General features: G+C 64.6%; 54 protein-coding genes and 2 pseudogenes. 24 read left to right on the forward strand and 32 right to left on the reverse strand.

The window, feature by feature from the left end:
- Positions 1-334: pseudogene (locus J7E80_RS18355) on the forward strand (UDP-glucose 4-epimerase GalE); the annotation flags it as partial.
- A 234-nt stretch (positions 335-568) separates the two neighbouring features.
- On the opposite strand, the gene J7E80_RS18360 reads toward J7E80_RS18355, so the two are convergent.
- The 3 genes from J7E80_RS18360 to fdxA all read right to left on the reverse strand — a co-directional run bounded on the left by J7E80_RS18360 (position 569) and on the right by fdxA (position 3,593).
- Positions 569-1,852, reverse strand: a complete 1,284-nt coding sequence (locus J7E80_RS18360) for a citrate synthase (RefSeq protein WP_215053671.1) — start codon at positions 1,850-1,852, stop codon at positions 569-571.
- Positions 1,853-2,108: 256 nt separating this feature from the next.
- Positions 2,109-3,257: a succinyldiaminopimelate transaminase gene (gene dapC, locus J7E80_RS18365; RefSeq protein ID WP_215053672.1), complete on the reverse strand. Its 1,149-nt coding sequence runs from the start codon at positions 3,255-3,257 to the stop codon at positions 2,109-2,111.
- A gap of 9 nt (positions 3,258-3,266) precedes the next feature.
- The gene (fdxA, locus tag J7E80_RS18370; RefSeq protein ID WP_056636113.1) at positions 3,267-3,593 is read right to left on the reverse strand and encodes a ferredoxin; all 327 of its coding nucleotides are present in this window, start codon (positions 3,591-3,593) and stop codon (positions 3,267-3,269) included.
- A gap of 151 nt (positions 3,594-3,744) precedes the next feature.
- Between fdxA and J7E80_RS18375 the strand changes: the two genes are divergently transcribed.
- A complete protein-coding gene (locus J7E80_RS18375; protein WP_311380876.1) occupies positions 3,745-3,987 on the forward strand; it encodes a hypothetical protein in 243 nt (80 codons plus the stop codon).
- 7 nt (positions 3,988-3,994) lie between these two features.
- Here the strand turns inward: J7E80_RS18375 and J7E80_RS18380 are convergent, their stop codons facing one another.
- Positions 3,995-5,314 (reverse strand): MFS transporter, encoded by a 1,320-nt coding sequence (locus J7E80_RS18380; protein WP_311380877.1) that lies wholly within the window; start codon positions 5,312-5,314, stop codon positions 3,995-3,997.
- A 23-nt stretch (positions 5,315-5,337) separates the two neighbouring features.
- Between J7E80_RS18380 and J7E80_RS18385 the strand changes: the two genes are divergently transcribed.
- Positions 5,338-5,847 (forward strand): helix-turn-helix domain-containing protein, encoded by a 510-nt coding sequence (locus tag J7E80_RS18385; RefSeq protein WP_215053673.1) that lies wholly within the window; start codon positions 5,338-5,340, stop codon positions 5,845-5,847.
- Here J7E80_RS18385 and J7E80_RS18390 read toward each other — a convergent pair.
- Positions 5,844-6,260 carry a hypothetical protein gene (locus J7E80_RS18390; protein WP_311380878.1) on the reverse strand — a complete coding sequence of 139 codons (417 nt, stop codon included), beginning with the start codon at positions 6,258-6,260 and terminating at the stop codon, positions 5,844-5,846. The two genes, J7E80_RS18385 and J7E80_RS18390, sit on opposite strands and share 4 nt — an antisense overlap.
- A gap of 34 nt (positions 6,261-6,294) precedes the next feature.
- Positions 6,295-8,223: a translational GTPase TypA gene (gene typA, locus J7E80_RS18395; RefSeq protein ID WP_215053674.1), complete on the reverse strand. Its 1,929-nt coding sequence runs from the start codon at positions 8,221-8,223 to the stop codon at positions 6,295-6,297.
- Positions 8,224-8,495: 272 nt separating this feature from the next.
- On the opposite strand from typA, the gene J7E80_RS18400 reads away from it, so the two are divergent.
- Positions 8,496-9,350 (forward strand): SGNH/GDSL hydrolase family protein, encoded by an 855-nt coding sequence (locus tag J7E80_RS18400; protein ID WP_215053675.1) that lies wholly within the window; start codon positions 8,496-8,498, stop codon positions 9,348-9,350.
- Between the two features lie 146 nt (positions 9,351-9,496).
- Here J7E80_RS18400 and J7E80_RS18405 read toward each other — a convergent pair whose 3' ends face one another.
- Positions 9,497-11,326, reverse strand: a complete 1,830-nt coding sequence (locus J7E80_RS18405; protein ID WP_215053676.1) for an ABC transporter ATP-binding protein — start codon at positions 11,324-11,326, stop codon at positions 9,497-9,499.
- Positions 11,327-11,405: 79 nt separating this feature from the next.
- Here J7E80_RS18405 and J7E80_RS18410 point away from each other — a divergent pair, with 79 nt between their 5' ends.
- Positions 11,406-12,035 (forward strand): PH domain-containing protein, encoded by a 630-nt coding sequence (locus J7E80_RS18410; protein ID WP_215053677.1) that lies wholly within the window; start codon positions 11,406-11,408, stop codon positions 12,033-12,035.
- A gap of 25 nt (positions 12,036-12,060) precedes the next feature.
- Here J7E80_RS18410 and J7E80_RS18415 read toward each other — a convergent pair whose 3' ends face one another.
- From J7E80_RS18415 to J7E80_RS18425, 3 genes are all read right to left on the reverse strand, one after another.
- Entirely contained in the window at positions 12,061-13,200 is a 1,140-nt protein-coding gene (locus tag J7E80_RS18415) for an ABC transporter permease (protein WP_251037081.1), read from the reverse strand.
- Positions 13,197-14,738 (reverse strand): ABC transporter permease, encoded by a 1,542-nt coding sequence (locus J7E80_RS18420; RefSeq protein WP_215053678.1) that lies wholly within the window; start codon positions 14,736-14,738, stop codon positions 13,197-13,199. Before J7E80_RS18420 ends, J7E80_RS18415 begins: the two co-directional genes overlap by 4 nt.
- Positions 14,739-14,907: 169 nt before the next feature.
- Positions 14,908-16,686, reverse strand: a complete 1,779-nt coding sequence (locus J7E80_RS18425; protein ID WP_215053679.1) for an ABC transporter family substrate-binding protein — start codon at positions 16,684-16,686, stop codon at positions 14,908-14,910.
- Positions 16,687-17,087: 401 nt separating this feature from the next.
- On the opposite strand from J7E80_RS18425, the gene J7E80_RS18430 reads away from it, so the two are divergent.
- The 3 genes and pseudogenes from J7E80_RS18430 (at position 17,088) to J7E80_RS18440 (ending at position 18,106) form a co-directional block, all read left to right on the forward strand.
- The gene (locus tag J7E80_RS18430) at positions 17,088-17,342 is read left to right on the forward strand and encodes a hypothetical protein (RefSeq protein WP_215053680.1); all 255 of its coding nucleotides are present in this window, start codon (positions 17,088-17,090) and stop codon (positions 17,340-17,342) included.
- 55 nt (positions 17,343-17,397) lie between these two features.
- A pseudogene (locus tag J7E80_RS24705) lies at positions 17,398-17,604 on the forward strand (EamA family transporter); the annotation flags it as partial.
- 13 nt (positions 17,605-17,617) lie between these two features.
- A complete protein-coding gene (locus J7E80_RS18440; RefSeq protein ID WP_215053681.1) occupies positions 17,618-18,106 on the forward strand; it encodes a DMT family transporter in 489 nt (162 codons plus the stop codon).
- Between the two features lie 449 nt (positions 18,107-18,555).
- Here J7E80_RS18440 and J7E80_RS18445 read toward each other — a convergent pair whose 3' ends face one another.
- From J7E80_RS18445 to ychF, 4 genes are all read right to left on the reverse strand, one after another.
- Positions 18,556-19,125: an alpha/beta fold hydrolase gene (locus tag J7E80_RS18445; RefSeq protein WP_251037082.1), complete on the reverse strand. Its 570-nt coding sequence runs from the start codon at positions 19,123-19,125 to the stop codon at positions 18,556-18,558.
- 401 nt (positions 19,126-19,526) lie between these two features.
- On the reverse strand, positions 19,527-19,967 hold the full coding sequence (locus J7E80_RS18450) for a VOC family protein (protein WP_215053682.1): 441 nt from the start codon (positions 19,965-19,967) through the stop codon (positions 19,527-19,529).
- A 910-nt stretch (positions 19,968-20,877) separates the two neighbouring features.
- Positions 20,878-21,156 (reverse strand): hypothetical protein, encoded by a 279-nt coding sequence (locus tag J7E80_RS18455; RefSeq protein ID WP_215053683.1) that lies wholly within the window; start codon positions 21,154-21,156, stop codon positions 20,878-20,880.
- 54 nt (positions 21,157-21,210) lie between these two features.
- Positions 21,211-22,296 (reverse strand): redox-regulated ATPase YchF, encoded by a 1,086-nt coding sequence (gene ychF, locus J7E80_RS18460; RefSeq protein WP_215053684.1) that lies wholly within the window; start codon positions 22,294-22,296, stop codon positions 21,211-21,213.
- A gap of 154 nt (positions 22,297-22,450) precedes the next feature.
- On the opposite strand from ychF, the gene J7E80_RS18465 reads away from it, so the two are divergent.
- The gene (locus J7E80_RS18465) at positions 22,451-23,692 is read left to right on the forward strand and encodes a DNA recombination protein RmuC (RefSeq protein ID WP_215053685.1); all 1,242 of its coding nucleotides are present in this window, start codon (positions 22,451-22,453) and stop codon (positions 23,690-23,692) included.
- Positions 23,693-23,769: 77 nt separating this feature from the next.
- On the opposite strand, the gene J7E80_RS18470 is transcribed toward J7E80_RS18465, so the two are convergent.
- Together J7E80_RS18470 and J7E80_RS18475 are read right to left on the reverse strand one after the other, a co-directional pair.
- Positions 23,770-24,846: a 4-hydroxy-3-methylbut-2-enyl diphosphate reductase gene (locus J7E80_RS18470; RefSeq protein WP_215053686.1), complete on the reverse strand. Its 1,077-nt coding sequence runs from the start codon at positions 24,844-24,846 to the stop codon at positions 23,770-23,772.
- Positions 24,847-24,951: 105 nt separating this feature from the next.
- Positions 24,952-25,800, reverse strand: coding sequence for a hypothetical protein (locus J7E80_RS18475; RefSeq protein WP_215053687.1), 849 nt, complete (start codon positions 25,798-25,800; stop codon positions 24,952-24,954).
- Between the two features lie 183 nt (positions 25,801-25,983).
- Here J7E80_RS18475 and xseA point away from each other — a divergent pair, with 183 nt between their 5' ends.
- Both xseA and J7E80_RS18485 read left to right on the forward strand, forming a co-directional pair.
- Positions 25,984-27,312 (forward strand): exodeoxyribonuclease VII large subunit, encoded by a 1,329-nt coding sequence (gene xseA, locus J7E80_RS18480; RefSeq protein ID WP_215053688.1) that lies wholly within the window; start codon positions 25,984-25,986, stop codon positions 27,310-27,312.
- 102 nt (positions 27,313-27,414) lie between these two features.
- Positions 27,415-27,675, forward strand: a complete 261-nt coding sequence (locus J7E80_RS18485; RefSeq protein WP_251037084.1) for an exodeoxyribonuclease VII small subunit — start codon at positions 27,415-27,417, stop codon at positions 27,673-27,675.
- A gap of 25 nt (positions 27,676-27,700) precedes the next feature.
- On the opposite strand, the gene J7E80_RS18490 is transcribed toward J7E80_RS18485, so the two are convergent.
- From J7E80_RS18490 to J7E80_RS18530, 9 genes are all read right to left on the reverse strand, one after another.
- Entirely contained in the window at positions 27,701-28,555 is an 855-nt protein-coding gene (locus J7E80_RS18490; RefSeq protein WP_215053689.1) for a polyphosphate kinase 2 family protein, read from the reverse strand.
- A gap of 35 nt (positions 28,556-28,590) precedes the next feature.
- A complete protein-coding gene (locus J7E80_RS18495; RefSeq protein ID WP_215053690.1) occupies positions 28,591-29,811 on the reverse strand; it encodes a pyridoxal phosphate-dependent aminotransferase in 1,221 nt (406 codons plus the stop codon).
- A 200-nt stretch (positions 29,812-30,011) separates the two neighbouring features.
- Positions 30,012-30,968 carry an ABC transporter substrate-binding protein gene (locus tag J7E80_RS18500; RefSeq protein ID WP_215053691.1) on the reverse strand — a complete coding sequence of 319 codons (957 nt, stop codon included), beginning with the start codon at positions 30,966-30,968 and terminating at the stop codon, positions 30,012-30,014.
- On the reverse strand, positions 30,965-31,711 hold the full coding sequence (locus J7E80_RS18505; protein ID WP_215053692.1) for an ABC transporter permease: 747 nt from the start codon (positions 31,709-31,711) through the stop codon (positions 30,965-30,967). The genes J7E80_RS18500 and J7E80_RS18505 overlap by 4 nt, the downstream gene beginning before the upstream one ends.
- On the reverse strand, positions 31,708-32,421 hold the full coding sequence (locus tag J7E80_RS18510; protein WP_215053693.1) for an ABC transporter permease: 714 nt from the start codon (positions 32,419-32,421) through the stop codon (positions 31,708-31,710). Before J7E80_RS18510 ends, J7E80_RS18505 begins: the two co-directional genes overlap by 4 nt.
- Complete coding sequence (locus tag J7E80_RS18515) at positions 32,421-33,518, reverse strand: ABC transporter ATP-binding protein (RefSeq protein WP_285291876.1); 1,098 nt, start codon at positions 33,516-33,518, stop codon at positions 32,421-32,423. The genes J7E80_RS18510 and J7E80_RS18515 overlap by 1 nt, the downstream gene beginning before the upstream one ends.
- A gap of 170 nt (positions 33,519-33,688) precedes the next feature.
- Entirely contained in the window at positions 33,689-34,807 is a 1,119-nt protein-coding gene (gene rsgA, locus J7E80_RS18520; protein WP_215053758.1) for a ribosome small subunit-dependent GTPase A, read from the reverse strand.
- Between the two features lie 327 nt (positions 34,808-35,134).
- Entirely contained in the window at positions 35,135-35,587 is a 453-nt protein-coding gene (locus J7E80_RS18525; RefSeq protein ID WP_215053694.1) for an NUDIX hydrolase, read from the reverse strand.
- Between the two features lie 70 nt (positions 35,588-35,657).
- Positions 35,658-36,533 carry an N-acetylglucosamine kinase gene (locus tag J7E80_RS18530; RefSeq protein WP_396020809.1) on the reverse strand — a complete coding sequence of 292 codons (876 nt, stop codon included), beginning with the start codon at positions 36,531-36,533 and terminating at the stop codon, positions 35,658-35,660.
- A gap of 179 nt (positions 36,534-36,712) precedes the next feature.
- On the opposite strand from J7E80_RS18530, the gene J7E80_RS18535 reads away from it, so the two are divergent.
- Complete coding sequence (locus J7E80_RS18535; protein ID WP_215053696.1) at positions 36,713-37,765, forward strand: nitronate monooxygenase; 1,053 nt, start codon at positions 36,713-36,715, stop codon at positions 37,763-37,765.
- A 55-nt stretch (positions 37,766-37,820) separates the two neighbouring features.
- Here the strand turns inward: J7E80_RS18535 and J7E80_RS18540 are convergent, their stop codons facing one another.
- Entirely contained in the window at positions 37,821-38,813 is a 993-nt protein-coding gene (locus J7E80_RS18540) for a LysR substrate-binding domain-containing protein (protein WP_215053759.1), read from the reverse strand.
- Positions 38,814-38,903: 90 nt separating this feature from the next.
- On the opposite strand from J7E80_RS18540, the gene J7E80_RS18545 reads away from it, so the two are divergent.
- Complete coding sequence (locus J7E80_RS18545) at positions 38,904-40,298, forward strand: MFS transporter (RefSeq protein ID WP_215053697.1); 1,395 nt, start codon at positions 38,904-38,906, stop codon at positions 40,296-40,298.
- On the opposite strand, the gene J7E80_RS18550 is transcribed toward J7E80_RS18545, so the two are convergent.
- Positions 40,295-41,458, reverse strand: a complete 1,164-nt coding sequence (locus J7E80_RS18550) for a PLP-dependent aspartate aminotransferase family protein (RefSeq protein WP_215053698.1) — start codon at positions 41,456-41,458, stop codon at positions 40,295-40,297. The two genes, J7E80_RS18545 and J7E80_RS18550, sit on opposite strands and share 4 nt — an antisense overlap.
- A gap of 133 nt (positions 41,459-41,591) precedes the next feature.
- Here J7E80_RS18550 and J7E80_RS18555 point away from each other — a divergent pair, with 133 nt between their 5' ends.
- A complete protein-coding gene (locus J7E80_RS18555) occupies positions 41,592-42,104 on the forward strand; it encodes an Lrp/AsnC family transcriptional regulator (RefSeq protein WP_215053699.1) in 513 nt (170 codons plus the stop codon).
- 48 nt (positions 42,105-42,152) lie between these two features.
- On the opposite strand, the gene J7E80_RS18560 is transcribed toward J7E80_RS18555, so the two are convergent.
- Positions 42,153-43,391, reverse strand: a complete 1,239-nt coding sequence (locus tag J7E80_RS18560) for an MFS transporter (protein WP_215053700.1) — start codon at positions 43,389-43,391, stop codon at positions 42,153-42,155.
- A 172-nt stretch (positions 43,392-43,563) separates the two neighbouring features.
- Between J7E80_RS18560 and J7E80_RS18565 the strand changes: the two genes are divergently transcribed.
- The 4 genes from J7E80_RS18565 to zapE are packed head-to-tail and all read left to right on the forward strand — an operon-like array spanning position 43,564 to position 46,105.
- Positions 43,564-44,079 carry an Lrp/AsnC family transcriptional regulator gene (locus J7E80_RS18565; RefSeq protein WP_215053701.1) on the forward strand — a complete coding sequence of 172 codons (516 nt, stop codon included), beginning with the start codon at positions 43,564-43,566 and terminating at the stop codon, positions 44,077-44,079.
- 41 nt (positions 44,080-44,120) lie between these two features.
- Positions 44,121-44,546 carry a DUF1761 domain-containing protein gene (locus J7E80_RS18570; RefSeq protein ID WP_215053702.1) on the forward strand — a complete coding sequence of 142 codons (426 nt, stop codon included), beginning with the start codon at positions 44,121-44,123 and terminating at the stop codon, positions 44,544-44,546.
- Positions 44,547-44,571: 25 nt separating this feature from the next.
- Complete coding sequence (corA, locus tag J7E80_RS18575; protein WP_215053703.1) at positions 44,572-45,567, forward strand: magnesium/cobalt transporter CorA; 996 nt, start codon at positions 44,572-44,574, stop codon at positions 45,565-45,567.
- Between the two features lie 4 nt (positions 45,568-45,571).
- Positions 45,572-46,105, forward strand: a complete 534-nt coding sequence (gene zapE / locus J7E80_RS18580; protein ID WP_215053704.1) for an AFG1/ZapE family ATPase — start codon at positions 45,572-45,574, stop codon at positions 46,103-46,105.
- Between the two features lie 78 nt (positions 46,106-46,183).
- Here the strand turns inward: zapE and J7E80_RS18585 are convergent, their stop codons facing one another.
- Entirely contained in the window at positions 46,184-48,172 is a 1,989-nt protein-coding gene (locus J7E80_RS18585; protein WP_215053705.1) for a glycogen debranching N-terminal domain-containing protein, read from the reverse strand.
- Between the two features lie 207 nt (positions 48,173-48,379).
- Here J7E80_RS18585 and J7E80_RS18590 point away from each other — a divergent pair, with 207 nt between their 5' ends.
- A complete protein-coding gene (locus J7E80_RS18590; RefSeq protein WP_215053706.1) occupies positions 48,380-49,453 on the forward strand; it encodes a LacI family DNA-binding transcriptional regulator in 1,074 nt (357 codons plus the stop codon).
- A 15-nt stretch (positions 49,454-49,468) separates the two neighbouring features.
- On the opposite strand, the gene J7E80_RS18595 is transcribed toward J7E80_RS18590, so the two are convergent.
- Positions 49,469-50,059, reverse strand: coding sequence for a hypothetical protein (locus tag J7E80_RS18595; protein ID WP_215053707.1), 591 nt, complete (start codon positions 50,057-50,059; stop codon positions 49,469-49,471).
- Between the two features lie 283 nt (positions 50,060-50,342).
- Here J7E80_RS18595 and J7E80_RS18600 point away from each other — a divergent pair, with 283 nt between their 5' ends.
- Both J7E80_RS18600 and J7E80_RS18605 read left to right on the forward strand, forming a co-directional pair.
- Positions 50,343-50,639 carry a hypothetical protein gene (locus J7E80_RS18600; RefSeq protein ID WP_215053708.1) on the forward strand — a complete coding sequence of 99 codons (297 nt, stop codon included), beginning with the start codon at positions 50,343-50,345 and terminating at the stop codon, positions 50,637-50,639.
- Positions 50,640-50,716: 77 nt separating this feature from the next.
- On the forward strand, positions 50,717-51,241 hold the full coding sequence (locus tag J7E80_RS18605) for a hypothetical protein (protein ID WP_215053709.1): 525 nt from the start codon (positions 50,717-50,719) through the stop codon (positions 51,239-51,241).
- Positions 51,242-51,477: 236 nt separating this feature from the next.
- Here the strand turns inward: J7E80_RS18605 and J7E80_RS18610 are convergent, their stop codons facing one another.
- The gene (locus J7E80_RS18610; protein WP_215053710.1) at positions 51,478-51,951 is read right to left on the reverse strand and encodes an SRPBCC family protein; all 474 of its coding nucleotides are present in this window, start codon (positions 51,949-51,951) and stop codon (positions 51,478-51,480) included.
- Positions 51,952-52,125: 174 nt separating this feature from the next.
- Positions 52,126-52,851, reverse strand: coding sequence for an HNH endonuclease family protein (locus J7E80_RS18615; protein ID WP_215053711.1), 726 nt, complete (start codon positions 52,849-52,851; stop codon positions 52,126-52,128).
- 456 nt (positions 52,852-53,307) lie between these two features.
- On the opposite strand from J7E80_RS18615, the gene J7E80_RS18620 reads away from it, so the two are divergent.
- The 3 genes from J7E80_RS18620 to J7E80_RS18630 all read left to right on the forward strand — a co-directional run bounded on the left by J7E80_RS18620 (position 53,308) and on the right by J7E80_RS18630 (position 55,076).
- The gene (locus J7E80_RS18620) at positions 53,308-53,733 is read left to right on the forward strand and encodes an Hsp20/alpha crystallin family protein (protein ID WP_215053712.1); all 426 of its coding nucleotides are present in this window, start codon (positions 53,308-53,310) and stop codon (positions 53,731-53,733) included.
- A gap of 249 nt (positions 53,734-53,982) precedes the next feature.
- On the forward strand, positions 53,983-54,318 hold the full coding sequence (locus J7E80_RS18625) for a hypothetical protein (RefSeq protein WP_215053713.1): 336 nt from the start codon (positions 53,983-53,985) through the stop codon (positions 54,316-54,318).
- A 218-nt stretch (positions 54,319-54,536) separates the two neighbouring features.
- Positions 54,537-55,076 (forward strand): NAD(P)H-dependent oxidoreductase, encoded by a 540-nt coding sequence (locus J7E80_RS18630; RefSeq protein WP_215053714.1) that lies wholly within the window; start codon positions 54,537-54,539, stop codon positions 55,074-55,076.

The following is a 55,076-nucleotide window of genomic DNA, read 5'->3' on the forward strand; positions in this document are numbered from 1 at the left end:
CTGCCTGCGCGACTACATCCACGTCGTCGACCTCGCCGACGGCCACGTCGCAGCCCTGAACCACATCGCCGAACGAACCGGCGTGTTCCGCTGGAACCTCGGCTCCGGCAAGGGCTCCTCGGTCCTGGAGGTCATCCAATCCTTCGAAAAAGCCCTCGGAAACCCCATCCCCTACGAAATCACCGGCCGCCGCGCCGGGGACCTCCCCGCCTTCTGGGCCGACCCCACCTCAGCCCTCGCCGACCTCTCCTGGTCCACCACCAAAACCCTGGACCAGATGTGCGAGGACCACTGGCGCTGGCAAAAAAACAACCCCAACGGCTACACCGCCTAGCACCGACTGCTCCGTAACTGCCCTTATCAGCACCGAAAAGGGCACAGGGCCCACACCGGAGGGTTCCCTGGCCGAGCTTGTGAGGCGAGGGGGCCGGTGGGGACCGATCGATGACAAAAATACGACGGCGGCCGCTCACCTGGAGGGTGAGCGGCCGCCGTCGTCGTTCCGGCAGATAGGGCACATACCGGCGAGGGGCCCGAACCGAGCGTGCGAGGTTTGGGAGGTGGGGATTTAGCGGGCCGGGTAGCTGCGCTCAGGCTCTCCTGTGTAGAGCTGGCGCGGCCGGCCGATCTTTGTGGTGGGATCGCTGATCATTTCGCGCCACTGGGCGATCCAGCCCGGCAGGCGCCCGATCGCGAAGAGCACGGTGAACATCTTCTCCGGGAAGCCCATGGCCTTGTAGATCAGGCCGGTGTAGAAGTCCACGTTCGGGTAGAGCTTGCGCTGGATGAAGTAGTCATCACCCAAGGCCTTCTCTTCGAGGCGCATGGCGATGTCCAGGAGCTCGTCATTGCCGCCGAGCTTGCTGAGGACCTCGTGGGCCGTGGCCTTGATGATCTTGGCGCGGGGGTCGTAGTTCTTGTAGACGCGGTGTCCGAAGCCCATGAGGCGGACGCCGTCCTCCTTGTTCTTGACCTTCTCCATGTAGTCCTCGGGCTTGATGCCGTCGGCCTGGATCTGGCGGAGCATCTTGAGTACTGCCTCGTTGGCACCGCCGTGGGCGGGACCGAAGAGGGCGTTGATGCCGGCGGACACGGAGGCGAAGAGGTTCGCGTTGGACGAACCGACCAGCCGGACGGTGGAGGTGGAACAGTTCTGCTCGTGGTCGGCGTGCAGAATGAGGAGGAGATCCAGCGCCTTGACCACCACAGGGTCCAGCTCGTACTGCTCGGCCGGCAGCCCAAAGCTCAGGCGGAGGAAGTTCTCCACGAGGTTCATCGAGTTGTCCGGGTACAGCATCGGCTGCCCGATCGACTTCTTGTGCGCGTAGGCCGCAATGACCGGCAGCTTCGCCATCAGGCGGATGGTGGAGACTTCCACCTGCTCGGCGTTGAACGGGTCCAGCGAGTCCTGGTAGAACGTGGACAGCGCCGACACGGCGGACGAGAGCACGGGCATCGGGTGCGCATCGCGGGGGAAGCCGCTGAAGAAGCCCTTGAGCTCCTCGTGCAGCAGGGTGTGGTGGCGGATCCGCTGGTCAAAGGATTCCAGCTCGGTGGGGGTGGGCAGGTTGCCATAAATCAGCAGGTAGGAAACTTCCAGGAAGCTGGAGTGCTGGGCAAGCTGCTCGATGGGGTAGCCGCGGTAGCGCAGGATCCCTGCGTCGCCGTCGATGTAGGTGATTGCGGACGTGGTAGCCGCGGTGTTCATGAAGCCAGGGTCAAAGGCGACGGCGCCGGTCTGCTTAAGCAGTTTGGAAACGTCGTAGCCTTCGTTTCCCTCTACAACCTTGATGCGCGGGAGTTCGAGTTCGCCGCCTGCGTGGCGCAAGGTTGCGCTGGTGGTCTCAGTCATGGAGTCCCCTTCATGAGGCATCTGGGCCTCTGTAGAAAGCTTGATCCAACATCAGGTGAGCCGCGCAGGGGCCCCGCACAGGCGGGACATCCAACGGCCGTGCCGCCTTCTTGTAGAAAGCCACCATTGATAGTCAGTTAAAAAGTACCGCCACTTTCTACCTGCCACTAATCCGGAACCGCCAAACGCCCCCTAAAACGCGTCACTTGTGGCGGGTGTCACACTCATTGTTACGGTGCGTCGGCCACCGGCCGTGTCAGGCGGGGGCGGTGAGACGGGCGACGGCGGCGTCAATCCGCTCATCGGATCCCGTGAGGGCCACCCGCACGTAACCATTTCCAGCCTCGCCGTAAAAGACGCCCGGCCCGGCAACGATCCCGCGCTCCGCGAGCCGGGCAATCGTTTCCCAGGTGGCTTCACCGGCCGTCGACCAGAGATAGAGCCCGGCGTGGGAATCATGGATTGTCAGCCCGAAACTTTCCAGGGCGGGAACAATACGCTCCCGGCGCCCGCGGTACAGGTCTTTCTGCGCCTGCACGTGGGCGTCATCCCCGAGCGCCACCCGCATTGCTTCCTGAATCGGATACGGCACGATCATGCCGGCATGCTTCCGGCTGTTCACGAGGTTGGCCATGATGGCGGAGTCGCCGGCGACGAAAGCTGCGCGGTAGCCGGCGAGGTTGGACTGTTTGCTCAGCGAGTAGATCGAAAGAAGTCCCTCATTGGAACCGTCCGAGACGCGCGGATCGAGGATGCTTGGTACGGCCTCCCCTCCGCGCTGAAGGTCCCATTCACCCCAGCCAAGCTCGGCGTAGCACTCATCCGAAGCCACGAGCGCGCCTAATTCACGGGCCTGGTCCACAATCTTCGCCAGTGAGGCGGCACTCCGGACGCTTCCCGTGGGGTTGCCCGGCGAATTGACCCAAACAAGCCTGACCTTCGCACGGGTGGCGGCGTCGAGTTCATCGAGGTCGTCGGCGGCCACGGCCGTGGCGCCGGCAAAGGTGGCTCCGATGTCGTACGTCGGGTAAGCCACCGTGGGACGGACCACGACGTCGCCGGGCTTCAGCCCCAGCAGGAACGGCAGCCAGGCCACGAGTTCCTTGGAGCCTACCGTGGGCATGACGTCGCGGGGGTCAAGGCCGTCCACGCCGCGGCGCCGTGCGAACCATGCGGCGATGGCCTCACGGAGTGCGGGCGTGCCGTGGACAGTGGGATAGCCGGGAGCGTTGGCCGCGGCGCGAAGGGCTTCCTGGATCACCGCCGGGGTGGGGTCCACGGGCGTCCCGATCGACAGGTTGACCGCTCCGCCCGGGTATTCAGCGGCCCTCGCGGCGTAGGGAGCCATGGCCTCCCAGGGGTAATCGGGAAGGCTCAGGCCGAAACTGCGTACAGCTGTAGTCACCTACGCGCCTCAGTGGTCCTGGTTCTGCGGCGGCAGTGCTGCAATCATCGGATGGTCCGTGTGGGTGTTGCCGACCTTTGCGGCACCGCCCGGGGAGCCGAGTTCATCGAAGAACTCAACGTTGGCCTTGTAGTAGTCGGCCCACTCTTCCGGGGTGTCGTCCTCGTAGTAGATGGCCTCGACCGGGCAGACAGGCTCGCATGCGCCGCAGTCAACGCATTCATCGGGATGGATATAGAGGGAACGCTCGCCTTCGTAGATGCAATCGACGGGGCACTCCTCAATGCATGCCTTGTCCTTGACATCTACACACGGCTGCGCGATTACGTACGTCACGTCCCTTGCCTCTCCACGTTGGTCCCGGCGGCTGGCCGGTGTTGCTTCCGGTCTACACGCCGGTCTATCGACTTCCGAGCCTATTATCTCCCAGTCCCGTTCCGCGAACGAAGCGGCGCGTCATACTCGGGAGGCGGCATACGATGAACGCGTGATTCCAACCTCACCTTCGCCCCGCGAATTCCTGGCCACCGCGTCTCCTGGGACGCGGGTGGTGGTGCGCTACAGGATCGACGGCGGGTTCACGGACGCGCTGGGAGACCTCCTGGAGTGCGGCGCAAGTGCCTGCACCGTGCGAACCCGCAGCGCCGACGTCGTGATTCACCTCGACCTCGTCGTCGCCGCCAAACAGGTGCCGCCGCCCCCGCGGCGCAGCGCGCGCCCCGGAATCTGACATGCGGTCAGTTGCCTTCGACCTGGTCCGGCAGTTTGCTCATCCCCATCAGCGGTGAGAACACCACCGGTGCGGCCGCCAGGAAACTGCCGGCCGTGCCGATCCAGATCACGGCCACAAGTCCGATGTGCTCCGCGAGGAGCCCGGAAGCGAGTGCCGCGAGCGGCATGACTCCCCAGACGACGAACCGGATGGACGCGTTCATCCTCCCCAGGAGCCGCGGCGGACACACACGTTGCCGCATGCTGAGCTGCATGATGTTGTAGACGAGGACTACGAACCCGAAGCAGAACTCGTGCAGGAGCAACAGCGCGAGTCCAATCCCGGGCTGTGTGACCATGGCCGCCACAGGCACGGGCACTAGGAACACCGAGCTGGCAACGGCGCAAAGAGGAATAACTGTGCCCTCGCCCAGCCAGACGGCCAGGCGCGGAGCCGCCATGGCGCCCAGCAGGCCGCCAACGGCGCCCGCCCCCATGATCAGGCCCATCCCCTGCGGCCCGAGTCCCAGGTCCCTCAGGATCAGCACCGGCATCATGGTGAAGATCAGCATGCCGCAAAAGTTCATGGCCCCCGTGCAGGCGGCAATGCGGCTGATCAACGGATGCCGGACCACGTAAGCCAGTCCTTCTTTGATCTCGGCGTTTAAGGGGCGCCGGTCAGCCGCCGGGACAGCCATCTCGCGATCACGGGTCCGGGTGAGGAACACGGCGGAGAGCAGGTAGCCGAGGGCCTCCCCCACGAACAGCACCGGTGCCGTGACCACGGTCAGCACTAGTCCTCCCGCGGCGGGTCCTCCAATTCTGGCTATTTGGGCCGTTGCTTCCAGTTTGGAGTTGGCCTGGCCGACGTTGCCGGGGGCAACGAGGACCGGAACATAGCTCTGGTACGACACTTCGAAAAACACCGTCGCCGTGCCTGCGATCGCGGCAATGACATACAGATGCCAGATCTGGAGCATTCCGCCCCACCAGAGCAGCGGAACGGCGGCCATCGCCGCCGCCCTGGCAAGGTCGGCTGCGATCATGGTCCGCCGCTTCAGCCAGCGGTCTACCCAGGCGCCGGCCGGGAGCCCCACAACAAGGAACGCAACCAGGCCGGCGGCATTCAGCACGCCGACCTCAAATTCCGTGGCACGCAACATGGCCACGGCGAGTACCGGAAGCGCCAACTGTCCGATCTGGGCACCGAGCTGTGACATGGCATGGCCCGCCCAGAAGGTGGTGAAGTTGCGGTCCAGCAAGAGGGAACCGGTTTCTTCACCTGCCGCTGTTGGTTCGGCCGTCACCGCATCAGTTTCCAGCCGCGATTGATATATGTCAATCACTTATTGCTGGCTAGACTTGCGCTATGACACCCCCTCCTGAGGGCGACGAAGCCGATCTACTGGCGAAGGGCCGCGCGCTCAGTTCCCCGCTCAGGCTGCGGATTCTCCGTTTATGTCTTCACCAGGCCCGGACCAACAAGGAGATCGCCGAAATCCTGGGGATTAACCCTGCCTCCAGCCTTCACCACGTCCGCACCCTGGTGCGCACCGGGTTCCTGCTGGCGGAGGAGCGCCGGAAGGGGCGCCGGGGGGCTGCCGAGGTGCCGTACATCGCCAGCCGCAAGTCCTGGCGCGCGCCGGTGAACAACGTCTCCCCCATCCTTATCGAGACTTTCCTGCAGGAAACCCGGGATCTACCGCCGGAGGACATCGAGGTCTGGCGGCTTGGCGTGAAATTCAACGCCGCCCGCCGGGAGGAGATGCTGGGGAAGCTCCGCGCGGTGCTGGACGAGTATATGGCGCTTCCTCCAGACGACGACGGCGAGGCCACGTCGCTGATGATCGCCCACCACCGGGACCCGACAGCGGACTAGGCTTGTGCCCCGGCCGCAGGGGCCGGAACCTGCGCCGCCGGCTTCCGGCGGCGATACCGCCGGCACCAGGCAAGCATCAGCACGGTGACGACCACTATTCCGTACACCCAGATGTTCCCGGCCAGATCGCCGGCTATCAGCCGCTTTCCGGGCACCATTGCCGACCACCACCCTGCCAGGAGATAGCAGAGGACCCCGGCGACCGCCGTCGGGACCAGGGAGCGGAAGGAAGCGCCCAGGAAAAGCTGAACGCAGCCCAGCAACACCAGTGCGGCCAACGCGCCCAGAGGCAGCACGACGCCGGCCGTCACTAACTCCTGGCGGTGCAGTGCCGTGCCCGCCATGGCAGCAAAAAGAGCTGCCGGCACGGCGGCGGCCAGACCGCCTGCCATGCCGGCAGCTCTCTTATTCACGGATGGATCCGTCGTGCGGAACGGAACGCGCGGGTTATGCCCGCGCCCTGGCGCGGGTGGCCTTGGCACGCTCGTTCGAGTCGAGGATGAGCTTACGGATTCGGATGGCCTCCGGGGTAACCTCAACGCACTCGTCTTCGCGGGCGAATTCGAGGGACTCTTCGAGGGTCAGGTCGCGCGGCGGCGTCAGGTTCTCGAAGGTGTCGGAAGAAGCGGCACGCATGTTGGTGAGCTTCTTTTCCTTGGTGATGTTGACGTCCATGTCGTCGGCGCGGGAGTTCTCGCCCACGATCATGCCTTCGTATACCTCGGACGTCGGCTTGACGAAGAAGGAGCCGCGCTCCTGCAGGTTGATCATGGCGAAGGGCGTGACGACGCCCGCACGGTCGGCAATCATCGAACCGTTGGTGCGGTATTCGATCGGGCCGGCCCACGGCTCGTAGCCTTCGGAAATGGAGGACGCGATGCCTGCGCCGCGGGTGTCCGTGAGGAACTTGGTGCGGAAACCGATCAGGCCACGGGCCGGAACGATGAACTCCATGCGGCACCAGCCGGTGCCGTGGTTGGCCATGTTGGTCATGCGGCCCTTGCGGGCGGCCATGAGCTGCGTGACGGCGCCGAGGTACTCTTCCGGCACGTCGATGGTCATATGCTCCATCGGCTCGTGGATCTTGCCGTCGATGGTCTTGGTGACAACCTGCGGCTTGCCGACGGTCAGTTCGAAGCCTTCGCGGCGCATCTGCTCCACGAGGATGGCCAGCGCGAGCTCTCCACGGCCCTGAACTTCCCAGGCGTCAGGACGCTCGGTGGGGAGCACCTTGATGGAGACGTTACCGATCAGTTCCTTGTCCAGGCGGTCCTTCACCTGGCGCGCGGTGACCTTGGCGCCCTTGACCTTGCCGGCCAGCGGGGAGGTGTTGATACCGATGGTCATGGAGATCGCGGGATCGTCCACCGTGATCAGCGGCAGCGGCTGCGGGTTCTCGGCGTCGGTCAGGGTCTCACCAATGGTGATTTCCTCGATGCCGGCAACAGCCACGATTTCACCGGGACCGGCAGACTCTGCGGGAACGCGGTCCAGTGCCTTGGTGGCCAGCAGTTCGGTGATCTTAACGTTCTTGAGCTCACCATTCGCACGTGCCCAGGCGACGGTCTGGCCCTTGCGCAGGGTGCCGTTGTAGATGCGGAGCAGCGCAAGGCGGCCAAGGAACGGCGAGGCGTCCAGGTTGGTCACGTGGGCCTGCAGCACGCCATCCGGGTTGTACGTGGGTGCCGGGATGTGCTCGACGATGGTCTTGAACAGCGGCTCGAGGTCCTCGTTCTCAGGCGCGGTGCCGTCAGCCGGCTGTTCGAGGGAAGCGCGGCCAACCTTGGCGGCTGCGTAAACCACGGGAACTTCGAGGATCTTGTCCAGGTCCAGATCGGGAACTTCGTCAGCCAGGTCCGAAGCCAAGCCGAGGAGCAGGTCCATGGACTCGTGGACAACTTCCTCGATGCGGGCGTCGGGGCGGTCCGTCTTGTTGACCAGCAGGATGACCGGCAGGTGTGCGGCAAGGGCCTTGCGGAGCACGAAGCGGGTCTGCGGCAGCGGCCCCTCGGAGGCGTCCACGAGAAGGACAACGCCATCCACCATGGACAGGCCGCGCTCAACCTCGCCACCGAAGTCGGCGTGGCCGGGGGTGTCGATCACGTTGATGGTAATGGTCTCGCCGTTGGAGGACGGGCCGTTGTAGGCGACGGTCGTGTTCTTGGCGAGGATGGTGATGCCCTTTTCGCGCTCCAGGTCGCCGGAGTCCATGACCCGGTCCTCGAGGTGGTTGTGGGCGGCAAAGGAATTGGTCTGCTTGAGCATGGCGTCGACCAGGGTGGTCTTGCCGTGGTCAACGTGGGCCACAATCGCGACGTTGCGCAGGTCACTGCGTGACGCAGTGGCTACCGCAGTGTTGGTGGTGGTTTCAGACATGCGTTATTGCTCGATTCAGTGGTGAAGTCAGCTGTTGTATCGCGACATTTCCAACCGGAACGCACGACGGATCAGACCCTTTAACACAGGGCACCTACAGCTAGTCTAAACGCTCGCCCATTTATTGGCCTAAAATCCGAACGCACACCCTTTCCGGCCTGTTACCAAATCGTGAATCCCGCAGGCCCGTCACGTGAGCAAAATCACTGGCTTTTCCTGAACTGATCCACCACTATTGCTTGGAACACTACGAACAGGCCAGGAGTCCACGGATGCTACAAGTCTCGACGCGGGCCGTCCTGATCACCCTGATGATTGCGGCCAGCGTGTTTTTAGGCGGCTGCGGGACGCCGTCCCAACCGGCCTCCGGCACGGGCGGCTCGTCCCGTCCCCGCGCCGCTTCTGTGGCATCGGCCACCGCCGCGGCACCGGCTGCAGCGCCGGGCGAGGCCGTCGCCGCAGGTTCGTCCCTGGGAAGCGACCTTGCCGCCGTGGATCCTGCCGTCCTGCCGGCGGGATCCCTGTTCCGGAACCCCGCAAACGGCCGTGACGAAGTGATCACGGGCGACACCGAACGCACGGCCCTGCTGATCGGCGATTCGCAGTCCGAACCGAAGGCTAGCTGGCCCCGCCGCGCCCTGGCCGATCTGGGCTACGACGTCTTCTTCTGCGGCAAGGGCGGCACCGGCTACGTCGCCTCCAACGGCGCCACCGGCAACTATGTCGATGCCCTGCAGCGGGGCGACTGGCACCTTCCGTACGGTTTCCCTCCGCTCGTGGTAATCCAGGGCGGCGGCAATGACGCCAGGCAGGGCGCCAGCGACGAACAGATCGTCGCCAACGCGGAGAGCCTGATCACCACGCTCAAGCAGCGCTACCCGGGCGCCAAGCTGGTCATGGTCGGCACGCTGGCCAAGGGCACCGGGCGGCGCACCGAGGTTGATGCGCTGCTGGGATCGGTGGCGGCTGCCCACAGCATCCCGTTCGTCAGTGTCGGTGACTGGCTGACCCGCTACGGCCTCGAGGAGCATCTTGCCGACTCGGTTCACATGAACGACGACGGCCACCGCGCGCTGGGAATGTTGCTGGGCGACCGGCTGGAGGCACTCGGACTAGACCTGGACTAGGCGCGATCGGTCCGCGATCCCGTCAACCATGCAGGACTGAGCGACGTGCAGCAACAACTAACGCGCCGGCCTGACGGCCAGGGAGCCGATGCCCACCTTCGGGTGGACACCGGCTCTTTCAGGCCACTGCAAGATGATGGTTCCGGCTATTCCATTCCGGCGGCGAGCAATTGCTCCCGCAGTTCGCGGCGTTCACGCTGCCTTTCCGGGTCCGGCAGCGGCACGGCCGCCAGCAGGCGCTGCGTGTAGTGCTCCTGGGGATTGCGCAGGATCTGATCCCGGCTCCCCTGCTCCACGATGCGCCCGCGCTGCATGACGCAGATCCGGTCCGCCAGAACGTCTACGACAGCCAGATCATGCGTGACGAAGAGGCACGCGAAGCCAAGTTCGCGCTGCAGGTTCTGGAAAAGCTCCAGAACCTTCGCCTGCACAGACACGTCCAGCGCCGACGTGGGCTCGTCCGCCACCATCAGCTTCGGCTTCAGCGAGAGGGCGCGGGCGATGCCCACCCGCTGCTTCTGCCCGCCTGACAGCTCGTGCGGATACCGGTTGCGGTAGTCGCGTGGAAGCTCAACCTGGTCGAGCAAGGCTTCAATCCGCTTCTGGAGGTCGTTGCCCTTCGCCACCCCGGCGAGGTACATCGGTTCGCCGATGCTTTCGCCGATCGGCAGGCGCGGGTTCAAGGAGGAGGACGGATCCTGGAAGACCATGCCGATGTGGCGCCGCACGTGGTGCAGCTGCTTGCCGTTTTTCTTGGCTGCGGAAATGTCCTGGCCCACGACCCGCATCCGGCCGGCTGCCACCGGGAGCAGCCCCACGGCGGCGCGCCCGATGGTGGTCTTTCCGGAGCCGGACTCCCCCACGAGCCCGACCACCTGTCCAGGGTAGATAGTCAGATTGGCGCCCTCGACGGCCCTGAACGCCGGCACGCGGCCCTGCTTGGGATACTCGATGGCCACGTCGGTCAGTTCAAGGACTGGTTCACCGGCGGGCCTGGCGGATTCCGCAGCAGCCAGCGCCTCAGCGTTTTCTTGCTCCCGGCGTACCAGTTCCCCGTGCTCCACAGACTCAAGTTCAGCATGCGTGACGGCGGCCAAGGCGGCGGTCACGTCCACGGCGGTCTCGGTGTCCGCGCCGCCCTGTCCAAGGTGCGGAACGGCCGCCAGCAGCGCCTGCGTGTAGGGGTGCTGCGGGTTGTGGAAAATCTGCTCGGCGGTGCCGGATTCGACGATCAGCCCCCGGCGCATGACTGCGATCCGGTCAGCGAGGTCGGCCACGACGCCCATGTCATGCGTGATGAGGACGATCGCGCTGTCGAGCTTGTTCCGCAGGTTTCTCATCAGATCCAGGATTTCGGCCTGCACCGTCACGTCAAGGGCCGTGGTGGGTTCGTCAGCAATCAGCAGCTTGGGGTCGCAGGACAGGGACTGCGCAATCATTGCGCGCTGCCGCTGCCCGCCGGACAGCTGGTGCGGGTAGGACTTGAAGGCTTTCTCGGGATCCGGCAGCTCCACCAGGTCGAGCATCCGCAGCGCGCGCTCCCGGGCTTCATCCGGTGACACCTCGTTGTGGAGGCGCACCGTTTCCACGATTTGGGCGCCCACCGTGTAGACGGGGTTCAGGGCCGTCATGGGCTCCTGGAAAATGACGGCCACGTCCTTCCCGCGGACGCTGCGGATGTTGGAGGCGTTGGCGCCAAGCAGCTCCTTGCCGGAGAGCTTGACGCTTCCGGAGACGCGGCTGTTGCTCGGCAGCAGGCCCAGCAGCGCCATGGAGCTGGCGCTCTTGCCGGAACCGGATTCGCCAACGATGGCCAGCACCTCGCCGGCGCGGACTTCGTAGTTAAGTCCGACGGCGGCCGGAACCCACTTCTTCTCCACGCCGAAGTCGACGCTCAGGTCGCGCACCTCAAGGACGACAGCGCCCTTGCTGTCGGGATCGGACCGGGCGGGGCCGGGGATGATGTAGTCAGACATGTTGGGGTTTTCCTTCCACCCGGGACAGCGGAGCAGGAGAAATTAGTGCTGCGGCCCGAAGTCCTGAATTATTGGGGGCATGAGCACTGCGCCGCACGCCGAAAATGCTGTGACCTTCAAGGCCCGCACCAACAAATGGTTTGCGGCGCTTGCCTGGCTCGTGGCCGGCGTCGGCCTTGTCAGCACCGCCGCAACGGGCGGGGCGGCATCCATGCTCGGCATCGGGCCGCTGCTGCTGATCGGATACCTTGGCTGGCTGTTGTTCTGGCGCCCTTCGGTCGTAATCCATGACGCCGGCGTCCGGCTCGAGAACCCGTTCCGGTCCGTGATGGTGCCATGGGCTGCCCTCGTCCATGTGGACACGCGGTACGCGCTGACCCTCGTCACACCGTCCGGAAGCTATGGCGCCTGGGCGGCGCCTGCCCCCGGGATCTGGGGCGGACGCAACGCGCGCCCCGAGGATCTCCACGGCCTGCCAGGCACCACCTATGGCCCCGGGAATTCCGTTCGGCCCGGCGATTTGAAGAGCACCGACTCCGGGCAGGCCGCGCAGTTGGTCCGCGCCCGCTGGCAGCAGCTTGTTGAAGCCGGCGCCATCAACGCAGGGAACGCTGCCATTACCCCCGTCTCGATAACCGTCCGCTGGCTGCATGTTGGCGCCACCGCGCTGCTGCTCGCGTTCAGCATCTGGGGCGTGGCGCTGCTCTAGGGCCCCTCCCTGCCACGGCAGCACGTCAGCCTCCCCTGTTGTCGCCGGAGACAGTGCCGTCCTCGGCAGTGCCATCCTTGACCGTGGCCGGTATCTTCTCCGGCGCCAGCGGACTGCTTACCTCCCGTGCTTTCTTGGCGTTGAACTTCTTCTGGCGCGGATCAAACGCGTCCCGCAGCCCGTCGCCGATGAAATTGATGCTGAGGCAGATGAGGACGATGAACAGGCCTGGGAACCAGAACAGCCACGGACGGGTGGAAAAGGCTTCCTGGTTCTGCGAAATGAGCAGTCCAAGGGAGGTGTCGGGAGACTTGACGCCGACGCCCAGGTAGCTCAGCGCCGTCTCGGTAAGAATCGCCGCGGACATCGTCAGGGTGACGTTGACGATCAGGACGCCCACCGCGTTGGGCAGGATGTGCTTGAAAATGATCCGGGCGTTGCTGGCTCCGGAGATGCGTGCGGCGTCGACAAATTCCCGTTCCCGCAGGGACAGGAACTCACCGCGCATGAGCCTGGCCAGGCCCACCCAGCTGATCAGCCCCAGGAAGATGCCGAGCGCCAGGACACCGTTGGTGCTGGCAAAGGACGCAAACCAACTGCCTTCGTCCCTCCGCCCGGCGAGCTGGGCCATGACGGCTGCGAGGAGCAGTGCCGGGACGATGATGATGACGTCCGTGAGGCGCATGAGGATGGCCTCCATCCAGCCGCGGAAGTAGCCGGACAGGGCGCCGACGATCACTCCGATCAGGCCGGCGATGAGGCCGATGACCACCATGATGGTGATGGACTGTTGGGCGCCGCGCATCGTCATGGCGAACAGGTCCCGCCCGATCCGGTCCTGGCCGAACGGGTGCTCCCCCCAGGCCGGAGGCCACAACGAGGCCGTAGGGGCACCCCCGTTGACCAGCGGCGACACAGCCTCGTGGCTGTATTTCCACCATCCCGGGATGCCGGCATAGCCCACGGAGGTGAAGGCCATGATGAAGATGAAGGCAAAGACCACGAGACCCACGATCGCGCCGGAGTGGCCGAGGAACCGCTTGCGGACGATCTGCCCCTGGCTCAGTCCCCGGGCCTCGATGACGGGTTCGATGCCGGCGGCCTGCTGCCGGTGCAGGCTGCCCTGCTCGGCGACGATTTCATCCTGCTGGCTCGGCTGGCTCATGCTTTTACCCTTACTCGTGGATCCAGTGCGGAATACGCAAGGTCCGCAATGAGGTTGAACGCCATGGCCGTGATGGCGACGCAGACAAAGACGCCCATGACGGGGTTGGGGTCAACGTGCTGAATCCCGTCGAGGAACAGGAACCCCATGCCGCGGACGGAAAAGACCGTCTCGGTGATGACGGCTCCACCGATGAGCCCGCCGATGTCGAAGGCAACGATGGTGGCGACCGGGATCAAAGCGTTCCGGAACGCATGGCGCATCACGACGGTCCGTTCAGACAGGCCTTTGGCCCGTGCCGTCCGGATGTAGTCCATGTTCATGATTTCGAGCATGGAGGCTCTGGTGAACCGGGTGTAGCCGGCCAGCGAGATGAGGACCAGGGCCGTTGTCGGCAGGATGAGGTGGGTGAAGGAATCGAGCCCGAGGATCCAGAAATCACCCTCGATGTTCGGGGTGCCGGCGCCGATGGTCGCAATGGGGCGTCCGCGCACTCTGCCGTTGCTGAAGTAGGCGGGCCAGGCCTGCATGAAGCGGTCAAGGACGATGAGGAATCCCATGAGGAATGAGGTGATGGCGGCAGCGCGCATGGACTGGCCGCGGTCATAGCCTCCCACGAAGTAGCCGATGGCCGTGCCGATGAGGACCGTGGCGATCGCGAGGAGCACGATCATGAGGAACGTTGCCTGGCTGAGCAGCGGCTGGATGAGGAAGTATGCAACCACGCCGGCGCCGACGGCGATGAGAGCGGACTGCAGCGCCTTCCGGTTCCTCAGGCCGGCCGTGAGCAGGGTGACGGCAAAGGCCAGTCCGACACCGGCGATGGCGATGACGACCGGCCCGAATCCGGGTGTTCTGAACCAGAGGGTGACGGAGAAGTAGATGAGTACGGCAGTGACAACGGCGAAGACTATTCCGGCTGTGAGCGCCCGCCGCTTCGCATCCCCGCCGGCGACGATCATGGCGACAAAACCGAGTACCGCGCCGATGCCAATTGCCACGGGAAGAGGTATCTCAGGGTTCCTGAGGAAGTTGTTGAATCCGATGGCGCCAAATTCCTTCAGCAGCACGGCGACCCAGAAAATCGGGAGGGAAAAGAATAGAAAGGCCATGAAGGTCACGCCGTAATCCAGCGTGCTGTACTGTCGCAACGCGGTGATGATGCCAAGGGTGATGCCCACGAGGATCGCCAGAATGGTGGCGCCGGTAACCAGGGTGAGGGTCTGGACGAGTGCATGCCCCAGCGCGTCCGTAATGGGCTGTCCGGCGATGTTCTTGCCCAGATTGCAGGAGCCGGCGAAAGGCACGAGGCATTGGGCGGCGCCGCCGAGCCATTTGAAGTAGCGCAGCGGCGCCGGGGTCTCCAGGTCCAGGAGAGCGGACCTGGAGTCCATCAATTGCTGTTTGTTGGGCGCACTGCTGGCCCGGAACTCCGCGAGCGGATCTCCGGACGCCGCGGTGAGCAGATACACCAGGAAGGATGCGCCCAGAAGAATGAGTGCAGCGGTGACTAGCCGCCGGACAATGTAGGTCACCATCGTGATAGAACCTCAGTATTCGGGCCCGGGGATTGCCCGGGCCGGTCGCGGGTTGGCCGTGCCCGCCTTTGTGTTGCCGGCACGGCGGGAGAAGTCGCTGCAAAGGCGCCGGGACCATAGTGCTCGATCCCGGCGCCTCAGCTAGCTTCTTGCAGTTGTGGTCGTCGGCCTACTTTTCGGCCCACTCCCAGAAGTTCCACCAGACTCCCGTCTGGTTCGGCATGAACTTCACGCCGGTGATGCGGTCGCTGTAGGCGTCGACTCCGACGGCCTGGAACAGCGGGAGACCGTACGCGGACTCCCAGATCTTCTTATCGATCTGTACCTTGAGCTCGTCCTGCTTGCCGTGGTCGGTCGTAACGATCAGCTCATCCATCAGCTTGTCAGCCTCCGGGTCGCTGAACTTGTTGAAGTTGGAGCCGTTGCCCGTGCGGAAGATCTGCGGCACGCCGGAGACTCCAACGCCAGGGTTGATCCAGCCGAAGATGGTGGCGTCGTAGCCGCCCTTGCCGAGCGCCTTGCCCCAGTCAGAGCCACCCAGACCGCCGTCGACGATCTTGAAGCCCGCCTTGGTGGCGGATTCGCGGATCAGGGAGAAGGCATCCACGCGGTTCGGGTTGTCCTTGTTGTACATGATGCGGACTTCCGGAGCCTTGCCCGCGAGCAGTTTCTTTGCTCCGTCAATGTCAACATCCTGGTATGCCGAGGAGCCGTTTTCCTTCACGGAATCGGCGTAGGCAGGCTGGGCCGGAACAAAGAGCTGTGAATCCAGCGGCTTCGCTTCCGGATCCAGCTTCTTGACGATCTTGTCGACAATGTCCTTTCGGGGAACAGACTTTATGAACGCTTCACGCACGCTCTTGTCAGCGAGCGGCCCCGAGTAGTTCAGGTCGATGTGGTCGTAGGACAGCTGATAGCCCTGCTCCACGGTCACGCCCTGGCTTTCGAGGGCCTTGAGCTGCTCCAGCGTATCGGCGGAGGGTTGCGGGGCGATGATGTCCGCCTCACCGTTCTTCAGTGCCTGGACCTGTGCAGGAGCGGAACCGATGTAGCGGACGGTGATTTCGTCGAGCTTGGCCTCGGGGCCCCAGTTGTAGTCCTTGTTCCGGACCATGGTCAGGGACTGGTCCTGGTTGATGCTCTTGACGATGAACGGACCGTTGGAGAGGAAGAGACTCGGATCGCTCGGCAGGGTTTTGGAGTCGAATCCGGTGTTCCAGAGGTCGGCCATCGCCTTGAGTTTGGTGTCAGCAGGCTTCGGGGCCTTGGCATCGCCCCGGGGCATTCCCTTGAGGTGGTCAATGAACTCCTGGGTATCCGCCATGCCGGCCTTCTTGGCCAGCACGTGGGCGGGGATGTCGATCCCGGGGCCGCCGAGCGCGATTTCCCAGTCCGCGAACGGCTTGGAGTACTTGAGCGTCATGGAGCGGTTGTTGTCGCCAATTTCCGGGAAGTCGGTGAGGGCGAGACCCGTCGGATCACCGGCATAGGAGAAGTACGACGTTCCGGCTTTCCCGTCCGGGTCGGCGTCGTTGTAGTACCCGGAAAATGCGGCCCATTGGAGGAGGAGGTCCGCTGCGGTGACGGGCGTGCCGTCGGACCATTTGACGCCCTCATTGATGGTGTACTTGACGGTCAAAGGATCGTCCGAGGTCTTTTCCATCTTGCCGAACTTTTCATTGCGGACAACGTTCAGCTGGTTATCGATGTAGTAGAAACCTGAGTGGGTGGCGTAGCTGACCTTCGAGTTGATGTCCGTGTTGCCGTCTGCCGTGTTGGGGTTGAACGTGTTGAATGCGTTCACCTCGACCACGGTAGCCGTGCCACCCGTCTTGCCGGCCGCGTCGCTTGTCGGGGTTGTCCCGGTGTTGGTGTTTGCGCAGGCGCTGAGTGCCAGCGCCGCCGCCGCGGCAACGCCTACTGCCTTGGAAATACGACTCAATCGCATTCCGCCTCCTATGTCTCTTAGTGTGGAAAAGACCGCCGCTATGAACGTCGGCCAGATTGCCACATCCCCCCAGTGAGCATGTGGCATGTCTCACATGGGATGTAGCCTAGACCCGAAGGCATGGCTGGCGGACGGAAAGTTGTCCCTGAGTAAAGGTTGTTATCGAGATGCAACCTAGTACTAACTGCGGGGGCCACGCGGCAGGCTTGCTTGGCCGGATGGGGCCAGGCAGGTATTCATGCCAATCACAACAAAAGCCACGGTCCAAGGGATCAGGGCTTTTGGGTGTTAATTCTCAATCACTGAACAACGGGCGCGGCTCCTTGATGTTGAAGCGGAACTTGCCCAACACATGGGGATCGAAAACGCGTCCCGGGGCGTCTAAACGGAAGGCTCGCACTATGGCTGATTCTGAACTCTCGCACCTAAGGGAACGAGCGGCCCATGGCGACGCCGACGCCGTCGGACAGCTCATCGAACTCGCCGCAGATCGAGAGGATTTCGACGAGCTCCGTCGTCTTGCTGACAGCGGCAGCAAGGATGCAGCGGATCAGCTCGTCGAACTCGCCAGCGAAAAAGGCGCCCTGGCCGTGCTCCGCCATCTGACAGCCGGCGGCAATACCGATGCAGCCGATGTTTCTGGCCGAGCTGACTGACGAAGACGGCCGGGGCATCGTGTGACACTCTCGCGACGGATACCACGGCCGACTCCTGGCCTGGATGGCCGTCTACGGCGCCTTGGCGTTCGCAATCCCCTATGCGCTTCTGTACTGGGCGCTGACGCGGGCTACCGCCAGCTCCGCGACAGTAGTCATGGCCGGGGTCCCGCTGGTGACACTGCTCCTTGCTGTGAGCCAGCGACTCGAGCGGTTCACAAAGAGAGCGCTGGCGGGTTCGGTTCTCGCCCTCGGCGGTATCGCTTGGATGGTACTTGGCTCGCACCCCGGCAGGCGCGGTACTCGCCATGCTCGGGGCGAACCTCGCGGTCGGCCAGAGCATCATCCTGGGGAAGCAATTGTCTGCCAACCACCCCGCTATGACCAACGCGGTCGCCATGACAATCGCCGCACTACTGCTGATCATGCTGTCCGCCTCGGTCAACGAGGCGTGGGCCCTGCCAACTCAGCCCGGCGTGGCAGCGGCTTTGGCCTATCTGGTGACGCTGGGGTCGGTCGGCCTGTTCATCCTGGTTCTGCTCGTGGTGCGTACCTGGACCTCGTCGGCAAGCTCGTACATGTTTGTCCTGTTTCCCGTGGTCACCTTGGGGCTGGCGGCGTGGCTCATCGATGAGCCGATGACCCTGCCTGCCGTGCTCGGTGCCGCCCTGGTCATGGCCGGCGTCTGCTTCGGCGCCCTGTCAGGGCCCGCGCCGCCTGCCCCGGCCACGCCAACTGACGTTTTGCCGCCGCCTACACGTTGAAGCGGTAACCGGCCAGTCTCTGAGCACCTACTCAACCCTAGAACGGGTTGTGCCCAATGGGGCAGGTGGAGCCCTCCGCGCAGCTCATACCTGGGCGGTTTTCAACCACGTTGTCGACCGGCTACCGGACCGGAACGACCCACGTCCTTCCACAAACGCATTCATCGGTAAAGATGTCGGAATGGCGAATCTCGTCGAACACTTCGAACGTTTCCTGGGCCCGATCACCCGTGGCTGGTCGGTGGATCCGGACGGGCACAGGATGCAGGTCCGGATTCTTAAGTTCAATTCCGGCACCTCGCAGCTGTCGTGGTGTTCCCCTTCGCGTTCGGAGGACTGTACGCAGGGCTTCCACCCCGGAAATCTCGAAACCCGAAGTAGGGTGCAACGCCCACCCCAGGCCAGTCTGGCCCTGCCGCCACCCGTCTCGTCCTGGCTAGCGAAAGATCTCAAATCATCTTGCCCTGCGCCTGAGCGATCTTTTGGGCGAAGTCGTTCAGCGCCGCAGCTACAGCGTCTGGATTGCTCAAGGTGGCGTAATGACCCCCTGGAATTTCCAGAGGTTCGACTCCAAGTCGCTGGTGTACTTGGCGTCTCATGAATGACGCTGGAAAGAACCGGTCGTCACGGCACAGTATTGCTCTGGTGGGGACGGCCGGATGACGCTGACCAGGCCAGGGCCGTGCCATCCATGCACCTTGCTGGTCGCGCTCTTTGTCACGTGCCTGGTGCACCAAATCCTCGGGGACTTCATTGAAAAACGCTGCCTGGGGGTCCGGATCTATGTCTTCGCGATTATGACCCGTGTTGGTCCACCAATCGCCGAATGTCTCGCCCGGTAGTGGGATCATTCCTGCGAGATATACGAGTCCGTCCGATTGGAGCTCTTCGCAAACCAAGGGCGCCGTAAAGCCTCCTAGCGAGTGGCCGACGACGATGGTGTGCTGAGCATCGCCCACCGCTGCAGTTACCGCATGGGTGTAGTCCTCAAGCCCGGCATTGTCGTCTTCGATGGGCAAGTCGACCGCGACGACCTCATGCCCGATGCCTCAAGCAGTGGTTTGACCAGATGCCAGTCCCATGCGGTGGAACCGCCGCCATGAATCAGTACGAAAACTGCCAAGATCCCACCCCAGTTCCAAGACATGTACGAACACGTCCACCCTAGCCAACAGCACTCCCGGCTCGGGTCGTCGCGCTGAAGGGAATGCGCCCGAACAACCTACGAATGCTTGGACTTGCTGCCCTCTTGAGTGATGCTGCCTCACGAAGCGTCCCAGTTCCTTGGAAACCGACACGCCTGCCTTTTGGTACCTGCAACTTCGTTACCCGAGGCGCATCCCAGACCTAGAGCGGTGAAGAAGCCATAAGCTAGTCGTAACCGTCTACATTTGGTCGGATCAGCAGCTGACGGCGACGGTTAACCGATCCGCTCGGCCAGGGACACGATGATTCCTTCTGGACCCCGCACATACGCCATGCGCCAAACGTGCTCGTATTGACCGACGCCGCCAATCAGGCCGTAGCCGTCCGCGGCGAGCCGTTCGAGGGCTCCTTGAAGGTCGTCCACCTCGAAGGCCACGTTGCGCAGTCCCAGTTCCGTGGACATCGCAGCGGGAGATCCTGGCTCGTGGTCGGGTCGGACGAAGCTCGACAGCTCTAAGCCAGCGCCTCCGTCGGGCGGCCGCAGCATGACGATCTCGCTGCGGGAGTCGGGGATCCCGATGACGGTGTCCACAAACTCCCCCTCCATGAACATCCGGCCCTCGACCTCGAGACCCAGACCGACGAAGAACGCAATTGCTCTGTCAAGGTCGGCAACGGTGATGCCGACGTGATCGAAGCGTCGCACAGGTGACATATGGGGCAGTCTCCAATCCTCGTTGAGTACGTCTGTGTAGCCGGAGCGGTGGTGGGTCCGCCACCCCGAATATACTAGCCGTCAGCCTACCCGCAGGCCTGGCACGAAAGGCATTCCACTGAGATCCCGCCTTTGGCAAACCCGCTGGAACCGCCGGCTTCACAGAGCCAGGCCGCCGTTCTGCCCACGGGCGGACCTGAACCGCCCAGAGTCCTTGACATAGCCTGGCGTAGCCGCATGACATTGTTCGTCCTCAGTGCGCTTGACACCTGGCCACGGTCAGCTCCGCCGATGGCCGCTATAGCCGGAGCTTTGCCGGCGGTGTGGACACGGGCATCGCCCTCACCGTACTACTGGCCCATCCAGACACTCCCAAACGAGGGCATGATGCTCTCGGCCGTACGCCAGCCGGACCTACGATGGATTCCATGACCGACTCTGAGCCTGTTTGAATCTATGAGGTGGCCGCCAGCGCTGCGTTCATCCCGGACTGACCCTGAACTATGGCCGCAAGAGCCCCGTTCAACTCGGATGCGACGAGATCCGATCGGTTCTTGAAGGCATCGAAAGCCGCTTTTCCCGAACCACTGAACCGGCCCTCCAGCGGCGTCACTGCATCGACAAAGCGTCGTACGAGCGCACCGAGATCCTGTTGCGATACGTCAGTCTGCTTGGTCAGGTTACCTAGCTGTCGGCACCCATATCAAAGATGGCCATCGTTCCCCCCAGTAGGAATATAGGACGGCGCCGCAACCGTACAGCACAGACACGGTTAATAGCATGAACAACTCGGCTAGTTAAGTCCACTCGATGCAGTAAACAGCAAGAATCACTATCTAACACGCAACACTATGTCGCGACAGGTTACTGGGACTGCTTAGTGCCACTTGGGCCTTCGTTATCGCAGGCCTCAGGCGGCGCTAGTTGCGGCAACAAAAGACCGAAGCCGCTCAGGAGACCTGATCGACTGGCCTATCTGGTCGCCGTCATGGCGCTTCTGTTCGTCCTGAACACGGTCTGGCAGCGCCGGCATCGGCGCAACAGACCGCCGCGGCACCACGATGAGAGGCAGTCCCAGCGCGGCCCGGTCTTCAAGCACAGCACCAATTGTCTGGACTTCGCGTTCGAGCAGGACATCGGTTTTGGGACCGGATCGACAGAACTCGTGCCCCCGGCCAGTCCTTGCCATCCAGGAGTCCCCGCACCACCTGCCCCGGCCGCCAAACTGACGTTTTACCGTCGCCTACACGTTGAAGCGGAACTCCACGACGTCGCCGTCGGCCATGACGTATTCCTTGCCTTCGATGCGGACTTTGCCTCGGGACTTCGCCTCGGCCATTGATCCCGCCTCGATGAGGTCGTCGAAGGAAACAACTTCGGCCTTAATGAAGCCGCGCTGGAAGTCGGAGTGGATGACCCCTGCAGCCTGCGGCGCCGTATCCCCCTGGTGGATGGTCCACGCCCGGGTTTCCTTGGGACCTGCTGTGAGATAGGTCTGCAGCCCGAGGGTATGGAAGCCCACGCGCGCCAACTGGTCCAGGCCGGATTCGTCCTGGCCGTTCATTTCCAGCATTTCGCGCGCTTCTTCCTCGTCCAGCTCAACGAGGTCGGACTCAAGCTTGGCGTCGAGGAAGATGCAGTCAGCGGGCGCGACCATGGCGCGCAGTTCAGCCTGCTTCTCGGGGCTGCCGAGGATTCCTTCGTCGGCATTGAAGACGTAGATGAAGGGCTTGGCTGTGAGGAGGCTGAGCTCCTTGAGGTGCTCCATCTCCAGCTTGTCGCTCTTAACCGAGGAAAAGATGGTGTCGCCGCGTTCCAGGACAGTCTGGGCGGCCTTGATGGCTGCGAGTTCGGCGGCCTCGCGCTTCTTGATTTTGACTTCTTTTTCGATCCGGGGAATGGCCTTCTCGATGGTCTGCAGGTCCGCGAGGATCAGTTCGGTGTTGATCGTCTCCATGTCGGAGCGGGGGTCGACTTTGCCATCGACGTGGATGACGTCAGGGTCATCGAAGACCCGGACCACCTGCGCGATTGCTTCCGCCTCGCGGATATTCGCGAGGAACTGGTTGCCCAGGCCTTCGCCTTCCGAGGCGCCCTTGACGATGCCCGCGATGTCAACAAAGGAGACAGCAGCGGGCAGGAGACGCTGGGACCCAAAGATCTTCGCGAGCTGGTCAAGCCGGGGGTCGGGCAGGTTCACGACGCCGACGTTCGGTTCGATAGTGGCGAACGGGTAGTTCGCTGCCAGCACCTGATTACGGGTCAGTGCGTTGAAAAGAGTTGATTTGCCGACGTTGGGCAGTCCGACGATGCCAATAGTAAGAGCCACGGGTATTGATTCTACCCGTTTCGGAGGCATCAGCGGCGCTGCGGCCTAACCTGGCCTGCCCGTCAGTGCGCGGCAGGGATCGTTCGATGGGCCTGCGGCCGCGCGGCACGGCTGCCTTCGGCAAAATGTCGCACCTGCATGCCACAGTGAAGGCATGGATCCTTTCGCAGTCATTCTGGCCCTTCTGATGCTGTTGCTCGGCGCCTTGGCAGGCGCCGCTTTCGCCTACACGGTTTTGCGACGCCGGAACGCGGCGCTCGAAACGGACTTCGACGCCGTGTCATCCCGGCTCTCAGAGGTCAGCGCCCAATTTGCCGCTGCCGACGCCGAGCGGAAGCTGCTGTCCGTCCAGAACCGGGAACTGGGCGAATCACGCCAGCAGGACGGCAGCGTGCTGCGGGCGTTGGCGCCGGTCGCGGAAAAGCTGACGGCCGTGCAGCAACAGGTCGCCCTGCTGGAACGGGACCGCCTGGAGCAGTACGGGCAACTGGCCCAGCAACTGCAGGAAGCCAGGCTCTCGGACGAGCAGCTGATGCGGTCCACGCACGCCCTTGAATCCGCGCTGCGCTCGAACAGCGCCCGCGGCCAGTGGGGCGAGGTCCAGCTGCGCAGGGTGGTTGAAGCCGCCGGTATGCTGCGCCACGTCGATTTCCACGAGCAGCTCCACAGTTCGGGGGCGGATGCGTCAGTCCGGCCGGACCTTGTGGTTCAGCTGCCGGGCGACAAGCAGCTGGTGGTTGATGCCAAGGTGCCGTTGTCGGCTTACCTGGAGGCGCAGGAGCTCGGCCAGCAAGGCGGAGACAAGCCGGGTCTGAGCCAAGCAGCACAACAGAATCTGCTCGTAGCCCATGCCAAGGCCCTCAAGGCCCACGTGGATGCCCTGAGCACCAAGAAGTACTGGGACATTTCCGGGAACTCGCCGGAGCTGGTCATCTGCTTCCTGCCCGCCGAGTCCATCCTCGCCGCCGCATTGTCGGCAGATCCAGCGCTGCTGGATCACGCCCTGTCACGGAACGTGGTGCTGGCATCGCCGGGGACACTGCTGGCCGTCCTCAAATCCGTTGCCTTCACCTGGCGCCAGGACGTCCTGACGGACAGCGCCCGTGAATTGTTCGAGCTGGCCCGGCAGCTTTACGAACGCATGGGGACCCTCGGTGAAAATGTCAGCAAGCTGGGGTCCTCCCTGAAATCCTCAGTTGACCGCTACAACTCAATGGTGGGCACGCTTGAGGCCCGGGTCCTGCCCACCGCACGGAAATTGAACGCCCTGGACGGAGCCGGACTTGTTACGCCGTCGTCGGTTCAGGTCACGCCGCGCTCCATCTCCGCGCCCGAACTGCAGGCCCGGGACCACGAAGCCGCGGAGTTGGAGGAGTCATCGGAGGACGCCGCATAAGGGGGCGCACTGCGGGGACTGCCCGGGGAGAAGCGTATTCGGGCTTGTCCCCGGGATTTGAAGGGTTGGGATGCTGCCTAGCGTGAGCGCCTGCCGCCAAGGGCACGGGAGACGTCGCCGGCTTCCTTGAGTGTCGCACGGAGCTCCTTGGGCAGCGAGAACAGCAGATCCTCTTCCGCAGTGACGACCTCCTCGACGGCCCCGTAGCCGTAGTCGGCAAGGAGACGGAGGACGTCCTTGACCAGCACTTCGGGTACGGACGCGCCGGATGTGACGCCTACGGTTGCGACGCCTTCGAACCAGGCCTCGTCCACCTCGTTAGCGAAGTCCACCCGGTAGGAAGCCTTGGCGCCGTACTCGAGCGCTACCTCGACCAGGCGCACGGAGTTGGAAGAGTTCGCCGATCCGACCACGATCACGAGGTCGGCCTGGGGTGCAATCTTCTTGATGGCCACCTGGCGGTTCGTGGTGGCATAGCAGATGTCATCACTGGGCGGGTCCTGGAGAGTGGGGAAGCGCTCCTTGAGCAGTCTGACCGTTTCCATGGTTTCGTCAACGCTCAACGTGGTCTGGGAAAGCCAGATGACCTTCTCCGGATCCCGCACGGTCACCTTGTCCACTTCGTGCGGTCCGTTGATGATCTGGATATGCTCCGGGGCTTCACCGGCGGTTCCTTCGACTTCCTCATGGCCGTCATGGCCAATCAAGAGGATGTCGAAGTCGTCTTTTGCGAAGCGGACCGCTTCCTTGTGGACCTTGGTCACCAAGGGGCATGTGGCATCGATGGTTCGCAGGCCGCGGTCCTCTGCGGACTGGACCACGGCGGGGGACACGCCATGGGCCGAGAAGATCACCAGGGCGCCTTCAGGCACCTCATCGGTTTCATCGACGAAGATGGCACCCTGTTCTTCAAGGGAGCTGACGACATGCACGTTATGAACGATCTGCTTGCGGACGTATACGGGCGGCCCGTAGTGTTCCAGCGCTTTCTCGACGGCGATGACGGCCCGGTCCACACCGGCACAGTAACCGCGCGGGGCTGCCAGCAGAACCTTCTTGGAGCCGGGCACCGGTGCGGCCGCCAGCACTTCCTCCGGCGAACGCCGCCGGCGCGGAACAGTTGGCATCGAAAGAGAGACTGCTGAGGAGGTCATTTCTCCATGCTACCGGGTGCTGGACCGCGCCCCGGTTGCCAGATGGTGACGCAAATCGCTCTGGAAAGACCGGTTCGGTCAGCCGGAAAAATCGCGGCGGACACTTCAGCGCTTGCGGGCCGCGCCGCCGACCAGCCGGAACACCAGACCTGCGCCGAGAAGCACGGCCCCGGTGATCGCGGCGGAAAGTATCCAGGACCCGAAGCCATTGACGGATGCCGCGACGAACTCCCGTGCGAAGAGGTCTGCCACCTCATTGCCAGTGGCTGTGCCCAAGACTGCATCCGAGGCCCAGCGTGACCCCAGCGACCACAATCCGGCCAGTCCAAGCGCGCCAATGCCGGTTCCCGCCAGCACTTTCCAGCGGCGCCGCGCAACCATGAGGGCCAGGAGGAAGGCAATTCCTGCCACGATGGCCAGGCTGTAGCCCATCGGCGCGTAGGCAGCGACACGTTCAATAACCTGCCGCTGGCTCGATTGGCCGACAGTCAGGAGAGTCTGGCGCGGGGCTTCCAACGGAACACCCGCACTGTCGGAGACCTGCTTGGTCGCCAGCGCCACAAGAGGCGCCACGTCCAGGGTGACGGACGTCGCGGAACCCGCTTCGGACGGTGTGGTGCTCGCGGCGGGAAAGTTGAGGCGATGGCTCTTTCGCAGCGTCTCTTCCCAGGCGGCAGGGTAGCCGGGCAATCCAGTGAGGGCTGCGGCAGCCGATTCCAGCACCGGCCTGATGAGCTCGGTCAGGGGGCCGGGAATGCTTCCGCCGGTGTCGATGCTCCCCACGACGGCCGTTGCCAGCCGCTTCTGAAACGCCGGATCCTTGCCCAGGGGGGCGGCCAGCGCCACAAAACCGTTTTCCTGCACAATATCGCGGTCCACCCAAATTGCCGGGACGGCAATGGCGGACAACAGCAGGCCAAGGATGACGGCCAAGGCCGAGACAAAAGAGCGCAAGGGATTCCTAGCTGGTTGGGGTTCCTGGCGGGTCGCGGTGACACTGCCATCCTAGGGGCGCTGCCGCGGCATCAGAAAAATTGTCAGCACCCGCTGATAGAGCTATGGATAGAGTTGGTTAACCCACCGCCAAGGCAAAGGACCGCCACATGCACCAGGCAATCGCCGCCACCCGGGCTGCACATGGCTGAAAACGCCATCGTGCCGGACGCCGTGCCCACAACGGTGCCGGCGACTGCCGCCGACACGAGTCCGGACAACCCGTGGCCCCTGCAGTTGCTGTCCCAAAAACTCAAGACCCACATTGAGCGTGCCCCGGCCGCGTGGGTCGAGGGCCAGGTCATTGAACTGAACCGGCGCGGCACCAGCGCGTTCCTGACCCTCAGGGACGTGGACGCCGAGATTTCCCTGCCGGCATCTGTATGGTCCAAGATCCTGGACCGCCAAGAGACGCCGCTCGAACGCGGAAGCAGGGTGGTGGCTCTTCTTAAGGCGGAGTTCTGGCTGAAGACCGGACGCCTGAACATGTCTGTTAAGGACATCCGGCCAGTTGGCTTGGGCGACCTCCTTGCCCGGATCGAGAGGCTGCGGCATGCCCTCGCTGCCGAAGGGCTCTTCGCCGACTCCCGGAAAAAACGGTTGCCGCTGCTCCCCCACCGCATCGGCCTCATCACCGGCCGCGACTCGGACGCCAAGAAGGACATTCTCCGCAACGCCGCGCTCCGGTGGCCCGCTGTCGAATTTGAACTCCGCGAAGTGGCTGTCCAGGGAAATACCGCAGTCGCACAGATCGTCGGGGCGCTGAAGGAACTCGACTCCCGGACCGATGTGGACGTCATTGTCATTGCTCGGGGAGGTGGCGCGCTGGAGGATCTCCTGCCTTTCAGCAACGAGGAACTCATCCGTGCCGTTGCCGGGGCGCGGACCCCAGTGGTGAGCGCCATCGGGCATGAGGCGGACCGGCCCATTTTGGATGATGTCGCAGACCTTCGCGCGTCCACTCCGACCGACGCCGCGAAGCGGATTGTTCCGGAGGTCTCCGAAGAGCTCGCCCGGGTCCGCCAGGCCGAGGCCCAACTGCACCGGTCTGTGACTCAGTTCGTAGCCCGGGAGTCTGACCGCCTCGCCGCCATACGATCCCGTCCCGTGCTCGCCTCGCCGGAAGGCATGGTCACCGCGCGGGCGGAGGATGTGGAACGGCTTGCCCGCCGCTCCACTGCAGCCATCACCGCCGCCGTCACGAGGGCGGCCGACCAACTCGTCCATCTGCAGGCCCAGGTCAGGGCGCTGTCGCCGCAGCAGACCCTGGACCGCGGGTACGCCGTCGTCCAGATCCCCGGCGCCACCCAGATCCCCGGCGCCACCACGGCAGGTGCGGGAGGAACGGTCGTTCGCCACCCGTCCCAGGTCCCCCGCGGAACTGGGCTCTCCGTCCGGGTCGCCGGCGGACGATTCGGCGCAACATCAACCGGCCCAACATCAAACGGCGGGCACCAGCCCGTGGACGCCTGAGCCTGGCGCCGTGTGCCGACGCCTGGGCATGGCGCCTGATGCCTGACACCGGCCCTGGCACCTGAACATGACCAACCCTACGAATACGACAGGTGAACTGACATGACAGACAATTCCGACGACTCCACCCCCACCAGTCCGGTGGCGCCGGGTCTGCCGGCACTGCCGGCAGACATCGAGGCGCTGAGCTACGAGGAAGCCCGGGAGCAACTCATCGGCGTGGTGTCCAGGCTGGAAGCAGGCGGGACCAGCCTCGAAGATTCCCTTGCACTCTGGGAACGCGGTGAGGCCTTGGCCAGGCGCTGTGAAGAGTGGCTGGAAGGCGCCCGGAAGAGGCTTGCCGCCGCCCGCAAGGACAGCTAGGGCAGCAAGGACGGCAGGGCGAACATCAGCTTCTCTCGACGAGGCGGCGCTCTGCGTCGACGTCGAACTCAGCCTTGGGCCATTCCAGTTTGAGCTCCATCAGGGCTTCGAGAAGCAGTTGCTGCACGGCGATGCGTGCATACCATTTCTTGTTCGCGGGAATGACGTACCACGGTGCCAGTTCGGTATTGGTGATGTCGAAGGCAGCCTCGTACGCCGCCATGTAGTCCTCCCAGAAAGCGCGCTGTTTCAGGTCGCCAGTGCTGTATTTCCAGTGCTTGGCCGGATTGTCGAGGCGGGCCAGCAGCCGCTTCTTCTGTTCATCCCGGCTGATGTGCAGCATGACTTTGACCAGCTTGGTCCCGGCATTCGCCAGCCGGGCTTCGAATTCGTTGATGGCCATGTAGCGGCGTTGTAATTCTTCCGGGGCGGCCCAGGCGTGCACGCGGTGGATCAGCACATCCTCATAGTGGGACCGGTCGAAGACGCCCATCATCCCGGCGGCAGGCACTTCCTTCTCGATCCGCCAGAGAAAATCATGGGACTTCTCCTCATCGGTGGGCTCCTTGAAGGCCTTCAGCTGGACACCTTGGGGGTCCATGGCGCCCATGACGTGGCGCACAATCCCGCCTTTGCCTGCCGTGTCCATCGCCTGAAGAATCAGCAGAACACGCTTGGAGCCGCCAAATCTGGCCTCGGCGAAGAGCTTCTCCTGCAGTTCGGCCAACTTGCCGTCAAGGTTATCGAGCAGGGCCTCGCCGTTGGCCTTGCTCCCTGTGTAGCCCGGTGTCGCATCGGGATCAATGTCCGCGAGCCTGAACCCGTTCCCGACTTTCAAGGTCCCGGAGGGGAACGTCCCGAATTCCACGACGGCGGCCATGAGGACCTCTTTCAGCAGTTATACGTGGGATCAGGCTAGTTCCCTTGGTACCTGCTGAGGAAGTCTCCCATCCGCCCGATTGCTTCCTCAATATCCTTGACGTTGGGCAGCGTGACCATCCTGAAGTGGTCCGGCCGCACCCAGTTGAAGGCCCTGCCATGAGACACCAGGATTTTCTGTTCCTTGAGCAGGTCCAGGACGAACTTCTCATCATCGCGGATGTGGAAAAAATCGGGGTCCAGCTTCGGGAAAAGGTACAGGGCGCCCCTCGCCTGCTGAGTGCTCACTCCGGGGATGGCGTTCAGCATGTCGTAGGCCTTGTTCCGCTGCTCCAGCAGTCGGCCGCCAGGCAGAATGAGGTCGTTGATGCTCTGGTAGCCGCCCAGCGCGGTCTGGATGGCATGTTGGGCCGGTACGTTCGCGCACAGCCTCATGTTGGCGAGCAGGTTGATGCCTTCGAGGTAGTCCGAAGCGTCCTTCTTTGGCCCGGAGATGGCCATCCACCCGGCGCGGTAGCCGCACACGCGGTAGGCCTTGGACAGGCCGCTGAACGTCAGGCAAAGGACGTCGTCCCCGGTGAGACCGGCCATGTTCACGTGAACGGCGTCCTCGTACAGAATCTTCTCGTAAATTTCGTCGGCAAAGAGCACCAGCCCATGCTTTTCTGCCAGGGCCACGATCTTCCGGAGGGTGTTTTCCGGATAGACGGCACCCGTGGGGTTGTTCGGGTTGATGACCACGATGCCCTTGGTGCGCGGCGTGATCTTGGCTTCCAAGTCATCCAGGTCCGGCTGCCAGCCCGATTCCTCGTCGCAGAGGTAATGCACCGGGCGTCCGCCAGCCAGCGCCACAGAAGCGGTCCACAGCGGATAGTCCGGAGTCGGGATGAGGATCTCATCCCCCTCCTCCAGCAGTGCCATCAGCGACATGGTGATGAGTTCGCTCACGCCGTTGCCGAGGTAGATGTCATCCACATGGATGTTCTGGATGCCGCGGGTCTGATAGTACTGCGAGACTGCCGTGCGTGCGGAGAAGATGCCGCGTGAATCGCTGTAGCCCTGGGCATGCGGCAGGTGGCGGATCATATCCACCAGAATCGCGTCCGGCGCTTCAAAACCGAAGGGTGCGGGGTTTCCGATGTTCAGTTTGAGGATGCGGTGCCCCTCTGCCTCCATCTGCTGGGCGGCCTGAAGAATCGGTCCACGGATGTCGTAGAGGACATTATGAAGCTTGGTGGACTGCTTGAATTCTGCCATCCATCAAATATGCCATATGCGGGATGTTCTTCCGGGGAGACTTGTCTCACACCCGAGCGGGGCGGACTCCCGGTGCCTGCGGCCCATGACCCCAACGGCTTAACCCCGACGGCGGCTGCCGGCTCCGACGGAACCGGCAGCCGCCGTCGTAGGTCAGTTGCGCTCTACCACTGCGCCAGGCGAGGACGGCAAGGCTGCTGCTACTTGACGATGCCCTTGTCCTTGAGCCAGCCGGCAGCTGCGTCCTTCGCATTTTGCTTCTGGGTCCCGCTGACTGCGCGGTTGAGGTTGATGAGATCCTCCGTGGTCAGGATCCTCGAAACGCCGTTCAGGGCTTCCTTCGCCTTGTCCGTCATCTTGGCTTCGTTGTACAGGGGAAGCACCTGCTGCGCCTTGAAGTTGTTCTTCGGGTCTTCCAGGACCACCAGGTCGTTGTCCGCGATGGACGGGGTGGTGGTGTAGATGTCGGCGACCTGGACCTCGTCCTTCAGGAGCGCCTGCAGAGTCAGGTTGCCGCCGCCGTCGCTAAAGGGTTTAAGGGCCTTGAGCTCGCAGCCGTAGTTCTTCTTGAGCCCCGGGAAGCCGTAGGGACGCGTTTCGAAGGTGGCCGGGGCCGCCATCGTAAAGTCCTTGCACACCTTAGCAAGGTCCTCGATGGACTGAAGCTGGTGCTTCTCCGCCGTGGCCTTCGTCACCACCATGGCGTCCTTGTTCTCCGCCTTGGCCGCCTCGAGCACGCCGAGGCCCTTGGGAAGCTTCCCCGGCAGGGCTTTGTAGACATCCTCGGCCGTGACTTCCGGCGCCTCGGGGTCCACGTGCGAGAGCAGGTTGCCGGAGTAGTCCGGTACGACGTCCACGGATCCGTCCTGCACGGCTTTGAAATAGATTTCCCGCGAGCCGATGTTGGGCTTGGTGGTGGCCGTGATGCCGGCCGCGTTCAGGGCTCCGGCATAGATTTCAGCAATGACCTGGCTCTCGGGGAAGTCGGCGGATCCGACAACGAGCGAGCCGCCGGCCGCCGGGCTGCCGGGGCTGGTTGTGGGGTTTGCCAGCGGGTTACCGCCGCCGCAGGCCGACACAGCCAGGGCAATGCCGATACCTGCGGCGAGGCCGCCCAGGCCCCGGCGGGTCACGGTTGTGTGGATGGGGTGCTTCATGGGGTGCCTCCTTGAACAGCGGCCGCCGCGGGCGCGGTGGCCGAGAGATCGGTGGCGGCCTTGGGGCCGCCTTTGGGACCGGTGGAAAGTCCGGGGGAAACCAGCAGCCTTTGCGTTGCCGCAAGGACCAGGTCGACGGCGATCGCCAGCCCGGCGATGAGCAGCGAACCGGCCAGCATCCTCGGGAAGTCCTGGAGAACCAGGCCATCGAAGAGGTAGCGTCCCAGGCCGCCGAGCGGAAGGTAGGCCACAACGGACACCGTGGCGATCACCTGCAGCACGGCGGTGCGGACGCCACCGAAGATCACCTGCAGGCCATTGGGAAGCTCCACGCCGAACAGGATCTGCAGTTCCTTCATGCCCATGGCGCGGGCAGCATCCACCACGTTTTCGTCCACGCTGGAGATGCCGGCGTACGTCCCGGCCAGCAGCGGCGGGACCGTGAGGATCACCAGCGCCCACACCGGCGGCATAAGCCCGCTGCCGGCGATGAGCGCGAAGAGCACCAGCAGGCCGAGGGTGGGCAGGGCGCGCAGGGCGCCGGCCACGGCCACGGCCGCCACCCGGCCCCTCCCCGTATGGCCGATGTAGAGTCCCACCGGAACGGCGATGGCCGCGGCGATGATCAGGACGAGGCCGCTGTACTGCAGGTGCTCCAGCAGTCGCGTGGCGATGCCGGAACTCCCCGACCAGTGGCTGGGATCAGCGATCCAGGCGAATGTTTCAGTGAAGATGTTGCTCATGGCCTGGCCCCAGTGTGGACCTGGGTATCGGCAATCAACTCAGCCCCTGTCACTGACTCCGCGCGGGACGACACGGCCGACACACGGGTCCAGGGGGTAAGGAGCTTCTCCAGCAGTACGAGGACCGTGTCCATGAGCAGGGCCAGGAGCAGGATTGCGACGATGCCCACCACCACCTCGGTGACGAAAGTGCGCTGCAGCCCGTCGGTGAACAGAATCCCGAGGTTTCCCACGCCGAGCAGCGCGGCAACGCTCACCAGCGAGATGTTGCTGACGGATACCACGCGGAGGCCGGCGAACAGGACAGGAAGGGAGAGCGGCAGATCGATCTGCAGGAAACGTGCCGCGGGTTTGTAGCCCATGGCCACGGCCGCCTGCCGGAGGTCGTCGTCCACCGAATCGAAGGCGTCCATCGCTGCCCGCACCAGCAGGGCAACTGCATAAATCGTCAGCGCGACGATGACGTTCAGGGGGTCAAGGATCCGCGTGCCCAGAAGGGGCGGCAGGATGATGAAGAGCGCCAGCGACGGGATCGTGTACAGCAGGGAACTCACGGTGGTCACGAGGGTCCTGAGCGCCGGATGCCGCCGCGAAAACTGTGCCAGGGGGATGGAGATCAGCAGTCCCAGGATCATCGGCACCAGGGCAAGCATCAGGTGCTGGCCTGCCCGCTCGAAGACCATGCCGCTGTTCGCCAGAAACCAGTCCATTAGAGCGCACCCTGCCGGACGCGGCGGGCCGACTCGATGACGGCGAGGACTTCCTCGGGGCGGACTACACCCGCTACCCTGCCGTCGCCGTCCACCGCCACCCCCAGCCCTGACGGTGAGGAAAGGGCGGAGTCCAGGGCGCGCCGCAGGGTGTCTCGCGGACGGAACAGTGAACCGCCCGGAATGAGTTCGGAATCGGCGCCCGGCCCTTCCCAGCCCAGTGGACGCGACTCCCCGTCCACCACAAGGCGCCAGCCCTCACCCAACTGAAGGCGGGCTTCGCCGCTGGCGCCCCTGGTGACGGTGGGCACCGGGTGGATGGTCACGCCGTCGGCCGCGGTGAACGCAAGGTGCCGGAACCCGCGGTCGCGGCCCACGAAGGACGCCACGAAATCGTTGGCCGGCGCGCGGAGGATCTCCTCGGGCGTGGCGTACTGCGCCAGTTTGCCGCCGACGGCGAAGACCGCCACCTTGTCCCCCACGACGGTGGCCTCGTCGATGTCATGCGTGACGAAGACAATCGTCTTGGCCAGATCGCGCTGCAGCCTCAGGAGCTCCTGCTGGAGCTCCTCCCGCACCACAGGATCCACTGCGCTGAAGGGCTCGTCCATGAGCAGCACGGGCGGATCTGCCGCCAGTGCACGGGCAACACCGACACGCTGCTGCTGCCCGCCGGAGAGCTGGGACGGGTACCGTTTCCCGAGGGATGAGGCCAGCCCCACGACGTCGAGCAGTTCTTCGGCCCGCTTCCGGGCATCCGCCTTGGACACGCCGTTCAGGCGCGGAACCGTGGCGATGTTGTCCAGCACCGAGCGGTGGGGCATGAGACCGGAGGACTGCATGACGTAGCCCATGGACCGCCGGAGTTCCGCCGCCGGGACGGACGTGACGCCTTTGCCGGCCACGGTGATGGTCCCGGACGTGGGATCGACCATCCGGTTGATCATGCGCAGGGACGTTGTCTTGCCGCAGCCTGATGGCCCGACGAATACGGTGATCGAGCCTTTGTCGATGGACATGCTCAGGTTGTCCACAGCCGGCTGACCGCCCTGGTACTGCTTGGTGACGCTCTGGAACTCGATCATGGCTTCGGCCATTCCCCGGCTTCCCTAACTGTTGGCGGCACTCGGACGTAAAGCGAGCTGATCATAAGCACGCTGATTTTTGCTGTAAAGCGCGTCTTGACAAAGCGTAACCAGTGCCTGCGGCAAAGTAACTCCCGGCGCGGATACCGTAATCATTCGGAGACAACGGCCCGCCGGATGGGTCATCGCTTTCTGGTCCTGTCCGCGGCCCGCTGGCTCCGGGCAGCAGTGGCCACTTTCTGGTGCCATTCCCGCTCGTAGGCCCTCCGCGCGGCGGCATCATGACGCCGGTTCAGGGCCAAAAGCTCGCGCTGCAGCTTGAGGTAGCTCGTCCATCGCCTCGTATCGAGTGACTCATCGGCGAGCGCGGCCTGGACCGCGCAGCCCGGTTCCCGGTCATGGGCGCAGTCGGAGAAGCGGCATTGCCCGAAGAGTTCCTCAAGGTCACCGAACATTTCGCCCATGCCCTCGTCGGCGTCGAAAAGCCCGAAGCCGCGGACTCCCGGCGTGTCCATGAACACCGCACCCCCGGGCAGCGGCACGAGCTCGCGGGACGTGGTGGTGTGCCGTCCCCTGCCGTCTGCAGCCCTCACTTCCCCGGTCGACTGGAGCTCCCGGCCGGCGAGCGCGTTGATGAGCGTCGACTTGCCTGCGCCGGAAGGTCCGAGCAGCACCAGCGTCGCTCCCCGCGGCACGTGAGCGAACACCTCGTCCAGCCCATCGCCTTGCTCTGCGGACGTTGTCACCACCTCCACGCCGGCGGCCTGCAGGATGACCTTGCCGACGACGTCATCTGCAATGTTGGCAAGGTCGGCTTTCGTGATGATCACCAGCGGCGTCGCGCCCGAGTCCCAGGCTGCGACAAGAGTCCGCTCCAGCCTGTTGTGGGTCAGCGGACGATCCACCGGGACCACCACCCCCACCACGTCGATGTTGGCGGCAAGGACCTGGATCTCAGAGGATGCGTCGAATGCCCGCTTGCGGCTCAGCTCGGAGGTGCGCGGAAGCACGGCGACGATGCATGGCTCACCGGCGTTGTTGGGCCCCAGCCAGACCCAGTCGCCGCTGGCCGGCACCGGTGGCGACGGCGGGTAAGGCACCCGCCCCGCGCCGTCCGCCGTGGCGACGAGGATGCGGTTGCGGTCCACCCGCACAACGCGGGCGGGCACCTGGCCGCCATCGGCCGGATGTGCTGTGAAGTATGCTGCGGTGCCCGCCGTAAAGCCAAATTCGACGGGGCCCTTCAGCTGTGTGGTGTCGAGAGGCCGGCCTCCGCCGGCGTTGTCGTGTTGATGGTGCATTGCGGCCGCGAAGGGGCCGGAAGGATTTTTCACTGTGGACCTCTGGTGGGCCCCTTGCACCGGGCCAACCTGCGCAGTCCGCCGTCGACTGACGGATGTCATTGCTCTGTCAGTGACATGACACTGCAGGGGCGCTGAGGGTGACTGCGATCTAGGCGGCGCGGGATAGCGGGGCAGGGTTAATGAAGGAATCTTTGCTGGTGCGCGCTGCGCACAGGAATTCTGCAATCATCAGGTCCACCTCCATCCCCGTTCCATTTGTGCCGGATACATACCCGGAAGCTCCTCATAGGATAGCCAGCCGGCCCCTGCTTGGCGAGGACTATTTCAGCCGAGCTTTCCGTTGGCCGGCCTCTCCCTGAATAACCGCAGCGCTGCATCCACCAGGGACAGCCGGTTGAGTGAGGCCACCTCGTTCAGGGGTATCCAGGCAGCATGCGTGGTGGTGCCGTCCAGCTCGTGCGTGAGTTCCCCGCCGGTGACCCTGGCCTCGTAGACCAGGCGGAGGGACTGGAACTCCCGGTCGATGCCGTCCAGCCGGGTCCCTGCCGGCCAGTGGCCCACGTCGATGCCCAGCATGGGGCCGATCTCCGCGTGGTAGCCCGTCTCCTCGAAGATCTCCCGGATGCAGCCGTCGACCGGATGCTCTGCCAGGTCCAAGCCGCCGCCCGGGAGCGTCCAGGCTTCCTTGCCGTTCTGTTTCCAGTAGGCCAGCAGGATGGCGTCGTCGCGGATGATGACCGCGTAGGCAGCCGGGCGGGTGTCGAAAAGAACGCTCATGAATCCAGCGTAGCCGTGAGTTCTGCCCGTACTACTGCCAGGGCCAGCCCTGTATCAGCTCTCTTCTGTATCAGCTCTGCTCACCGACGAGCCGCAGCACGCCGAAGACGGGCTCCTTGTCCAGCACCCGCACGTCGGTGACGCCGGCCGCCGCCAGGTGGTTCCTGAACGAGTCCTGTAGCCGGACCACGTTCATGCCCAGTCCGCTTCCCAGAATGACCGGGCCGTCCAGCCGGAGCTGTCGGAGGACCTGCGCGGCCATGTCGGCCAGGTCCTTGCCTGCCTGGTCGATGAGCTCCTGGCTGATTCGGTGTCCGGTGTCGGCGGCCTCCACCACCAGCCGTGCCTGCTGGGCCCAGAAGCGGCGTCCCGTGGAGGGAGAATGGAACAACGCGATGAGTTGGTTGGGGTCGTCAATGCTGCAGGATTCCAGCAGGGCACGGGTCAGCTCGTCCGGCTCCAGCGCCTGGTTCATGCGGCGCAGGCTGTGGCGGACTGCTTCCCGCCCCAGCCAGTAGCCGCTGCCTTCATCGCCCAGGAGGTAGCCCCAGCCGCCGGCCCGTGCCTCTTCGCCGAGGTCATTCCGGCCCCAGGCCGCCGAACCGGTACCGGCGATGACCGCCACGCCGCTGCTGGCCCCGCCCGCAGCCAGCAGCAGCCGCGAGTCATGGACCACGGTGATCCTGGCTCCCGGAACGTGCGGTTTAATGAGTGCTGCGAGCGCTGCTGCGTCTTCGTTCGTGTCGATACCGCCGGCTCCTGCATAAACATGGGCCACGGGTCCGCGGCCGATCTTTGCGAACAGCTCCGCGACGTGTGCCGCCGCTTCTTCGCGGCTGACGTTCTGGACGTTGGAACTGCCGACGATTTCGTCGGCGACGGGCTCGCCGTTCTCGAAGCGTACGCCCCGCGTCTTGGTGCCGCCGATGTCCAGGCCGATGACCACTCCTTTGGCAGGAACGGCATCGACCGGAGAAAGGGCGCCCGGGGAAGGGGCGGTTTCCGGCGAAGGAACAGGGCTGCCGGAAGGAACAGGGCTGCCTGCAGGAACAGACGGGGCGTCGGATAGGTTGTCAGAGTCAGTCACCCCAACAGCCTACTGAAGCGCGTCCCAAGGAGCAGGCAATGTCCCAAGGTTTATTCGGCACCCGGATCATCGCAGCACCCATGGCCGGCGGCACGTCGACCACCCGCTTTATTGAGGCCGTTCACCGCTCCGGTGGCGTCGGTTTCCTCGCGGCAGGGTACAAAACGGTGGAGGCGATGAGCGCAGAGGTGCAGGCGGCCCAAGCGGCCGGCATCCGGTTCGGTATGAACGTTTTTGTCCCGGACCCCCGGCAGCTGAATCCCTCCCCCGGAGACCTGGCACGGCTGGAGCAATACCGGGACAGCCTGCGCGTCGACGCCGGCCGCTACGGCGTGGACGTTCCGCAGCTGACCCTCGGGGATGATGACGGCTGGCAGGGCAAGATCGACGAACTCCTGCTGAATCCGCCCGAACTGGTGAGCTTCGCCTTCGGGTTGCCCGAGGCCGATGTCGTGACTAAATTCCGCCGGGCGGGCGCCATGGTTCTCGCCACAGTCACGAGCCGGGATGAGGCGGAGTTCGCCGCGGACCGCGGCGTCGACGCGCTCGTCGTGCAGCATCCCAGCGCCGGTGCACACAGCGGTGCTTTCCTTGCGGACAGCGCCCGGAGCGGCACGGGGGCCCGCTCCGGAGCGCCGTCCACGACGGCGGAGCTGGTCCGGGAGGTGCGCGCCGCCGTCGGCCTTCCGCTCGTGGCCGCCGGTGCCATCTCCGATGCGGCGGCGGTGAAATCAGTGCTGGCCGCCGGGGCGGAAGCGGCACAGGTGGGAACCGCGCTCCTTCGGACGGATGAAAGCGGCGCCCGGCAACTGCACAAGGACGCCCTGGGCGCAGACCGTTTCACGGAGACCCGGCCGACGCGGGCCTTCACTGGCCGTTATGCCCGTGCCCTGGTGAACGACTTCGTGCGGGACCATGAGGACGCCCCCGTCGGCTACCCAGCCATCCACCACCTCACGGCCCCCATCCGGGCGGCTGCGGCCGCCGCCGGGGACGCGGAACGACTGAATCTGTGGGCGGGCACGGGCTGGCGGAGTGCACGCCCCGGTCCCGTGGCCGGGGTGATGGGCCAGCTTCTCGCCGAGGGGTGAGATCCCGGCGCTCCGCCTCCGCCGAATGCCGAAATCTCAAGCATCGATCACGGTGTCAGGCTCCGGAACGGGCACGGACCAGCCCGGCCAGCAGCGCTGGGCCTTCGTTCAGCACGAGTTCCCTGAACAGCCGCACCGGGTCCGGCTCTTCCTCGCGCCCGTTTCTGCGCTCCCGCCAGGCCAGCCCGATTTCGCGGTACGCCAGGTCCGATTCCAGGGGTATCTCCACCCAGCCCAAGTCTCCGGTCCGGGCTGCAGCGCCGCCGGGACCGCCGCCGCCGGGACCGCCGCCGGGCGGCAGGATGCTGACCCCCAGCCCTGCGGAGACCAGGCCACGGACGGTGTGGGAGTCCTGGCTCTCAAAAGCGATCCGGGGCCGGAAGCCGGCCTCCCGGAACATAGCGTCCGTCAGGGAGCGCATGCCGTAGCCGGGTCCGAGGGCAACAAAGGGGTCCCGCCTGATATCCGCCACCCCAGCCGATTCCCGGCCCGCAAGCCGGTGCCGGTGGTGCACCACGAGCCGCAGCGGTTCCCGGTAGAGGGCGGCCGAGCCGATGGTCCTGCTTGCGGGCGCCACCGGGGCGGTGAGGGCGAGGTCCGCCGTTCCGGAGGCGAGCTCGGCGAGGCAGCTGTCCCTGGAGCCCTGGCTGAGCTCAAACTCCGTCTGCGGGTGCCGGTTCCGAAAGGCGCTGATCAGGAGCGGCAGGGTGGCCTCGCCGAAGGTGTGCTGGAAGGTCACGGCGATCCTGCCGCGGACCACCTCGGCTTCGTGCCGTACCAGATCGAGGCCGGCTTGGAATTCGGCGAGCGCCGACTCGATGTAAGGCAGCAGCGCCCTGGCCGCCGGTGTGAGGCGGACACCCCGGCCTTCCCGGATCAGCAGCTCTGTACCCACCGCCGCGCTGGCACGGGCCAGCGCCCGGCTTACTGTGGATTGCGGAACGCCCAGTAGCTCTGCTGTTTCCGTGATGTGCTGCGTGCGGCCCAGTTCAACGAGCAGCGGCAGGATGGGCAGCAGCTGGACGAGCTGCCTGTGCTGAAGATCCATGGTTCCGTCGCTCCAACTCATCCGTTCCTGCATCATTGCGAGCTGAATCATGCATTGGATGCTTGATCAGCGTAAACCTAGGCTGGAGGAATGCCAACGCCAGCCCTTCCCGCCCCCGGCGATCAGCCCGGCCCCGTGTCCGGGGATGCTACCGGCGGACGGCCTGAAAACCAGCCCGAAAACCAGCCCGGAGAGCAGGCCGGATGGGAGGGCCACCCGAAGGGGTCGGCCGCCTACGGCAAGATCTTGGCAGGCCTTTCCTTCGCGGGCGTGGCAACGTTCGCGCAGCTCTATTCCACCCAGGCCGTGCTGCCCCTCATGTCCCGGGAGCTGAGTGTCACGGCGGCCGAGGCCGCCCTCACCATTTCGCTGGCCACCGTCGGACTGGCGGTCACCGTTATTCCGTGGTCGTTCCTGGCCGACCGGATCGGGCGCGTCCGGGCTATGGCCTGGGGTATTTCCGGCGCCACCGCGCTGGGCCTGATGGTTCCGCTGGCCACCTCGTTCCCTTTACTGCTGGCGCTCAGGATGCTGGAAGGCATGGCCCTCGGCGGCATTCCGGCGATTGCCATCGCCTACCTGAACGAGGAAGTCAACAAGGCCCATGCCGCGATGGCTGCCGGCAGCTACGTGGCCGGAACCACCCTGGGCGGTCTGGCCGGACGGCTGGTGGCGGGGCCCGTGGGCGAGCTGTGGGGCTGGCGTGCCGCCGCCCTCGCCGTCTCCGTTCTCGCCACGATTGCGGCCGTGTTGTTCCTGGTGCTCGTTCCGAAGGCTCGGGGCTTCAGGCCGTCTCCGGCCAAGGGTCTCCGCGGTGCAGTCCGGACGCTGGGCGGGCATCTACGCAATGCGCGCCTGCTGGCACTGTACGTCCAGGCCTTCATGCTGATGGGCGGCTTTGTGGCCGTGTACAACTATCTCGGATTCAGGCTCTCGGGAGAACCCTTCACCCTGCCGGCCACCGTGATCAGCCTGATCTTCCTCGCCTACCTGTCCGGGACCGTGACCTCGCGTTGGGCGGGCGGCCTGACAGAGCGCTTTGGCCGGCGCACGGTGCTGCTTGCGGGCATCCTGCTGATGACCGCCGGCCTGGCCCTCACCCTCACCCAGGTGCTCGTGCTGATCCTGGCCGGGCTGCTGGTTTTCACCGGAGGGTTCTTCGCCGCCCACAGCATCGGAGCAGGCTGGACCGGATCCATCGCCGTCTCCGGCAGGGCGCAGGCCGCATCGCTGTACAACCTCGCCTACTACCTGGGGTCCAGCGTTATCGGCTGGGCAGGGGGTCTGGTGTTCCAGTCGCTGGGCTGGACAGCGCTGGCCGTCACCGTGATCGTGCTGGGGTGCACGACGGCGGTGATCACCGCCGTCGTGCACCCCGCCGCAGCGGACGTCCCCGGCCGCTGCCTCCCAAAGGCAACCGGCAAGCGCAGCCCGGGTGAACGGCACAGCGCGGCGGGACGGGAGAACCCTGCGCCCGGAGGTTAGCGCGTCCCCTCGATGGCCTGGACGAGGTCTCCAAGAATGTCCGCGGCGTCTTCCAGCCCTACTGAGACCCTGAGGAGGCTGGCATGCGGCTTGGCCTCCGCAGCCACCGGGCGGTGGGTGAGGCCGGCAGGGTGCTGGATCAGGGTGTCGACTCCGCCGAGGGACACCGCATGCGTGATCATCCGGACGGCGGCCGGGACGCGCTCAGCATGTTCTGCGCTGGGCAGTTCAAAAGCGATCAGGGAACCCGGCCCGGCCATCTGGGTGCCCACGAGCCCGTGCGGATCGCATTCGGGAAGGCCCGGGTACCGGACCGTCCGCACGAGTTCATGTCCGGCCAGCCCGGCGGCCACCTTGTGGGCGGTGGACTGCTGGGCCCGGACCCGTACGGGAAGGGTGGCAAGTCCGCGGTGGAGGAGGTAGGCAGGCAAGGGCGTGAGGATGCCGCCGGTGATGGCCCGTACCTGCCGGAGACGGCCGGTCCACTCCGGCGAGGCCGCCACCACTCCGCCCATCGCGTCGCCGTGGCCGCCTATGAACTTGGTGGCACTGTGCAGCACGAGGGCGGCGCCGTGGTCCAGGGGCCGCTGCAGCACCGGGGTGGCAAAAGTGTTGTCCACGAGGACGGGAACGCCGTCCGCCGCCGCCACGAGACTGGCGATGTCCACGAGCTCCAGGCTGGGGTTGGCGGGGGTTTCCACGACCACCAGTCCCGTGTCCGGCCGGAGTGCGGCGTGGACGCCATCTGGTGCGGTGAAGGTCACCTCGGTTCCCAGCACACCCGACGCGAGCACGTGGTCGCTGCCGCCATAGAGCGGCCGGACCGCCACCACGTGCTTCTTGCCGCCGGCCACCGCCGCGAGCAGCACGGCGCTCAGGGCCGCCATGCCTGTGGCGAAGGCCACCGCTTCGGGCGCACCTTCCAGCACCGCCACACCGGCCTCGAACCGCGCCACGGTGGGGTTCCACAGCCTTTGGTAGACGGTGCTTTGCCCCTCGAGGCGGGCGCCGCCGGTGGCCATCTGCTCGTATGCGAGGCCGCCATCCTCCACGGAGGGCAGGGGCGCCGTGGTTGAAAGGTCGATGGGCAGCGCGTGGACGCCCTGGCCGGTGAGCCCGTCGTGGCCGGCATGCACTGCCAGCGAGTCGAGAGAAAGCATGATGCTCCTTGTGAATTATTCGCCATTGAACGCCGCAAGTATCTGGCAAATATTCGGAGATTGACACCCGGCATGAATGGAATGGCCGGAAAGTCACGACTAAGATGAACTGAGAACACCCCTAGGAGGATCAGTGAGCACCAATGCGAAGAATATTCGGCCGGGCTCGGGACTCGCCGAGCCGCTGGATGCTATCGACGAGCGGCTCTTGGCGGCGTTGGTGGACGATGCGCGAATCTCGAACAAGCAGCTTGCCGAACTCGTGGGCATCGCCCCTTCCACCGCGCTGATGCGCACCCGCGCACTTTCCGAGCGCGGGATCATCCAGGGTTTTGAGGCCAAACTGAGCCTGTCGGCGATCGGACGCTCGGTCCAGGCCCTGATCGCCGTCCGCCTCCGCGCGCATGACCGCGAACAGATCGACCGCTTTACCTCCCGGGTTCCCAAGCTGCCCGCCGTGCTGTCCACGTTCCATACGTCCGGCTCGGTGGACTACCTGCTGCACATCGCCGTGGCCACCACCGAGGACCTCCGGGACTGGGTCCTGGACAACCTCGCCACCGACCCTGTGGTGGGCCACACCGAAACCACGCTGGTGTTTGAACACATGCCGGGCAACCACGGGCCGTTGCCGGAGCAGGAATAGCGGAGCCACGATTAGCTGCAGCCCCGCTGAGGGCCGGGGACATCCGCTTCAGGCGGCCCGGAGGGACCGGCGCAACGTGACGGCGGCGAGAGCCACGGCGGAGGCTCCACAGAGCACGACGAATCCGGCGACTGCCCCCTCAAGCCCGTAGGCCGCCGTCGCGATCCCCAGCCCGATCATCGGGACCGCACTGCCCAGGTAGGTGATCACGTAGACCGTGCTGATGATCTGGGCGTGCCGGGAAGCTTCCACCTTGCCGGCCACGTCGTTGAAGACAGTGCGGAAGGCGATGCCCTGGCCGACGCCGGCGGCCAGGCTGGCGCAGACCAGCAGCCAGGGGTTGCTCCACCCGGCAGCTGCGCCGATGAGCGTCACGGACCCGCCGAGCAGCGCCAGCCCCGCCGGCACGGCAAAGCGGCTCCGGACACTGAGCAGCTGGCTCAGGGCTGAGGCAGCAAGCGTGAGTCCGGACAGCACCCCGATGAGCGGCCTGGAATCAATGCTGAGAATCCGCGCGAAGTAGCCGGGCGCCAGTGAGAGGCAGAAGCCAAAGACCGTGAAGCTGAGAAACCCGACGGCGGCTGCCAGCCAGAACGCGCCGCGCGCCTCATGCGATATCGAAGGGCGGCGGGGCGCCAGGGCCTTGAGCGGCCGCGGGCCCTCACCCGGCTTGATGGCGGGACGGGCGCGGAGCAGGCACAGCGGCAGCAGGAGGGCCATCAGGATCAGGGAGTGGATGACGTAGGGCGTGGAAGTTGGCCCCGGCAGGAGTGAGAGGACTCCCCCGATGGCCGGACCGGCCGCAACCCCGCCGGCGGAGGCCAGCAGCGTGAAGCGTGAGGCCCATTCAGGCCGCTCCGGCAGGAGTTCCCGCAGGGCCGCCGAACTGGCTCCGGTGGCCAGGGCCACGGCGATTCCCTGGAGCGCGCGCCCTGCCGAGAGTGCCGCCAGGCTGTCCGCCTGGGCAAAGACGAAGCCGCCCGCCAGCCCTGTCAGCACGGCCACAAGCAGCGCCGCGCGACGGCCGATGTGGTCCGACCAGTGTCCTGTCAGCATGAGCGTGGCCACCAGCGCCAGGACGTAGGCGGAAAAGGCCACGGTGATGTCTAGGGAATTCAGCCCTAACTTCGCCTGCAGCAGCGGGTAGAGCGGCGTCGCCAGATTCGCCCCCACCAGGAGCGTGAAGATTACTGCCCCTGCCATGGCCAGCCGGGCGGTATTGGATGCGTCCCATCCCCACCGGCTGGCGCCGGCCGGCCGCATTCTAAGTTCATTGAAGACGGTCATGCCCGTGCCCTTGCCTGTTTCCCGCGGCTTCGGCTCCTTGTGGGGGCTTCGACCGCGGATGAGAAATTGATATCTACAGAATGCGCCAGGAGTGCTCATGACAGCTGATTTTCGTGGAAAAATCGAGCAAAACCATCAATTTTTATCTGTAAATGTGACTCGGAGTGATGATGTGAACAATTTGGATCCCACCGATTTGAGGATTCTGCTGGAGCTGGTGCGTGACCCGCGGATCCAGATCGGCGAACTCAGCGACAGGCTTGGCATTGCGCGGAACACCGCGCAATCACGCGTGCGCCGGATGCTTCGCTCCGGCATCCTCCATGACGGCGGCCGGGAAATCGACCTTGAGGCGGTGGGGTACGACGTCGTCGCTTTCGTGACGATCGAGGTGACCCACCGCGAACTCGACGGAGTTGTGGGCGCCTTGCGCCTGCTGCCCCAGGTCCTCGAGGTGCACGAGATCTCGGGGCGGGGCGACGTCTGGTGCCGGGTGGTGGCCACCGATACACACAATCTGCAGGCCGCGCTGCGCTCGATCCTCCGGATTAGGGGTGTCATCCGGACGGAAACCGTGCTGGCGCTCCACACGCATATCCCCTACCGGACCGAACCGCTGATCAGCCGCCTGGTCCAGGGAACGTCAGTCCAGAGGGCGTCAGTCCAGGGATCACGGCCGGCGGGCTAGCCACGCGGCCCTTGTCCGCCCTTGGGGAATAGGATTCAAAGATGGATTGGCTCTCTTATATTTCTCAGATCAACTGGTTTGCCGTGCTGCTGGCCTTCCTAGCCAGCATGGCCATCGGCTTCGTCTGGTACCTTCCCGCAGTGCTGGGCAACAAGTGGATGGCGGCGATCGGCAAGACGGAAGAGGATCTGAAAAACGCCCGGGGCGGTGCCGGCATCTGGGCGCCGATGATAGTCGCCGCCGCGCTGACCGCTGTCCTGCTCGCTGTGCTGATCGGGAAGCTGGGGCTGGACAACGCCCTTGCGGGCGGAATGTTTGCCCTGGTGTTGGCTGTTGTGTTCCGCGCGGGCGGCCACGTGATCCACAACGGCTTTGCGGGACGCCAGGCGGCCGTGACCCTGATCGACGCCGGCCACGATGTGCTCGCCATGACTGCCGCCGGTGTCATCATCGGCGCGATGTCCTGAGCGGCACGCGAGGGACACGCCTACCGTGACCATAATCGATAACGCCGTCTACGTTGACGGAGTGCGCAGCGCCGAGCCGCAAAGCCTTGAGCAGACCTTTGAGACGCTATCAGCTCACGGCGGCATGGCCTGGATCGGGCTCTACCGCCCCACCGAACCGGAAATGGCGGCCGTCGCCGCCGAATTCGGCCTTCACGAGCTGGCGGTCGAGGACGCCATTTCGGCCCACCAGCGTCCGAAGCTGGAGCGCTATGGCGACAACCTTTTCACAGTGCTGCGGCCCGCCCGGTACCTGGACGACACGGAAACCGTGGAGTTCGGCGAGCTTCACATCTTTACGGGCAGGAATTTTGTCGTGACCGTGCGGCACGCGGAGATGTCCGGGGTCGGGCAGGTCCGGCGGCGTCTGGAGGCGCGGCCTGATCTCCTCCGCCACGGCCCGGAAGCCGTGCTGTACGCGCTCCTGGACAGGGTGGTGGACGATTACGCGCCGGTGGTGGCCGGGCTGGAAAACGACATCGACGAAATCGAGGACCAGCTGTTCTCCGGCGACTCGACGGTGTCCCGGCGCATCTATGAACTGGCCCGTGAGGTCATTCAGTTCCAGCGTGCCATTCACCCGTTGCCCGGGATGATGCAGCAACTGAAGCGCGGATTCGAAAAGTACGTCGTGGACACCGACCTGCAGCACAGCCTTCGGGACGTGGAGGACCACGTGGAGCGGGTGATATCCCGCGCGAATTCCTTCCGGGACCTGCTGCAGAACGCCCTGACGCTGGACGGCACGCTGACCGCCAACCGGCAGAACGAGGCGAGCGCGGAGCAGAACGAGCAGGTCAAGAAGATCTCGGGCTGGGCGGCGATCTTCTTCGCCCCGTCCTTGGTAGCTGGTGTCTACGGGATGAATTTCGACCATATGCCGGAGCTGCACTGGGCCTTTGGGTATCCCCTGTCGATAGGGCTGATGGCGGGCGCCGCGGGCCTCATGTACGCCATCTTCAAGCGGAAGGGCTGGCTGTAGAGACATGTCCGGTTTCAGCCGCGGGCTCATCGTCACGCCGGGAACGGAGCGGCAGTTGGGCGCCTATGGCCTCTTCCGGCCTGCGCCGTCACAGCACCAGGTGCTCGCGCTCCCTTCACGGGTCCTTCCGGTCAAGAGCGCCGATCCCGACATTCTCTGGGTCAGCTTTGCCGAACTGTGCGGCAGCCCGCTGGAGCTTGCGGACTACCGGCAGCTTGCCGGCAGGTTCCCTGCCTGGGTGATCGACGGCGTGCCGTCCCCCGCCCTGGAATCCGCCTCCGGCTCCGCTTCCGCCGACGCCTGGCACCGCTTCCTTGACATGCTGGACCTGCTTCACGACCGGGACATCCCGCTCTTCCTCATCGGTCGCGGCCCCCTTGACTGGGAGTCCGCCGGCCGGGAGTCGGCCGGTAGCCGGCCAGCTGATTCGCCATCGCGGCCCGGCGCGCCCCTGGCCAGAATTGCGAAAAGACTCGCCATGCTGCGCCGGATCGAATCCGACGAGCAGCTGGAAGACGAACAAACGGCCGGCTGTTAGACGTACTCCGCCCGGCAGGTCTGGCAGAGTAGCGCCCGCCGGCGGGCGATCCCGGCGGCGGCAAGTTACCCGCAGCGGTTAGGGAATGCTGGAAGCCAACGGCTGGTCGTGGCTGCCGGTTTCCAGGTCCTGCAGCCTGTGGCCGAGGGCTGCGGCGATCACGACAGAGCTGGCCGATGCCCAGGCCTGCGGGCGGCAACTGGCGGGGAAAGGCACCGGTGTCCGCATGGCATCCGAGCCGTGGCCGCCGAAAAGCTCCGGCAGCCGCCATTCATTGGCCTCCGCGACGTCAAGCAGCCCGGCGGCCAGCTGTGCCGCCTCACCGGGGAAGCCGTCCGCCAGCATGCCGTTGATGATCAGCGCGGTGTCATGGCTCCAGACAGCTCCCGCATGGTACCGGGTGGGCCAGTATCCGCCATTGGTGGTGGACAGGGTGCGCACGCCGTAACCGGAGAACATCGTCGGATCCATGATCCGCCGGACGACGATCTCCTTCTCCTCCTGGTTCAGGATGCCGGTACCAAGCAGATGGCCCATATTGGACGTCACGCCGTCGACCGCTTTCTTGTCCGCGTCGAGCGCCAGGGCAGGGTAGGGACCGAGTTCATCCTCACACCAGAAGCGGGCACGGAACCGTTCCGCCATGCCGGCGGCGTAGTCGCGCCACTCCTGGGCGCCGGGCTGGCTGAAGGCATCCAGCAACTCAGCCCCGACCATTGCCGCCTCGTAGGCGTAGGCCTGGACCTCAGCCAGGGCGATGGGCCCGGAGGCCAGGGAGCCGTCGTGCCACCGGATGGCGTCGCCGGAATCCTTCCAGCCCTGGTTGACGAGGCCCTGCCCGGATGCGTCGAGGTATTCCAGGAACCCGTCCCCGTCCAGGTCGCCGTGGTCCCGGAGCCACTCCAGGGCATCCTGGAGGTTGGGAAGCAGTTCTTCAACCTCCGCATCGGGCATGCCGGCCTTCCAGGCATCGTGCAGGAGGCAGATCCAGAGCGGAGTGGCATCGATGGTGCCGTAGTAGACAGGCGGGAGCCGCAGCGCCTGGCCTGTTTCGGCCACGGTCAGGACCGTCCGCCGGACTTCGTGCAGTATCTTCCCGGGCTGGACCGCCGTCGTGTGGTCCGTTTCGGTTCCCTGCCGTCCGGCGAGGGCGCGCAGAGTGCCTCCGGCGATGGCCGTGGTGACCGGCAGCAGCATGCGCGCGGCAATGATGGAGTCCCGGCCGAACATGGTGAAGAACCATGGGGCGCCGGCGGCAAGGAAGGTGTCATGGGGGTGCGAGGAATGGGCCAGCCGAAGGCTGTTAAGGTCACTGACCGACCGCTGCAGGAGGTTGTTGAGCCTGGGATCGGCGGAGACGGGCGCAATGATGGGCGAGCCGTCACCGGAAAGCATCGGCGAGTCCGCATCCGTCAGGTCCACGGCCCATTCCAGTTCGACGACGGCTCCGGGCTGGACCTCCACTGCCCAGTCGATGGTCACGGTGCTCCCTGCGAACCCGACGGCGGCCGGCGCGGTCCCGTCGCTTGAGCCGGTGGTGAGCAGCAGGGCAGTGTCGTCGTCACGCCAGGACCACGAGTTGGCCGCCGGTTCGACGGGGCGGCTGGACCTTTCCCCCTGCTTGATCTGCTCCATGGTGGTGTTGTCAGCCGTCAGCGTGAGCCGGACATTCAGCGCGACGGGCCGGCGGAACGCAGACTCAATTCTCAGCGTCTCTGCCACCCGGCCGGTGCAGCCGGTGAGGGATTCGGTATCTTCGCCCGGCCGGATCCTGCCCGATTCGGCGGTGCGGGTCCTGACCAGGGAAAGCAGCGGGTCCGCCACCTCAGCCTCGGCACGCACAAAGTAGATGTAATCCGTCTCCTTGGACGAGTGCAGCTGGGTTGATACCCACTCAGGCTCCCTGCCGTCAACGGAGAGGACAGCGCTGTTCAGCACACGGTCGTCGCCGCAATAGATCCCCTGGGCACCTGCCCTGCGGATCTGCCCATGGGCATCCGACCATGCCTGGATAGGGGCGCTGAAGACACCGGAAAGGTTGTGCAGGTATGGCTGCTCAGACGCCATGAAAAACTCCTGAAATTCAAGATGTTGGGAGATCGGAGGAATGCTACGGAGAGGCTGCGCAACTCGGACAGGGCATATTTGATCGATCAAATTATCGCCTAAAAATCCTCTCACACGTTACTGTGAGATGGAAAAAGACGGCGTTCCAGCCGCACAACTGCCCTGCCTGCGGCCACCTGCCTCATCAGGAAGATCCAAGGAGAATTCGTGGCCCGGCCCACCCTCGCAAGTCTGGCCACCGAACTCGGCGTGTCGAGGCAGACCATCTCCAACGCGCTTAATGCCCCGGACCGGGTCAGGCCGGCCACGCTGAAACGCGTCCTTGATGCCATCGAAGCTGCCGGCTACCGGCCCTCCGCAGCTGCACGCCAGCTGCGGACCCGGCGGTCCATGAATCTGGGCATGAGACTGCTGCCCGCCACGGACGGCATCAACGGATCCATCCTCGACCGCTTCCTGCATGCCCTGACGGAATCCGCGCAGGCGGCCGGCTACCGCCTGACACTGTTCTGCGCCGATACGGACGACGACGAAGTCCGCCAGTACGAGCAGTTGCTCCACGTTGCCGGCCTCGACGGTTTCGTCCTTACCTCCAGCAGGCGCGACGATGTCCGCACACGTTGGCTCCAGGAGCATGGAACCCCCTTTGCCATTTTCGGGCGTCCCTGGGGCGAGCTCCAGCGGGACGGCTCCGCCAGGCATCCATGGGTGGATATTGACGGGGCCGCGGGCACCGCGGAAGCCGTCACACACCTTGTCAGGCAGGGTCACAGCCGTATCGGTTTCCTGGGCTGGCACGACGGCGGCCCGGTGGGAGACGATCGCCGGGCCGGTTGGGAGCATGCCATGCGGGCCTCGGGCCTGAGCGAGCACATTTCCCGGCTCCGCATCTCCACGCCCGACACCATCGCAGGGGGCGTCTCCGGCGGCCGGAAACTCATCGAGCGAGACGCCACGGCTATTGTCTGCGCGAGCGACTCGCTTGCCATCGGTGCGCTGGAAAGCCTCCGCGAGCTGCGACCGCGACTTTTCCTCCCCGGGCAGCCCGCCGGTCCCGGCCTAAGGGCCGCCGTCGTGGGATTCGACGACACCCCTGTGGCAGCGGCCCTGGGGCTCTCCAGTGTGGCCCAGCCGGTGGAGGATGCCGCCCGCCACATTGTGCGCCTGCTGACCTACGAACTTGCCGGTTATCCCGCTGCCGGCACCATGCCGGATGAGAGTCTGCTGCTGACTCCGCACGTGGTGGAAAGGGTCCCACTGCCGCTGGCACCGCCCGCGTGAAAGCTGCGCGCCAGACTACTCGAGGATGTTCTTCTTGACGAACACCAAATAGTCTCCGGATGCTTCTTCGAATCCGAAATCCTGCCAGTAGTCCTTCAGGGTCGATGTGGCCTTCTCATACTCAGGCGAACCTTCGGCCGGGCCGCCCTGAACGTCTGCCGGCGCCGCGCGGGCCACGACGAGGTCCACCGACCGGCCAACTGTTTCGATGATGGCGTTCAGGACGATGTAGCCGATTCTGCCGCCTCGGTATTCGGGAAGGATCTCCAGGGACGAGACGATCATCAGGTCACCGCCGTCCTCAAGATTTTCGGTGACCAGATCGGGACGCTCCGCTGTCAGCATCTCGGCGGCGTCGGCCAACTCACGGTCAGGCTCGCCCCTGGCGAGAAGGAGGTTGATTTTTCCGGCATTCGGAACGACCTCAACGACGGCGTTTCCGACCGGCACTTCCTCCCCGCCCTGGCCGTCCGCCTTGAAGACAGTGCCGCTGATCGTTACCTCCCAGCGCATCGGGTAGCCCCGTGGATAATGCTCAAGTCCAGGTGTGCCGCGGTACCGAAGCCTGTACTCGAAGGTCAGCTGTTCCGGGTCGATCACCGTCATGACGCCGTCCTTGTGTCGTCAGCTCCTGCGCTTACACGGGCAGTCTATTCCGGGCTCGGCTGTTCAGGAATGGTGCCCGGGAGTGGCGCCCCCTCGTGGGTCGTAAAGCCGCCTGGAAACTGCCCATTGCCGACTTCCGCCCTCCACTGGTAGATTGCCGAATTTCATCAATTCATCAACTTACCCGCTGGTAAGGGTTATGCCTGCCGAGCGGACCCGTTAGCCTGTCGAGAGAGGCCCGGGGGAAGGGTCCCCCGGCTGAAGGCTATAGAGGACCAGCTAAATGCCAAGCACTGTGACTTTTTCGGTGACAACCATGCCCAGAAACGGCTCAGAGGACACTTTCCGCCATGCCGTCCTGAATTTGCGGACGGATGAACTGGAGGACTGCTTCCTGTCCGTGTTCCACGTCGGCGACACTTACGCCCTACTCAGCGGTGAAGCCATCCCGGGCGCCCATACGGCCACCAACGATGCGCTCCGGGCGTACCTGATCCGCCGGCTCGCGGGGAACTGCAGCGGCCTGGACTTCGATGTGAAGATTGACCAGGCGTCAGAATGCGCCCGCTCCCGTTCGTGAACTCCCGTTCGTGATCGCGACAGCGTTGTCAAGACCCGAGTTCTCAATACCGGCGCTGTCAAGACCAAGGAGAAGACATGAATAAGCAACTGGGCGTTGGCCTCTCCGCCTTGGCGTTGGCGGCGGCACTGGCGGGCTGCGGCGGGAACCCGGGGACCACGAGCCCGACAACAGGAACGCCTCCCACGTCTGCGACCGCACCTGCGCCGGGCGTTTCCACCACTCCGGCAGCCGACGTCGAGCTTCGAACAGCTACTTCCGCCGCTGGCCCGATCGTGGTGGACTCAGACGGGAAGAGCATCTATTTCTTCACCAAGGACGTCAAGGATTCGGGAACCAGTGCCTGCAAGGATGCGTGCGCCGCTGCATGGCCGGCAGTGACCACCACGTCCGATTCACCTGCTGCGGAAGGGATCACCGGCACCGTCGGCACCATTAGCACCGCGGCCGGCAAAAAGCAGATCACCATCAATGGCATGCCGGTTTACTACTACGCCAAGGACGGCGGCGCCGGGGACATCCTTGGCCAGGGGGTCAACGATTCCTGGTACCTGGTCAGTCCAACCGGCGAGATGCTGAAGTCCGCGCCCGGCGGGTACTAAGGTCGGGCAGCACGGCCTGGACTAAAGGCAGGCCAGGGATTTAAAGAGCGGGCTTTCGAGGTTAGGGCCGCGGCTGGTTAGCGCTGCCCGCCGGATCCTATGTCTGTCCTCCGAGAAGTCCTGTGTCCGCCCTCCGAGGAGCCGGCTGTCCTGGCCGGACGGCCCGCCAGCGGGTGCTCCGCTGACGGGCCGCCTTGGCCCATTCGACTTTCTTCTCAATTCAGCAGACAAGGTTCCTAGATCTGTCCGGTCGGGCCGGTGTCCTTGACGTCACCGCGCCAGGCGCCTGTTTCGGTGCCCCGGGATTCGATGAAGTCCTTGAACTTGCGCATGTCCGCTTTAACCTGCATTTCGTCGATCTTCAGGGCGGCACCTGCTTTCTCGGTGACTGTTTCCGGCGCCCACTCGAAATGGACCTTGACCTTGGTGTGATTCGCATCCAGCGGTGTGAACCTGATGATGCCGGCGTGCGACTTGCCGTCGGTGCTGCGCCAAGCGATCCGGTCGTCGGGCTCCTGGTCAACTATTTCCGTATCGAATTCCCGCTGAACGCCACCGACCTTGGTAACCCAGTGGTTGGTGGTGTCAGTCACTTGGGTTACGGATTCCACGCCGGACATGAACTGCGGAAAGGATTCGAACTGGGTCCACTGGTTGTACGCTGTGTGCACTGGAACGGCGACATCAACGGTCTCTTCAACGGTTTCCATCTGCTTCCTCCTGTCATGACGGACGGCCCGCAGCAGCGGACCGGCAGCGGGCACCGTTCTGCGGGACCCGGCAACCCGCCACACTTGAACGGTAAGTCGGCTGACTTTCCATGTCCAGACCTGTTTCATACTTGCCGCCGGTGGTCCTGGGCGGGCAGGGAACGGCGGCTGCGGCTACTTGCAGGTGGTTAAGATGCTGGCAATCGCGTCGCGTTCAGCCTGGGTGACCCATAGCTGGTACTTGGCTTTCACGGCAGTCTGGCGGGCGACATATTCGCACCGAAAGGCCTTGTTGCTCGGGAGCCAAGTGGCGGCGTCCTTATCGCCCTTGGAACCGTTTGCGGGACCGTCGGCCGCCATTAGGTTCAGCGGGTCGTTGGCGAGTTGCGTGCGCTGTTCGGGGCTGATCCGCTGGGCGCCTTTCTGCCAGGCGTCGCTAAGGGCAACGATGTGGTCGATCTGTACCGCTGAGCTGGTCTTGTTGCCGCGGACGAACTTGATGGTTGTGCCGGTGTACTTGTCGGAGAGTATGCCCGTGGCCACCACGCAGTTCTTCGTCCCTGGCTTGAACGTCTCGCCGGTCAGGTCGCGGGCGAGGATGTCGTTGCGGGTATCGCAGCCGTTGTGATCTAGATCGGCCCAGGCAGGTCCGAATTTTTCGCGGGTGTAGCCGGTTTTCGGAGCCCGCCCCTTTACCGGGAGGGTTGCCAGCTGGGTCATGGCATTAGAGGCCTCGCCAGCCGTCAAGCCTGAACCCGGCGCCACGGCTGCCTTGGATGGGGGTGCCCCCGCCTGGGCGGCAGCATCGCATCCGGCGAGGGCGCCGGAGAGCAGCAGCGCAGTCAGTACGGTCAAGGTTTTGGTGGCGGCGGAGCGTGTGATGGTCGTGCCCTTCTTCATGTATGCGGCGGCTCCGCTCACGCTACACTCGACGCCCGAACAAGGACTGTAGGCGGAGCGATGGTGTCGACCACCTTCTGCGCAGATGCGTAGCCAACCGTGAAGAAAGACAGGTATCCATCACTCGTGCAGGGCGTGCTCACGGAGTGTTGACTGTAAGAAGGGCGGCAGTCTGTTGAAGCCCTTGCGGTAGCTCAGGTCGCCGGCGTCAGTCAGGTTTCCGGACGTGCTCGTCCGGAGGGAGGCCGGGCCGGCGACGTGGGTCGCGGCTGAGACAGGGCACCCCAACCGCCGCCGCCCCGCTTGGCCATGGTGAGCCGGGGGATCAGACCCTGTTTCTCCGCGCATTCGGGAAAAATTTTCCGCTAATCCTCTTGTCAGCTGTTGGTGCCGGTGCTATTTAAATCTATGTCAGCGGATATAGATCCGGTCACTTGATGATCAAGGAGGTATGTCATGTTGATGATGAGCGATCCTTTCCGCCAGCTCGACCGGCTGACCCAGCAGGTGCTGGGAACGACCGCTCATCCGGCCGCGATGGCCTTGGATGCCTGGCGTGAAGGCAATGAATTCGTAGTGGCGGTTGATCTGCCCGGCGTGGAGGTCGACTCGATCGATGTGGATGTTGAGCAGAACGTTCTGACCCTCCGTGCCGAGCGAAAGGACGCCGTCGGTGAAGGGGTTGAACTGATTGCTTCGGAGCGGCCCCGCGGTGTCTTTAGCCGACAGCTGATCCTGGGCGAAGCACTGGACACAGAGAACGTGAAGGCCGGCTATGACGGCGGCGTCCTAACGCTTCGCATCCCGGTGGCGGAGAAGGCGCAGCCCCGGAAGATCGAAATCACTTCCGGAACTGGCGCACAGCACCAGATCAACGCCTAAAGGACCGGGAGGGATGCCGAAGCCGAGGCTGCATATCGGGCGGTTGGCTTTCATCAAGAACGCCACTGCGTCTTTAGCGCACAAGCAGCATCAGGGCAAAGGCATCCCTCCCCCACGAGCGGTCTCCGGTCCCCGCGGCCCGGGGACCGCTTCATGCCCGACCGCGGAACACAATCCATCATGACCAGACGGACCAGCACACCATCGCCTGCTGATTCCGCCGGGCACCGTGGTCCTGAGGCGACGCGAATGGAGGTAGAGACAATGGCAATCCAGTACATGGACGACGGTTTCGCCCCCCACATGGATCGGGGATTCGCATCGGCAAAGACGCGTCTTGAGCCAAACAGGCTGGGCTGGGACCAAGACGGAGAGACAGAGGCCCATTCCCGAGCACTGGTGGAACATGTTCTGGCCCTCGAACCGGAGCGCGTTCCAGCCGTAACGGCCGAACTTTTCGCCGAGGCGATAGCCGTGGCGAATGCCGTCCGACAAGCTCAAGGAAGAGGACCTGTTACGTCTTTCCGGGCCCGTGACTATTGGGAAATCCTGAAGGACCTGATCGACAGCGTTCTGGAGCAGTAGCCACCCCGTTCATCGTTGTGATGCCGGGCGAATCGGCGGGGCGAATCGGCGGGGCGAATCGTCCCCGCTGGCGGGAATAACGCCGTTTCCTCGGTGGTGGCACCAGCAGCTAAGGCACGGCCAGAGGCCCGCTGTCCTGCCGACCCGCCCACGCTGCGGCGTAACGTGGTCTGAAAGCCGATGCAAAGGGAGTGGTTTGCGTGGTGACGATTGCTGTGATGGTTGGCAGTACCCGGCCGGGCCGCCGGAGCAAGCAGGTGGCGGACTGGGTGTTGGCCAGGGCAACCTCCAGAGGAGGTGCCGACTTCGAAATACTGGATCTGGCCGACTACAACCTGCCGCTGTTGGATGAGCCGATGCCTCCCTCCCTCGGAAACTATCAGAACGAGCACACCAAGGTCTGGGCTCAGACAATCTCGCGGTTCGACGGTTTTGTCTTTGTGACGGCTGAATACAACCACTCCGTGCCGGGGGTCTTGAAGAACGCCCTGGATTTCCTCTACGCGGAATGGAACAACAAAGCCGCTGGTTTCGTCTCCTATGGGAGCGCCGGCGGAGTGCGCGCCGTCGAAGCCCTGCGCCTGATCGCCGGCGAACTGCAGATGGCCGACGTCCGGGCCCAAGTGGCATTGCCCTTTGCCACGGACTTCGAGAACTTCACCACCTTCAGACCCAGCGAAACCGCGGAAGAGGCCCTAGTGCCGCTCCTGGACCAGCTCATCTCCTGGGCAACGGCGCTGAAAACCCTCCGGACCTGA

Origin of the sequence: Arthrobacter sp. ISL-28 (genome assembly GCF_018613875.1) — a bacterium.
Lineage (GTDB): Bacteria > Actinomycetota > Actinomycetes > Actinomycetales > Micrococcaceae > Arthrobacter.

What these genes read in the sequence shown, in the direction of transcription:
- J7E80_RS18360 (WP_215053671.1), bottom strand. Translation starts at nt 1,852, where the DNA reads ATGACTGAGACCACCAGCGCAACCTTGCGCCACGCAGGCGGCGAACTC.
- J7E80_RS18385 (WP_215053673.1), top strand. Translation starts at nt 5,338, where the DNA reads ATGACACCCCCTCCTGAGGGCGACGAAGCCGATCTACTGGCGAAGGGC.
- typA (WP_215053674.1), bottom strand. Translation starts at nt 8,223, where the DNA reads ATGTCTGAAACCACCACCAACACTGCGGTAGCCACTGCGTCACGCAGT.
- J7E80_RS18400 (WP_215053675.1), top strand. Translation starts at nt 8,496, where the DNA reads ATGCTACAAGTCTCGACGCGGGCCGTCCTGATCACCCTGATGATTGCG.
- J7E80_RS18405 (WP_215053676.1), bottom strand. Translation starts at nt 11,326, where the DNA reads ATGTCTGACTACATCATCCCCGGCCCCGCCCGGTCCGATCCCGACAGC.
- J7E80_RS18410 (WP_215053677.1), top strand. Translation starts at nt 11,406, where the DNA reads ATGAGCACTGCGCCGCACGCCGAAAATGCTGTGACCTTCAAGGCCCGC.
- J7E80_RS18415 (WP_251037081.1), bottom strand. Translation starts at nt 13,200, where the DNA reads ATGAGCCAGCCGAGCCAGCAGGATGAAATCGTCGCCGAGCAGGGCAGC.
- J7E80_RS18420 (WP_215053678.1), bottom strand. Translation starts at nt 14,738, where the DNA reads ATGGTGACCTACATTGTCCGGCGGCTAGTCACCGCTGCACTCATTCTT.
- J7E80_RS18425 (WP_215053679.1), bottom strand. Translation starts at nt 16,686, where the DNA reads ATGCGATTGAGTCGTATTTCCAAGGCAGTAGGCGTTGCCGCGGCGGCG.
- J7E80_RS18430 (WP_215053680.1), top strand. Translation starts at nt 17,088, where the DNA reads ATGGCTGATTCTGAACTCTCGCACCTAAGGGAACGAGCGGCCCATGGC.
- J7E80_RS18450 (WP_215053682.1), bottom strand. Translation starts at nt 19,967, where the DNA reads ATGTCACCTGTGCGACGCTTCGATCACGTCGGCATCACCGTTGCCGAC.
- J7E80_RS18455 (WP_215053683.1), bottom strand. Translation starts at nt 21,156, where the DNA reads ATGGCAAGGACTGGCCGGGGGCACGAGTTCTGTCGATCCGGTCCCAAA.
- J7E80_RS18465 (WP_215053685.1), top strand. Translation starts at nt 22,451, where the DNA reads ATGGATCCTTTCGCAGTCATTCTGGCCCTTCTGATGCTGTTGCTCGGC.
- J7E80_RS18470 (WP_215053686.1), bottom strand. Translation starts at nt 24,846, where the DNA reads ATGACCTCCTCAGCAGTCTCTCTTTCGATGCCAACTGTTCCGCGCCGG.
- xseA (WP_215053688.1), top strand. Translation starts at nt 25,984, where the DNA reads ATGGCTGAAAACGCCATCGTGCCGGACGCCGTGCCCACAACGGTGCCG.
- J7E80_RS18485 (WP_251037084.1), top strand. Translation starts at nt 27,415, where the DNA reads ATGACAGACAATTCCGACGACTCCACCCCCACCAGTCCGGTGGCGCCG.
- J7E80_RS18490 (WP_215053689.1), bottom strand. Translation starts at nt 28,555, where the DNA reads ATGGCCGCCGTCGTGGAATTCGGGACGTTCCCCTCCGGGACCTTGAAA.
- J7E80_RS18495 (WP_215053690.1), bottom strand. Translation starts at nt 29,811, where the DNA reads ATGGCAGAATTCAAGCAGTCCACCAAGCTTCATAATGTCCTCTACGAC.
- J7E80_RS18500 (WP_215053691.1), bottom strand. Translation starts at nt 30,968, where the DNA reads ATGAAGCACCCCATCCACACAACCGTGACCCGCCGGGGCCTGGGCGGC.
- J7E80_RS18505 (WP_215053692.1), bottom strand. Translation starts at nt 31,711, where the DNA reads ATGAGCAACATCTTCACTGAAACATTCGCCTGGATCGCTGATCCCAGC.
- J7E80_RS18510 (WP_215053693.1), bottom strand. Translation starts at nt 32,421, where the DNA reads ATGGACTGGTTTCTGGCGAACAGCGGCATGGTCTTCGAGCGGGCAGGC.
- J7E80_RS18515 (WP_285291876.1), bottom strand. Translation starts at nt 33,518, where the DNA reads ATGGCCGAAGCCATGATCGAGTTCCAGAGCGTCACCAAGCAGTACCAG.
- rsgA (WP_215053758.1), bottom strand. Translation starts at nt 34,807, where the DNA reads ATGCACCATCAACACGACAACGCCGGCGGAGGCCGGCCTCTCGACACC.
- J7E80_RS18525 (WP_215053694.1), bottom strand. Translation starts at nt 35,587, where the DNA reads ATGAGCGTTCTTTTCGACACCCGCCCGGCTGCCTACGCGGTCATCATC.
- J7E80_RS18535 (WP_215053696.1), top strand. Translation starts at nt 36,713, where the DNA reads ATGTCCCAAGGTTTATTCGGCACCCGGATCATCGCAGCACCCATGGCC.
- J7E80_RS18540 (WP_215053759.1), bottom strand. Translation starts at nt 38,813, where the DNA reads ATGGATCTTCAGCACAGGCAGCTCGTCCAGCTGCTGCCCATCCTGCCG.
- J7E80_RS18545 (WP_215053697.1), top strand. Translation starts at nt 38,904, where the DNA reads ATGCCAACGCCAGCCCTTCCCGCCCCCGGCGATCAGCCCGGCCCCGTG.
- J7E80_RS18550 (WP_215053698.1), bottom strand. Translation starts at nt 41,458, where the DNA reads ATGCTTTCTCTCGACTCGCTGGCAGTGCATGCCGGCCACGACGGGCTC.
- J7E80_RS18560 (WP_215053700.1), bottom strand. Translation starts at nt 43,391, where the DNA reads ATGACCGTCTTCAATGAACTTAGAATGCGGCCGGCCGGCGCCAGCCGG.
- J7E80_RS18570 (WP_215053702.1), top strand. Translation starts at nt 44,121, where the DNA reads ATGGATTGGCTCTCTTATATTTCTCAGATCAACTGGTTTGCCGTGCTG.
- zapE (WP_215053704.1), top strand. Translation starts at nt 45,572, where the DNA reads ATGTCCGGTTTCAGCCGCGGGCTCATCGTCACGCCGGGAACGGAGCGG.
- J7E80_RS18585 (WP_215053705.1), bottom strand. Translation starts at nt 48,172, where the DNA reads ATGGCGTCTGAGCAGCCATACCTGCACAACCTTTCCGGTGTCTTCAGC.
- J7E80_RS18595 (WP_215053707.1), bottom strand. Translation starts at nt 50,059, where the DNA reads ATGACGGTGATCGACCCGGAACAGCTGACCTTCGAGTACAGGCTTCGG.
- J7E80_RS18600 (WP_215053708.1), top strand. Translation starts at nt 50,343, where the DNA reads ATGCCAAGCACTGTGACTTTTTCGGTGACAACCATGCCCAGAAACGGC.
- J7E80_RS18605 (WP_215053709.1), top strand. Translation starts at nt 50,717, where the DNA reads ATGAATAAGCAACTGGGCGTTGGCCTCTCCGCCTTGGCGTTGGCGGCG.
- J7E80_RS18610 (WP_215053710.1), bottom strand. Translation starts at nt 51,951, where the DNA reads ATGGAAACCGTTGAAGAGACCGTTGATGTCGCCGTTCCAGTGCACACA.
- J7E80_RS18615 (WP_215053711.1), bottom strand. Translation starts at nt 52,851, where the DNA reads ATGAAGAAGGGCACGACCATCACACGCTCCGCCGCCACCAAAACCTTG.
- J7E80_RS18620 (WP_215053712.1), top strand. Translation starts at nt 53,308, where the DNA reads ATGTTGATGATGAGCGATCCTTTCCGCCAGCTCGACCGGCTGACCCAG.
- J7E80_RS18625 (WP_215053713.1), top strand. Translation starts at nt 53,983, where the DNA reads ATGGAGGTAGAGACAATGGCAATCCAGTACATGGACGACGGTTTCGCC.
- J7E80_RS18630 (WP_215053714.1), top strand. Translation starts at nt 54,537, where the DNA reads ATGGTTGGCAGTACCCGGCCGGGCCGCCGGAGCAAGCAGGTGGCGGAC.